Raw genomic sequence first — 57,671 nt, forward strand, 5'->3', positions numbered from 1 at the left:
ATAACGGAGGAGGTTTTTGTATGAAATTTAAGGAATTTGACAAACCGGAATATTTTGTAAACAGAGAACTGAGCTGGATCAAATTTGATGATCGTGTGCTCAGTGAAGCCAGAGACAAAAATCTACCTCTGTTTGAGAGACTGAAATTTTTGAGTATCACCTCATCCAATCTGGATGAATTTTATATGGTCCGTGTTGCATCCCTGAAGGATCAGGTTCATGCAGGGTACAAAAAAACAGATATTGCAGGAATGACAGCCAAGGAACAGCTGAAAGCCATCAGCCGGCAGACACATGATCTTGTTCACGTACAGTACAGTACATTAAACCGGTCTCTGGTCCCTGCACTTGAAAAAGCAGGACTTCATGTGATCTTTGAGCACGAGGCATTTTCCGAGAAGCAGAAAGAATTTGTGGATCAGTATTTTGAAGACAATGTATATCCGGTCCTGACACCAATGGCAATGGATTCTTCCAGACCGTTTCCTCTGATCCGTAATAAAACGTTGAATATCGGAGCACTTCTTTCCAAAAAAGATACCAAAAAAGGAAAAGAAGAGATTGATTTTGCCACTGTACAGGTGCCTTCTGTACTTCCGAGAGTAGTGATCATTCCATCTGAGAAAAAAGGCCATACAACCGTAACACTTCTGGAACAGATCATTGAGCGCAACATCGATAAGCTGTTCTTAAGCTATGATGTGATCTGTGCCCATCCGTACAGGATCATGCGTAATGCGGATCTTCCTATTGACGAGGATGAGGCAGAGGATCTTCTGGTTGAGATCCAGAAACAGCTGAAAAAGCGCCAGTGGGGAGAGGTGATCCGCCTGGAAGTGGAAGATAAGATGGATCCGCGGCTTCTGGATATTCTGAAAATGGAGTTTCAGGTTCATGGAGATGATATCTTTTTTATCAACGGACCTCTGGATCTGACCATGCTGATGAAGGTTTATGGTATTGACGGATACGATCAGTTCAAGGAACCGAAATACAAACCGGCAGCAGTGCCTGCATTTCAGAATGATAAAGATATTTTTCAGGTGATCAGGGAGGGTGATGTGTTCCTGCATCATCCGTATATGAGCTTTGATCCGGTGGTGAATTTCGTGCGTCAGGCGGCAAAGGACCCGGATGTACTGGCAATCAAGCAGACCCTGTATCGCGTCAGCGGCAATTCACCCATCATCGCGGCACTTGCTCAAGCCGCAGAAAACGGCAAGCAGGTTTCTGTTCTTGTAGAGCTGAAAGCGCGTTTTGATGAGGAAAACAATATCGTCTGGGCAAAAATGCTGGAAAAGGCAGGCTGTCATGTGATCTATGGTCTGGTGGGCCTGAAAACACACAGTAAGATCACTCTTGTTGTGAGAAGAGAAGAAAACGGGATCCGCAGATATGTGCATCTGGCAACCGGAAACTATAACGATTCCACAGCCAAGCTTTATACAGACTGTGGTATATTTACCTGTGATGAACGGTTTGGAGAGGATGCAACTGCTGTGTTCAATATGCTTTCCGGATATTCCGAGCCGAAGCGCTGGAATCGCCTGATCGTTGCACCGATCTGGATGAAGGACCGTTTTGTAAAAATGATCGAAAGAGAAGCGGAGCATGCGAAAAAGGGAGAAGAGGCTCACATTGCGGCAAAGATGAATTCTCTGTGCGACCCTGAGATCATTGCAGCGCTGTATTATGCTTCTTCCTGTGGGGTCAGGATCGATCTTCTGATCCGCGGCATCTGCTGCCTGAAGGTGGGCATTCCGGGTATCAGCGAAAATATTCACGTGCGTTCGATCGTTGGTAATTTCCTGGAGCACAGCCGTATTTTCTATTTCCGCAATGGAGGTTCCGATGAAATCTATATGGGAAGTGCGGATTGGATGCCACGTAACCTTGACCGTCGTGTGGAGATTGTTTTCCCTGTGGAAGATGAGCGGATCAAGGAAGAGATCATGCATGTGTTGGATCTGGAATTCCGTGACAATGTAAAAGCACATATCCTGCAGCCCTCCGGTTTGTATGAGAAGCAGGACAAACGTGGCAAAACGCTGATAAATTCCCAGATGGAATTCTGCAGGGAGGCTACCGAGCGGGCAAAGGCAGCAAAAAAGGAGAAAAAAGAAAAGAAGAGAGTTTTCGTACCGGCTGAACCGGCGCAGGATATTATAAAATAGTAAAAGAAAAGGACAGCCTGTCATATCAATTTATGATACAGCTGTCCTTAAATAATGTTCTCAAAGATTATCCATATTATGTCAATACTGCATGATATTCAGAAAACCTGACAGCATGCGGGCGTTTCTAATAACACTTCTTGCAGGCTTTATACCCTGCAGCTTCAGCCTGGGAGCGTGTCATTTCTGTGGCATTATCCGGATTCATATTTCCACAGTTAGGGATCCGGTGGTACTTGCTTCCGGTAGCGGAGATCCAGACCATATCACCCACTGGCTCCGGATCGGCCTGCACTCCGGTCTGAGGATCTGCAGCAGCCGAATCAGAAGATCCATAGCCGGACGCACCGGAATCCTTATAAGCGGAGGAAGGCTGTGTGCCGGTATCCGATTCATCTCCAGCAGAATAATCATTACAGGGACTCTGGTTCCACTGGATATTGTTTCCGTCGCTGACTGCGATCACCGTACCCTGCTCATCAGTACGAAATACCTGTATTCCCATATCCGCAAGCTTATCCATGGTATCCTTATGAGGATGTCCGTAGGAATTGCCGGCGCCGCAGCTGATCACTGCATATTCCGGAACAGTCTTCTGAAGCAGATCCCAGGTGGTGGCAGTGGCAGAACCGTGATGTCCCGGAACGATCACATCGCAGGAAAGATCAAGTCCCAGATCACAGATCGCTTCCTCCCCGGCAGATTCTGCATCCCCAGTAAAAAGAAAATGGTTATTTCCGTTTTCCAGCCGGATCGCAACAGAATTGTCGTTATCGTTGCTGCTGATCGATTGAGGAGAAAGCACCGTAAATTTTCCGCCTCCGAAAGTAAAATCCGTTCCGGGCTCCGGATGCTGCACAGTTAATCCCTGAGCGGCAACACTGTTTTCAAAAGATTGATAGATCTTTGTATCCTGTACATAATCTGCACCGATCACATTTTTTACGGAAAAGCTGTCCAGGCATCCTACAAGACCAGCCACATGGTCCTCGTCATAATGGGAGGAGATCATATAGTCAATGATGGAAATATTCTGTTTCTGCAGATAGGAAACCACGAAACTGGAATGTCCTCGGTCACCGCCGTCATACAGGAGATTCTGCCCCTGTGACTGGACCAGGATCGAAAGCCCCTGCCCTACATCCAGAAAGTGTACAGCCATTGTTGTGTCAGCAGAAGCAGCCTCGGCTGTGTAAGCAGCAGAGGGAACTCCTGCGACTGTTAGCAGAACAAGCAGCAGAGAAAGAAAAAATGTCTGCAGCTTTCTGCGAAAAGAATGTTTGTGATGCATGAGAAGTCACCCCTTATCTTAAGTATTTTCAGGGGAAATTATAAAACAGAAGAGAAAGAAATGCAAAATAATATATGTGAAAATACAGAAAACAGATAAACAGGAAGAACGAAATTTTTATATGCAATGTTCAGAGCAAAGTTTGAAAGCAATAACAGGAAAAAGTGAAGTATAACAATCACAAAAAAGCAGTCAGAATAAAAATTCTAACTGCTTTCAGTTGATAGCCAGTACGGGAATCGAACCCGTGTTTCCGCCGTGAGAGGGCGGCGTCTTAACCCCTTGACCAACTGGCCATATTCATTTGTGTCGTTTGCTCTTGATTTCTGTTGTTTCCCGCAACTGACTTCGTTAGTATATAATACTTTTTTACAAAATGCAAGCACTTTTTTTCTTTTTTTGAAAAAAATTTTCACCCTGTTTTTTGACAATTTTTTTGACGGAAAAATCTATTGATGATATGATAGATACAAAATGAAATGGAATAAAAAAATATAAAGAGGAAGAGTATGGATTACAGAAAAAAGAAAAGTTTGATATGGAAGGGAGAATCCTTTCTTTTTGTTGTGGTACTGCTGGTTTTTGGCGCGATCTTTGCGGCGATCCACACAGGGGGGCTGATCCAGAAGCAGGACAGTGTACAGCTTCTTAACAAAGGATGGTACTACATAAAAGACGGAAAAAAACAGGAGATCACCCTGCCTGCGGAAATTCCGGCAAAAACAGGTGAAAAGCTGATCCTGTACAATGAAAGTCTGGGAGCGGAAAGCAGAGGGATGACCGTGGTTTCTACAGGAGCCCAGTACGATCTGGTGATACGCCTGAATGGAAAGATCCTGTATGAATATAAGGAGGCCATGTTTTCCAAAAATGTGCAGATGCGTTCCAAGGTGCAGTGCATCGCCGCTCTGGGTAATGACACAGAGGGAAAAGTCCTGACGTTCAGCTATTCTGCGCCTCAGAGAGGAAAATATGTTATAGAGCCGGTATGCATAGGAACCGGAAGTGCAATAGCCTGGTATCAGATCAGAAAAGCAGCCATTCCTTTAGGGGCGGCAACGATCATGATCGTATTAAGTATGATCGCCCTGTGCATCTGCATCTATATGAGAATAAGGCAGATGCCGGACAGACGGTTCCGGGATGTGGCACTGTTCCTTATGATGTGCAGTATCTGGCTGGTGACGGACTCATCACTGGCACAAAGCTACAGCAGATGCCCCGAAGTATTATGTCTCATTTCTTTTTATATGTTCATGCTGCTGGCAGTTCCGATGCTGCGTTTTTTGCAGAATATCGGAAACATGAAAAAATACAGGCTCCTGGATCTTGGAATCTTTACATTTTATCTGAATGCTGTTTTACAGGGAGTTCTGGTGATCCTGGGAGCCTTTGAATTTAAGGATATGTTGTTTGTAACACATATCCTGCTGGTTGTGTGGGTCCTGATATCAGCGGTACTTCTGATCCGGGAGTACCGGAAGCATAAACAGCGTGAGATACATCTGCTTCTCATTGCATATATCATCGTGGGAGCAAGCGGTATCATAGCGCTGATCCTGTACTGGCTGTTCGAGATTTCCTACTATGGATCCATTTTTGAATTGGGAAATCTTGTGTTTCTTGTGCTGGTCATTGCAGACGCAGTCATGATGATGGCAGACAACGTCCGTTACCGTCTGGAATCCCAGGCTTACGAACGACTGTCCAGAGAGGATGGGATGACAGGACTTGAGACGAGAGCCAATTTTGAGAAAAAACTGGAAAGTATTTCCGCAGATATGGGCAGATACCGGGATATCCTTCTTATGTATATCGATATCGATCAGCTTCGCGTGATCAACGAAGAATACGGACGGGCTGCAGGAGACGAGATGGTGGTGATCTCGGCCAGATGTGTGGAGAACGTTTTCCGGGAAAAAGGAACCTGCTACCGCATCGGCGGGGATGAATTTGCGGTTCTGGTCTATGATCCGGAAGTACCGGACGAATTCTGGTCGGAACGCCTGAAAGAAGAACTCCGGAATATCGGGAGAGGATGCAGACATCGTTTTTCGTTGTCCCTGGGATGCAGCCATCTGCGAAATAAGGATGGCTCTCTGAAATCCATGGGAGAATGGAAATATGAGGCAGACAGGAAGCTTTATGAGAACAAAAAGAAGGGGGATTTGAAAAATGGAGTATATTAACTGTTTTCAGATCACATCCCTTGTTTTGGTGACGATGATCGCGATATATTATTTTTCTCATAAAAGACTGAACAATGCGGAAAACAGGAATTTTGTATGTTTTCTGGCTTTCAGCGGCGTTTACGTGCTGCTGGATATGCTGAGTGCGGTGATCGCGGGAGGCGGCAGCAGCGAAGGCTGCAGAATGTCAGCGCTGGTCCTGACGCTCTATTATTTCTGTGATGTCATACTTACCTACGGGCTTTTCTGCTACATTCGGATCATCACCGGAAGACAGAAGGAGAAATATAAATGGCTGAAAACCGGTTGGGTGGTCCTGCCAGCTGCAATGCTGCTGGCAGTTACAGCAAACTTACGGACGGGATGGCTTTTTTATTTTGACCAGGAAGGTAGATTTATCCGGGGAAGTTTTCATTTTCTGCTCTATGGATATGTATTCTTTTTTATGCTGGTGATCGTTGCATTTATGTTACTTTATGGAAAAACAGCAGAAAAAGAAATACGGCGCACCATATGGAGATTTTGGTTTATCGAAGCAGCCTGCCTGTTTCTCCAGATTGCCGCGGAAAGAATACTGCTTACCGGCTTCGGACTTTCTGTAGGACTTTGGCTGATCTATCTTACTATGAACAATCCAGGTGAATATACGGACAGTATGACAGGTTTATTTGACAAACAGTATTTTGACAAATGGATCGGAGAAAAGCTCTATCGAAAAGAAAGCTTTCATCTGCTTGCTGTGGATGCCCGCAATATGAAGCAGATCAACCGGATCTACGGTACCAGAGTGGGAGATCAGCTGCTGATCCGGGCGGCGAAGGGATTTCGGGAGATCACGGATTCAGTGCAGATCTTTCGTATCACAGGCAATTGCTTTCTGGCAGTGCTGGACTCGCTGACAGATTATGAAAAAGCCAGAGATGGCATAGAAGAATTTCTGAAAAAGCCGTTTTTTATCGAAAACGAAAAGGTGTCGTTCCATGCTGCAATCTGCGGGATCATGAATGCGGAAAAACTGGAAAAAGAGGATAGTATTCTTTCTTATATTGAATATATGATCTCTCTGATACAGAACCGTCAGGATACGGTCCTGATTCAGTCGGACAGCAAGATCCTGGAGGGCTTTCGCTATGAACAGGAAGTGGAGCATTTTCTTCAGAAGGCTGTGAAAGAGGATCTGTTTGAAGTATATTATCAGCCGGTATATTCTATAAAAAACCAGGATTTTATTACTCTGGAGGCACTGAGCCGGCTGAAACATCCTGCTCTGGGAATGATCCCGCCGGATGTGTTTATCGGGATCGCGGAAAAACAGGGAATGATCTCTGCAGTGGGATGTCTTCAGCTTCACAAGGTCTGCCGTTTTATAAAAGAACATGAATATATCATGAAGAAGATCCGGAATGTGAAATTCAATCTTTCTCCTTCCGAACTGATGAAACCCGGATACAGCCATGTGCTTATCGGGATCATACAGGGGTATGGATTAGATCCGGGATATTTTCAGTTTGAGATCACGGAAAACGTGGCAACCGAATACAGCGAAAGCTTCTGCACAGCCATTGATGATTTTGCAGAAGTGGGGATCCACATGTGCCTGGATGATTTCGGTTCCGGTTATGCAAATCTGAACGCAGTTCTTCGCATCCCGTTTTCAGCAGTAAAAATGGACCGTTCTCTTTTGTCCGGGGTCAGCAGCGATCCTCAGACGGCTACCTTTTATCGCAGCATTGTCATGATCCTGCAGCATATGGGATATAAGGTGATCGCAGAAGGCGCTGAGACCGAAAAGGAGGTAAAGCTTCTGGAAAAATGGGGTGTGGATATGATACAGGGATATTATTTTTCCAGGCCCCTGTGCGAGGAGAAGCTTCTGGAAAAAATTTCCTGAAATGATCAGAAACAGGCGGAAAACATGCTTTCATAAAAAGCAGGGGTTTCCGCCTGTTGTATTCTGGCAGACACAAATTGCTTGAAGTTTACAGATACTTTTGATAGAATAGATAGGCTGTGGCGGCTGAAGAAAGCGATTTTTCGGAAGACCGGTTCCTTGAACTGCCACGCGTATCTTTTGGAAAAATTGCAGAGAAAAGATGATCATGTGGACTTTACAAGTACATATATTTTGAGTATAATACAAACAAACGTTCGAGTATAAAAAGAAAGGAATCAGTGGAATGGCAAAAAAAGACACTTATGATGCGGGCAGTATCTCTGTCCTGGAGGGCCTCGAGGCCGTGCGAAAGCGCCCCGGTATGTATATCGGAAGCGTATCCAGAAAGGGACTGAACCATCTGATATATGAGATCGTAGACAATGCGGTGGATGAGCACCTTGCAGGGTACTGCAGCCGTATCCATGTAGTTCTTGAGAAGGACGGTTCCTGTACAGTAGAAGATAATGGACGAGGGATCCCGGTGGATATGCATGCCAAGGGAATATCTGCGGAGCGTCTTGTTTTTACAACCCTTCATGCAGGCGGTAAGTTTGACAATTCCGCATATAAGACAAGCGGCGGACTTCATGGTGTAGGTTCTTCCGTAGTGAACGCATTATCTACGTATCTGGATATTAAGATCAGTCGTGATGGTTATATACATCATGACCACTATGAGAGAGGAATCCCTACCATTGAACTGGAAGCAGGACTTCTCCCCAAATTAGGGAAGACCAGAGGTACCGGAACCTGTGTGAATTTCCTTCCGGATCCGGAGATTTTTGAGAAAACAAGATTCGGAGCAGCAGATGTAAAGAGCCGTCTTCATGAGACTGCCTATCTGAATCCGGAGCTTACTATCCATTTTGAGGATCGAAGAGGGGACACTCCTGAGGATATCGAGTATCATGAGCCGGAGGGGATCGTAGGCTTTATCCGTGACCTTAACAAGAATGCACAGTCTCTCCATGATCCGGTTTATTTTAAAGGAGAGGCAGACGGAATCCAGGTGGAAGTTGCTTTTCAGTTTACCAATGAGTTCCGTGAGAACGTTCTAGGATTCTGCAATAATATCTACAATGCAGAGGGAGGAACTCATCTGACCGGATTTAAGACTACCTTCACAACGGTAATGAACACCTATGCACGTGAGATCGGTGTACTGAAGGATAAAGACCCCAATTTTACAGGTGCAGATATCCGAAACGGAATGACTGCTGTAGTCTCCATCAAGCATCCGGCACCCCGCTTTGAGGGACAGACCAAGACCAAGCTGGATAACCAGGACGCATCCAGAGCCACCGGTAAGGTAGCAGGAGAACAGCTGGTACTGTTTTTTGACCGAAATCTGGAAACACTGAAGATCGTCCTTTCCTGTGCGGAAAAGGCAGCCAAGATCCGTAAGACCGAGGAGCGTGCCAAGACAAACCTTCTTACCAAACAGAAATACTCTTTTGATTCCAACGGCAAGCTGGCCAACTGTGAGAAGAAGGATCCGTCACTGTGTGAGATCTTTATCGTAGAGGGAGATTCCGCCGGCGGTTCGGCCAAGACAGCCAGAGACCGTAACTATCAGGCGATCCTTCCGATCCGCGGTAAGATCCTCAACGTAGAGAAGGCTACCATCGACAAGGTGCTGGCCAACGCAGAGATCAAGACTATGATCAATGCCTTTGGCTGCGGTTTTTCCGAAGGCTACGGAAATGATTTTGATATCACGAAGCTTCGTTATGACAAGATCGTGATCATGGCCGATGCGGATGTGGATGGTGCTCATATCTCTACTCTGCTTCTGACCTTGTTTTACCGTTTTATGCCGGAGCTTATCTATGAGGGACATGTGTATATTGCCATGCCACCTCTTTATAAGGTAATGCCGAAGAAGGGGCAGGAGGAATATCTCTACGATGACAAGGCTCTTGAGAAATACCGTAAGAGCCATAAACCGGGAAGCTTCACGCTCCAGAGATACAAAGGTCTCGGTGAGATGGACGCCCAGCAGCTCTGGGAGACTACCCTGAACCCTGAGACAAGAATGATGAAGCGTGTGGAGATCGAAGATGCCCGCATGGCCTCCGATGTGACAGAGATCCTGATGGGAAGCGATGTTCCGCCACGTAAGGCCTTTATCTATGAGCATGCAACAGATGCAGAGCTGGATATTTGATTGGGAGAATAAACTATGAATACGAAACAGGACAATATCATCCGCACCGATTATGCGGAGATCATGCAGAAATCATATATCGATTATGCCATGAGCGTTATCATTTCCAGAGCACTGCCGGATGTACGTGACGGACTGAAGCCGGTACAGCGCCGTACCCTTTACGATATGTATGAGTTGGGTATCCGTTACGACCGCCCGTACCGTAAATGTGCCCGTATCGTAGGAGATACTATGGGTAAATATCATCCCCACGGTGACAGCTCCATTTATGATGCGCTTGTAGTCATGGCGCAGGAATTTAAAAAGGGTCGTACATTGGTGGACGGACATGGAAACTTTGGTTCCATCGAGGGAGACGGAGCCGCAGCCATGCGATACACAGAGGCCCGCCTGGAGAAGCTGACCCAGGAGGTTTTTCTGGAAGATCTGGATAAGAACGTTGTGGACTTTATGCCGAACTTTGATGAAACAGAGAAGGAGCCGGTAGTACTTCCGGTGCGTATTCCAAACCTCCTTGTAAACGGAGCAGATGGAATAGCCGTTGGTATGGCTACCAGCATCCCGCCGCATAACCTGGGCGAAGTGGTGGATGCTGTGAAGGCATACATGAAGAATAATGATATCAGCACCCGTGGGCTGATGCGTTATCTCAAGGGCCCGGATTTTCCGACAGGTGGTATCGTAGTAAATAAGGACGACCTTGTAAAGATCTATGAATCCGGAACAGGTAAGCTCCGTATCCGTGGACGGGTGGAAATAGAGAAGCTGAAGGGCGGTCGCCAGCAGCTGGTGATCACAGAGATTCCTTACACCATGATCGGTGCAAACATCGGAAAATTCCTTAATGATATCGCAACCCTGGTAGAGACCAAGAAGACCACAGATATCGTGGATATTTCCAACCAGTCTTCCAAGGAGGGAATCCGTATCGTTCTGGAACTGAAGCGCGATGCAGACGTGGAGAACCTTACCAACATGCTCTATAAGAAGACCCGACTGGAGGATACCTTCGGTGTCAACATGCTGGCAGTTGCAGACGGAAGACCGGAAACACTGGGACTGAAGCAGATCATTGCTCACCATGTGGACTTTGTATTTGAAGTAAATTCCAGAAAATATACAACCCTTCTTGCCAAGGAACAGGAGAAACGGGAGATCCAGGAAGGCCTTATCAAAGCCTGTGATGTCATTGATCTGATCATCGAGATCCTCCGTGGTAGCAAGAGCCGTGACCAGGTAAAGAAATGTCTGACCGACGGTATCACAGAAGGGATTAAATTCAAGACCAAGACATCCGAAAAAGCGGCAAAATCCTTGAAATTCACAGAAAAACAGGCCGCAGCTATCCTGGACATGCGTCTTTACAAGCTGATCGGTCTGGAGATCGATGCTCTGATGAAGGAGCATGAGGAAACCATGAAGAACATTGCTGCTTATGAGGATATCCTGAATAATTATGACTCCATGGCAGCAGTGATCATGGGTGAACTGGATCAGATCAAGAAGGAATACGGCAGTAAGCGTAAGACTTCCATTGAAAACGCAGAGGAAGCTGTTTATGAGGAGAAGAAGATGGAAGAGACCGAAGTCTGCTTCCTGATGGATCGTTTCGGATATATGCGTCTCATTGACAAGAATGCCTACGAGCGTAATAAGGATGCCGCTCATGCAGAGAGCCGTTATGTCTTTACCTGCATGAATACGGACAAGATCTGTATCTTTACAGATACCGGCAAGCTCCACACCGTGAAGGCAGAGGATATCCCGCTGGTACGTTTCCGTGATAAAGGTGTTCCGGCAGATAATCTGGGTAATTATGACAGTACTTCCGAGCAGATCCTTTATGTGGCACCGCTGAGTCAGGTAGCAGCCTCCACAGTGCTCTTTGTTACAGAGAATGGCATGTGCAAGCTGGTAAAAGGAGAAGAGTTCCGTGTTTCCAAGCGTACCATTGTTTCCACCAAGCTTGCAGAGGATGACCGCCTTGTATTCGTAGGAGCAGCCGATGAGATGGATCAGGTTGTGTTCCAGTCTGAGAAAGGTTACTTTCTCCGTATCATGAAAACCGAGATCTCCGTCACTAAGAAAAACGCTATGGGTGTCCGCGGCATGAAGCTTACCGGCGAAGACCGGATCCACCACGCCTATCTCCTGGAAAGCCGCCAGGAATATGCCATTGAATATCATGATAAGCCGTATGTGCTGAATAAAGTTAAGCTGGCTAAGAGAGATACGAAGGGTGTGAAGCCGAGGATATAAAAGACGCGAAGAGGATTGCGGATAACTGGCAGATAGGATATGATAGGGTTATATGAAAATGGGAGGCGTTAAAAATGCGATATGATCTTCCGGAAAGAGTTATAAGAGAACTATTTTCATTTGCCACAAAACATTCTGTCAGAAAGATCATCCTCTTTGGGTCCCGTGCAAGAGGAAACAATACAGAAAGAAGTGATGTAGATATTGCTGTATATGGAGGAGATTTTGATTCCTTTTACTGGGATATCAAAGAAAATATCCATTCACTTCTGATGTTTGATGTAATTAATGCAGATGCTTCAATTTCTGAAGAACTCAAAAAAGAAATTAAAAAGGATGGAGTTGTGATCTATGAAAAAGCTTGATAATTTTTCTAATTGTCTTACTATATTAAGAAATGCAGATTTCAAACTTGCGGATAACAACGATATTTACAGAACCGGCGTGATCGGACAGTTCAACCTGACTTTCGAGCTTGCCTGGAAAGCTCTTCAGGAGATCCTGCGACTCCACGGGGCAGAAGGAGCAGACACCGGTTCACCGAGAGAAATCCTGCAGCTTGGCTATAAGCTGGGCTTCGTAAACGATTCAGCAGTGTGGCTGCTCATGCTGAAAAAGCGTAACACATCTGTCCATATATATAATGAGCAGGAAGTAGATGAGATGATCCTGCTCATCCGCGACAGCTTTATTCCGGCTTTTGTGGCTCTTGAGAAAACATTGAGGGAGAAGCTGGCAGAAGCGGAGAGCGACTGGACGTAAATAAAGAGAATACAATTTTACAGAATATATACTTCCCACCGATCAGGTACAATTAATCCGACCGGTGGGGATTTTTTTGCCCTCTTGACAGAAATATGAGCCATCTTTTGTAAGGAATTAGACTTAACTAACACAGCCACAAATATAAAACAGGTTCAGAAAAAAACAATGACAAAAATAACATATGAATCCACAGAAGAGCTGGGCCACAGCATACCCTTATCCAAAAGAGAAATCGAGGAAGACATACTGGAGGAGCTTTGCTCTCTTGCAAAAAAGGACGCCCTGATCGGAATCTCCGAGATTTGCGGGCGGATGAAGATGAGCAGACGGGAGGTTCTGGCCTGTCTGAAACAGTTGACCGCCTAGGGCTACGTAAAAATCGAAGAAAAAAACATCTGCGTCTGCCTCACAGAGCTGGGACGGATCCGGGGCGAGGAATGCCGCCACCGCCATGAAACCTTCACCCAGCTTCTGGAATATGTAGGAGTAGAAAGCCGCATTGCAGAAGAAGATGCCTGCCGCATGGAGCACGTGGTAAGCGATGAGACCGTGCAGCAAATCTGCAATTTTGTAAATTACGGAAGCACCTTTGAGCATGCTCTTCGGAACACAGACCTCAGATACCGCTATGAGCCGGGGGAATACTCCTTTCTCATGGGAATCTACTACATGGAAAAAACCTGTCCAAGAAGACTGGCCGGTGAATTTAAGAATTATAAAGAACAGATCCGCCTTCATGTAAAAAAAGAGGACAGCTATTTTGAACTGTTCTGCACAGCACCGGAGGAAAAAAACTGTTCTCTGGTATGTGGACCCAGAAACCGGCTGGGTAAAAGCCGAAGAAGAAAACGGAAATCCCCGGATCCCAACCGGCGTTTTTGAATACTTTATCCGGCATCAGGACCCCGTAGTGGAAGGAACCGCGCTGGTAGCCTTCTTGAGAGAAGGAGAGAAGCCCGTGGAATGGAACAGCCGAGAGCTGGACGTACATATCTGGTAGGAGGGGAAAATGGAAAAAACAAACACAGAAGATCTGATGCATCCGTCCATGCTACAGATATGCTATCTCTCGGAGCTTGCAAAGATCGGTAAAAGAAGAGGCAGCGTGGCACTGATCGCGGATACCTGCGGAGTCAGTCACGGTCCGGTCAGCCGTTTTTTTAAGGAGTGCATCGGCGCAGGCTATCTTACAGACACCTACGAATTTACGGAAAAAGGAACCCAGGCGCTGAAGACCTATCAGCGCATCCTGAAAGAAGTCAGCCTGTATCTGGAACGGGTCGGGATCCCGGAGATGGAGATCCCGGAAAAAACAAGACAGCTTGTAGAAAATGTGGACTACAGCCTGCTCATGACCATGACCCGAAATTCCGGGCAGGTGAACGAACCCAGAAACCAGAGCCTTGCGGAAGAAGAAACACCCTATTATCTGGAAAATGTCCTGGACAAAGGACGCTTCGAGGTGGGCATTGCCCTGTACCAGATGCGAGCGGACAAAGTAACGCGCCTCTCCATGGCCAACAATGGATTTGAGCACCTTGCCTGTATTCGGAACAACAACCGGGGAAGCTGGCTGGAGCTGACCACAAAAGAAATGCATGCACACTCCAGGATCAATGACGCAGATATGACAGGAATACTTTCCTCCCTGAAATATGAGGATCAGGGGCAGCTCCATGAAGCTGTGCTCCGCGACGGAAAAGTAAGGATCCCTCTAAGTGCATGCCATTTTTCAAAACACGCCTGGGAAATGTGAAAGGAAGAATTCCCATCACCGTCACCTGCAGCGTGGGAAAAGCCCATATGCCCGAAAGCACTGCACTCCTGATGTTCTGGATGTAGAAAAACTAGGAAGATTAAAAGCCGAAATGAAGAAAATTCGGCTTTTTTTGTGCAAAAAAATGGGAAATGCTGATGTTTACAGGCTTTTTCTATTTTGAAAATGGTTCCCGGAAGGAACGGAAAAAGAAAAAAGAGTTGACCGAAACTAACATTTGCGATTAGAATAGCATCAGAGAGTTAGTTACAGGTAACACGCGACTGTTTACCTGAAACGACTTAAAAAGAACGGTGCATGACACCTGGTACGACATAAGGAGGAAAGAAATGAGAAGAAAGAATTTATGGCTTCGTCTGTCATCCTGCACAATGGCAGCGCTGATCGCAACCACATCCGTTGTGCCTGTGGCTGCAGCAGAGGTGGATTTTCAGGATGAGGCTTCTGTAGAGACAGAAGAAACAGCAGAGCCGGAAGAGGTGATCACAGAGGAAAGCATCCATGAACTTTATGGTATTGATCTGAAAGTAGCAAAAGTAGATGGACGTAAGTTCGTTTTAACCGTCTAAAGCGTATATAAGAAAGGAAAAGAAAATGAGAAATCCATTGAAAATATTCTGGATTCTACTGGGGTTTCTTTGCCTTGGACTTGGCACCATCGGAGTTGTCCTTCCGATCTTGCCTACGGTTCCCTTTTATATGGCAACGCTGTTCTGCTTTGCAAAAAGCTCGGAATGGCTCCATACCTGGTTTACAGGAACAAACCTTTACAAAAAACATCTGGACAGTTTTGTGCAGAAAAGAGTTATGACGATTGGAACCAAATGCAAGATCATCGGCATGGTGACCGTAGTTATGGCCATTGGATTTATCTGCATGAAAAATGTACCCGCGGGAAGAATCTGTATTGCCGTTGTGTGGGTATGCCACATACTGTATTTCTTTCTCAGAGTAAGAACTGTGGAGGCGGAGGTGTAAGTAGCTGATGATAAAGACAAGACTGGTGGGGCTTTTATCCCACGCAAAAAAATATATCGTGTATACGATCCTGTGGCAGTGGCTGGCCCTGCTGTCACAGGTGATGGCTGTTTTTTCCATTGCAGGTCTTCTGGAAAAGGTGTTTTACGGAGATGTGACCACGGCGGAGGTGGAACATACGGTTATTACCCTGATCCTGGCTGTGGTGGTCCGTTTTTGCTGCGAGAGGATGGGGGCAAGGTCTTCCTATCTGGCCTGTGTGGATGTAAAACGGATCCTCCGGGAAAAGATCTATGAAAAAATGCTGAAGCTTGGCGCTTCCTACAGAGAGCAGGTTTCCTCCTCTGAGGTGGTGCAGGTTTCCACAGAGGGAGTAGAGCAGCTGGAAACCTATTTCGGAAAATATCTCCCACAGCTGTTTTACAGCCTGATCGCGCCGGTGACGCTGTTTGTGATCCTCTGCCGGGTAAGTCTGAGATCCAGTGTGGTACTTCTGATCTGCGTGCCGCTGATCCCCATTTCCATTGTGGTGGTACAGAAGGTTGCGAAGAAGCTTCTTAACAGGTACTGGAGCATTTATACCGGTCTTGGAGATTCCTTTCTGGAAAACCTTCAGGGCCTGACTACTTTGAAAATCTATCAGGCGGATCAGCAGAAAGCAGATGAGATGGATACGGAATCCCAGCGGTTCCGTCAGATCACCATGAAGGTTCTGACCATGCAGCTGAATTCCACCAGTGTGATGGATATTGTGGCTTATGGCGGTGCGGCTGTTGGTATGGCTGTGGCAGTGACGGAGTTCCTTCATGGAAACTTGAGCCTTTCCGGAACTCTCTGCATTGTGCTTCTGGCCAGTGAATTTTTCCTGCCGCTCAGGCTCCTGGGCTCCTTTTTCCATATTGCCATGAACGGTATGGCTGCTAGTGACAAGATCTTTCGGATCCTGGATCTCCCGGAGCCGAAAGCCGGAGAGAAGACTCTGCCGGATGGCGGCCTGGATATTTCTTTCCAGAATGTGCATTTTTCCTATGAGAAGGATCGTGAGATCCTTAAGGGAATTGAACTTGAGGTTCCTGCGGGAAGCTTTGTTTCCCTGGTTGGAGAGTCCGGCTGTGGTAAGAGTACCATTGCGGGGATCCTTTCCGGAAAGAACCGGGAATTTTCCGGTGAGCTCCATATCGGAGGGGTACCTCTTAGAGATGTCCGTGAGGATGAGCTGATGAAACATGTGGTTCTGGTGCGTCACAACAGTTATCTGTTTAAAGGTACAGTCCGTGAGAATCTTCAGATGGCAAAAAAAGATGCCACAGATACAGAGATGCGTGAGGTACTTAAGAAGGTCAATCTCCTGGGATTTCTGGATACGCAGAATGGTCTGGATACGCTCCTTCTGGAAAAGGCTGGAAATCTTTCCGGCGGACAGTGCCAGAGGCTTGCGATCGCCAGGACACTTCTTGCGGATGCCCCTGTGTACATTATGGATGAAGCCACTTCCAATATTGATGTGGAAAGTGAAGAGCTGATCATGGATGTGATCCATGAGATGGCAAAAACCAGGACAGTACTTCTGATCTCTCACAGACTTGCCAATGTGGTACAGTCCGATCAGATCTATTTCCTGAAGGACGGTGAGATCAGGGAGCGCGGAAAGCATGAGGAGCTGATGGCACTGGGCGGCGATCATACTGGGAACCGTTGGATATTTATGTGCTATTTTCCTGACGATCCTGGCAGGTCAGGTGATTCTTCATGGTTTGGCAGGAAATGATGCAGGTGCAGGGATCTCCGTGATCTCGGAAGCAGCAATGAAGAGTACCTGGCTTTCCGGAGTTTCTGTGAACAGGATCCTTGCAGTGATGATCCTTATTGCGGTGCTTCGTGGTATCTTTCATTATATGGAACAGTATTGCAATCATTTTATCGCCTTTAAGCTTCTGGCGATCATACGTCATAAGGTATTTGCGGCTCTGCGAAAACTTTGTCCTGCAAAGCTGGAAGGCCGTGACAAGGGTAACCTGATCTCCATTATCACTACGGATATCGAGCTTCTGGAGGTTTTTTACGCACATACCATTTCCCCGATAGCTATTGCAACGCTGACTTCTGTGATCATGGTGATCTTTATCGGAAGATACCATGTGCTTGCCGGAGTACTGGCTCTGGCAGCCTATCTGATCGTAGGCGTGGTGATCCCCATGTGGAACGGAAAGCGTGGAAGTCAGAAGGGTATGGAATTCCGTACAGAGTTCGGTGAGCTGAACAGTTTTGTGCTGGATTCACTTCGTGGTCTTGATGAGACGATCCAGTATAGTCAGGGCGAAAAAAGAAAAGCACAGATGTCTGATCAATCCAGAAAGCTTGCAGGAATGCAGGAGGATTTAAGCCGGATGGAGGGCTCCCAGAGATCTTTTACAAATCTGGTGATTCTGGTGGCTTCTTTCGGAATGCTGGCACTGACGATCCATCTGTATGGAATGGGAGAGAGCGGTTTTGATGGAATCCTTACCTGTACCATTGCCATGATGGGATCCTTTGGTCCGGTTGTGGCGCTGTCCAGCCTTTCCAATAATCTGAACCAGACTCTGGCAAGCGGTGAGCGTGTGCTGTCTCTTCTGGAGGAGAAGCCGCTGGTGGAGGAGCTTCCGGATGGAACCGGGCTTCACGCAGTTGGAAGGTTTAATGATGTGGAGAAACAAAATGAACCGGAACGGATAACAGTTGGTATGTATGTTAAGGGTTGGGAAAAGGATGAAGTATATAGCTCTGATTCGGAGAAGATTGAAAATGAATCTGTTGTTGGATTTTTAGGTGCAGAAGCTTTTCATGTGACATTCGCATATGAAGAGGAAACCATCCTGGATGACTACTCCCTGAAGCTTGCACCGGGTAAGATTACCGGTATCCACGGTTCCAGCGGCTCCGGAAAATCCACACTGCTGAAGCTTCTCATGCGTTTCTGGGATGTGAACGAAGGAAATATCTTCGTAGATAACAAAGATGTACGGGAAATCCCCACCCGTCATCTTCGCGACCTGGAAAGCTATGTGACACAGGAAACCCACCTGTTCCACGATTCCATTGCAAACAATATTGCCATTGCAAAGCCGGGAGCTACCCGTGAAGAGATCATGGCTGCCGCAAAAAAAGCCTCCATCCACGACTTTATCATGACGCTCCCCAAAGGTTATGACACAGAAGTCGGGGAACTGGGCGATACCCTTTCCGGCGGCGAGAAACAGAGAATCGGCATTGCAAGAGCCTTCCTCCATGACAGCCCCCTTCTGCTTCTGGATGAACCAACCTCCAATCTGGATTCCCTCAACGAAGGCATCATCCTCAAGTCCCTGAAAGAAGACACCACCCGCCGCACTGTAGTCCTGGTATCCCACAGAGTCTCCACCATGAACGTGGCAGATGTGGTGTATGAGATGGAGAATGGGAGATTATCATAAGAGATAGCACGTTGGATGTACAAAAACCACAAAAACTGGAAATCGCAATTAATACTTGCATTTAACAGACATTGGTGTTACAATGAACGAAACTAAGAACTTGTTGGCATAGGAGTGGGCGAGAGCCCGCTCCTATTTGCTGAGAAGGAATTTGTTCAGAAATAGGCAGAAATAGGAAAGGCAGGTGGGAAGCATGAGCAGACGGGAAGAATATGAACAGAAGACAGAGGCGATCCTTACACCGATCGTGGAGTCCAGGGGCTTTGAGCTGGTAGACGTGGAGTATGTCAAGGAAGCCGGAACCTGGTATCTCAGAGGCTATATCGACAAGCCGGGCGGAATCACAGTCAATGACTGCGAGGACGTAAGCCGTGCATTCAGCGATATACTGGATGAGCAGGATTTCATCGAGGACAGCTACATTATGGAGATCAGTTCTCCGGGACTTGACCGGCCTCTTAAAAAAGAAAAAGACTTTAAGAGAAGCCTTGGCAAGCTGGTGGAGATCCGTACCTACCGGCCCATCGAGAAACAGAAAGAATTCTGCGGTATTTTAAATGCATATGATAGTAACAGTGTGACAATCGATGAAGACGGCACAGAACGTACCTTTGATAAAAAAGATATTGCCCTGATTCGTCTCGCGATCGAATTCTAAAAGAGAATCGAATCTGTAAAATTCAGGAGGAAAAAAGAAAAATGAGCAGAGATTTAAGAGATGCGCTGGACGTTCTCGAAAAAGAGAAAAACATCAGTAAGGATACACTGCTGGAGGCAATTGAGCAGTCACTGATCCAGGCATGTAAGAACCATTTCGGAAAGGCAGATAACGTTCACGTTATGATCGATCCGGAGACCTGTGACTTCAGTGTTTACGCTGACAGAACTGTTGTAGAGCATGTGGAGGATCCGGCGCTGGAGATTTCTCTGGTGGATGCACAGAAAACAAACACGAACGCAGAGATCGGTGATGTTATGAAGGTTGAGATCCAGTCCAAGGAATTCGGACGTATCGCAACCCAGAATGCAAAGAATGTCATTCTTCAGAAAATCCGTGAGGAAGAGCGTAAAGTTCTTTACGATCAGTACTATGGAATCGAAAAAGAAGTGGTAACCGGTATTGTTCAGAGAGTAATGGGCAAAAATGTCAGCATCAACCTTGGTAAGGCAGACGCAGTACTTACAGAGAACGAACAGGTAAAGGGTGAGACCTTCCAGCCAACTGAGCGAGTAAAAGTTTACATTCTTGAAGTTAAGGATACACCGAAGGGACCGCGTATCCTGGTTTCCAGAACACATCCCGGTCTTGTAAAGAGACTTTTCGAGTCCGAAGTTGCAGAGGTAAGAGACGGTACCGTTGAGATCAAGAGCATTGCCCGTGAGGCAGGCTCCCGTACCAAGATCGCTGTATGGAGCAACGATCCGGATGTAGATGCTGTGGGAGCATGCGTTGGTATGAACGGTGCACGTGTAGGTGCAGTTGTTAACGAGCTTCACGGTGAGAAGATCGATATCATCAACTGGGATGAGAACCCGGCGATCCTTATCGAGAATGCATTAAGCCCTGCAAAGGTTATCGCAGTTATGGCTGACCCGGATGAGAAGACCGCACTGGTCGTAGTTCCGGATTACCAGCTTTCCCTTGCTATCGGTAAGGAAGGACAGAACGCACGTCTTGCTGCAAGACTTACAGGCTTCAAGATCGACATCAAGAGCGAGACACAGGCAAGAGAGTCCGGTGACTTCTACGATGATTACGATGAGGAACACGAGGAAGCAGAGGAAGAAATGACAGAAGAGGCTGTTTCCGAAGAGCTTGAAGAAGCAGAGGAAGATACAGAAGAGACAGAAACAGAAGCTGAAGAAACAGCAGATGGAGATGCCGAAGAATAATGAAAACGAGAACCAAGATTCCCATGCGTCAGTGTACCGGCTGCAGGGAAATGAAAAGCAAAAAGGAAATGATACGAGTTCTCAGGACATCAGAGAATGAGATCATCCTGGACGCTACAGGTAAGAAAAACGGACGCGGCGCATACCTTTGTTTCTCAGAGGAATGCCTGGAAAAGGCTATCAAAAACCATGGCCTGGAGCGTTCCTTGAAAATGGCAGTTCCGGATGAAGTGTATCAGAACCTCAAAAAGGAGTTTGGATCAATTGAAAAACAATAAGGTTTTATCACTCATCGGACTTGCGACAAAAGCAGGAAAAACAGTGAGCGGAGAATTTTCCACAGAGAAATCCGTAAAAACAGGAAAAGGTTTCCTGGCACTGGTGGCAGATGATGCCTCCGAAAACACAAAAAAGAAATTTCGGAATATGTGTACCTATTATGAAGTTCCGTTATATTTCCTTTCAGACAAAGAGAGCCTGGGCAGAGCAATGGGCAAAGAATTCCGTGCCAGCCTTGCCGTGCAGGACGAAAATTTTGCAAAGGCGATCATGAAGGCGCTGGAAAAAGAATCCGGCAGATAACCTGCATGATACAGGCGTCTGTAAGGAGGTTTGACGATAGAAATGATAAAAGATAAATTCAACAGATCGGGAAAGGAGCAATATAGACAATTGGATACTCCAAAAACAGAAGAAAAGACAACAACGGTGAATACAGAGGGTAACAAATCTGAAGCACCGAAAAAGAAAAAAAATATCATCCGTGTATTTCATGCACAGAATGCCAGCGATGGCGGTAAAGGAAGAAGAAAACCGGCAGCAGGCGAGAGAAAGGGACCGGCACGTCCACAGAACGGCGGTCAGAGAAGCGCAGGAGCAAACACACGAAACGGTGAGTCCGGTGAGCAGAGAAACGGTCAGAGTGGCCAGAATCGTACTCAGGGCGGAAGACCGCAGGGCAACCGTCCGGAAGGAAGAAGAGACGGAAATCGTGACGGAAGAACCTTCGAGGGAAGAAGAGACGGCGGAAATCGTTTTGGCGGAAATCGTTCCCAGAATGGTGAGGGACGTCCGGCAAGACAGGGCGAGGGAAACAGAGGCCCACGTCAGAATGACGGAAGAGGCGGAAGCCGTTTCGGCGGTGGAGCAAACCGTGGCCAGGGAGGTCAGGGCGGAAGCTTTGAAGGAAGAAGAGACGGAGGAAACCGTTTCGGCGGTGGAGCAAACCGTGGCCAGGGAGGCCAGGGCGGACGTTCCGAAGGCGGAAGAGGCGGAGACAACCGTTTCAGCGGAGCAAACCGTGGTGGCCAGGGCGGCGGACAGCGTCCGGGACAGAGAAGAAGCGGTGGCTCTTCAGATGCTGTATTCACTCCGGAGCTGACCAAGACATCCAAGGACAGCAAGCGTGAGCGTGACAGAGAGAATAAGAACAAGAAGAAAGAATTCGAGAAAGGTACCCAGGGCGGACGCAGACCAAATCAGGGCGGACGCAGACCGAATTCCAGAATCCCGAAAGCACTTCAGAAACCGAATCCACAGCCGAAGCAGGAAGAGAAGAAACCGGAGATCAAGGAGATCACCATTCCGGAGAAGCTTACTATCCGTGAGCTTGCGGACGCAATGAAGATGCAGCCGTCAGTGATCGTTAAGAAGCTTTTCATGGAAGGTGTCATGGTAACCGTAAACCAGGAGATCGACTTTGAAAAGGCAGAGGAGATCGCACTTGGCTTTGATATCATTGCTGAGAAGGAAGAAAAGGTGGATGTGATCGCAGAGCTCCTCAAAGAGGACGAAGAGGATGAGGATGATATGGTTCCGAGACCTCCGGTAGTCTGTGTTATGGGTCACGTTGACCATGGTAAAACATCTCTTCTGGATGCCATCCGTAATACAAACGTAACCAGAGGCGAGGCCGGCGGAATCACACAGCACATCGGTGCTTACGTGGTAAATATCAAAGGTCAGAAGATCACATTCCTGGATACACCGGGACATGAGGCGTTCACAGCTATGCGTATGCGTGGTGCCAACGCTACAGATATCGCAGTTCTGGTCGTTGCCGCAGACGATGGTGTAATGCCGCAGACAGTAGAGGCGATCAGCCATGCAAAGGCAGCCGGTGTTGAGATCATCGTTGCCATCAATAAGATCGATAAACCAAGTGCAAATGTAGAGCGTGTAAAACAGGAGCTTTCCGAGTATGAACTGATTCCTGAGGACTGGGGCGGAAGCACCATCTTTGTTCCGGTATCCGCACATACAGGAGAAGGAATTGAGAATCTTCTTGAGATGATTCTTCTTACTGCTGAGGTTTCCGAGCTCAAAGCCAATCCGAACCGTGAGGCAAGAGGTCTTGTTATTGAGGCTCAGCTTGATAAAGGTAAAGGACCGGTTGCTACCATCCTTGTTCAGAAGGGTACTCTTCATGTGGGAGACTTTATTGCCGCAGGTGCATGCAATGGTAAGGTACGTGCAATGATGGATGATAAGGGACGTCGTGTAAAAGAGGCAGGTCCGTCTACTCCGGTTGAGATCCTCGGACTTGGTGATGTTCCTAATGCAGGTGAGATCTTGATGTCCTTTGAGAGCGATAAAGAAGCCAAGAACTTTGCAGGCGCATTCGTTACAGAGAACAAGAGCCGTCTTCTCGAGGAGACCAAAGGCAAGCTTTCTCTGGATAACCTGTTTGACCAGATCCAGGCCAGCGATCTTAAGGAGCTTCCGATCATCGTCAAGGCCGATGTACAGGGATCTGTTGAGGCTGTAAAACAGAGTCTTACCAAGCTTTCCAACGAGGAAGTTATCGTTAAGGTGATCCATGGTGGTGTAGGTGCCATCAATGAGTCTGATGTCAGCCTTGCTGCAACATCCAATGCGATCATCATCGGCTTTAATGTACGTCCGGATACTACAGCAAAACAGCTTGCTGAGCAGGAGGGCGTTGACCTTCGACTTTATAAAGTCATTTATCAGGCGATCGAGGATGTAGAGGCAGCTATGAAGGGTATGCTGGATCCTGTATTCGAGGAGAAGGTTATCGGTCACGCAGAGGTTCGTCAGCTGTTCAAGGCCTCCGGTGTCGGAACCATCGCAGGAAGCTATGTGCTGGATGGTACATTCCAGCGTAACTGTAAGGTTCGTATCACACGAGGTGAGGACCAGATCTTCGAGGGTGAGCTTGCATCTCTGAAGAGATTTAAGGATGATGTCAAGGAAGTTCGTGCCGGATATGAGTGCGGTCTTGTATTTAATGACTTTAATGATGTCAAAGAAGAAGATAAAGTCGAAGCATATATCATGGTAGAGGTACCAAGATAGGAGTGATTCGTAATGAGAAAAAACAGCATTAAAAATACACGTGTGAATGGTGCAGTTCAAAAAGAACTCAGCACCATCATACACAGCGAGATCAAGGACCCCAGAATTCATCCGATGACTTCTGTGACAGCTGTTGAGGTGGCACCGGATCTTAAGACCTGCAAAGCTTACATCAGTGTGCTGGGCGAGAAACAGGCCAAGGATTCCACCCTCCGGGGCTTAAAGAATGCAGAGGGCTATGTTCGGAGAGAACTGGCCAGAAGACTGAATCTCCGCAATACACCGGAGATCCGTTTTGTTCTGGATGAGTCTATTGAATATGGTGTAAATATGTCAAAGAAGATCAATGACGTAATGAGTGGGATGGAAACAGAGGAATAGGTGGAAAAAATGAAAAACATTTCAGAAATACTGGAAAATGTAAAAACCGTTGGCATTGGCGGTCACATCCGTCCGGATGGGGACTGCATTGGTTCCTGTATGGCTCTGTATCTCTATATCCGGAAATATTTTCCTGATATAGAAGCAGATGTTTATCTGGAAGACCGGAAACCTGTATTTGATTACATTGACAGAATGGATGAGGTTAAGACAGAAGCAGAAGAAGATAAGGTGTATGATCTTTTTATCACCTGTGATGTCAGCGCACTGGACAGGCTTGCTGTTGCTCGGAAATATTTCGATGCAGCAAAAAAGACAGCCTGCATTGATCATCATGTGAGCAATAACGGATTTGCGGATGTCAATCATGTAAGAGGCGAGATCAGCTCTGCCAGCGAAGTTCTTTACGGACTTCTGGATTCAGACAAGATCGATCGTTCTATTGCGGTTCCTATTTATACAGGAATGGCACATGATACCGGCGTGTTCCAGTATTCTTCCACAACACCGGAAACCATGAGGATCGCCGGAGAACTGATGAAAACAGGATTTGATTTCAGCAGGATCATCGATGAGTCCTTTTACCAGAAAACATATCTTCAGAATCAGGTCATGGGACGTGTCCTGGCAGAGAGTATTCTCCTTCAGGGCGGTAAGTGTGTGGTCGGATATCTGAAAAAACGGGAGATGGATTTCTACAGTGTGGAAGGAAAGGATCTGGAGGGAATCGTGAGCCAGCTCCGTCTGACTGCTGGTGTGGAGGTTGCGATCTTTATCTATGAGATGCAGACGCAGCTCTTTAAGGTATCTCTCCGTTCCAATGGTAAGGTGGATGTAAGCAAGATTGCCGTATTTTTCGGAGGCGGCGGACATGTGCGTGCAGCCGGCTGTGATATGCAGGGCTCCATGTACGATGTGATCAATAACCTTACTGCTGAAATTGAAAAACAGCTTGCAGAGGAGTAAAGATAAGATCATGGACGGAATACTTGTGATCCGAAAGGAAAAAGGTTATACCTCTCATGATGTTGTTGCAAAGCTGCGTGGGATTCTCCACATGAAAAAGATTGGCCATACTGGGACTCTGGATCCGGCAGCAGAGGGAGTACTTCCTGTTGCACTGGGCAAGGGGACCCGGCTGGTGGAGCTTCTTACAGAAAAAGAAAAAACATATGAGGCGGTTTTAAGGCTGGGAGTTTCCACAGATACCCAGGACATGACCGGAGCTGTTCTTTCTGAGAAACCTGTTACCGTCACGGAAGAGGAAGTCCGTGAGGCAGTGGGATCCTTTGTGGGAGAACAGCAGCAGGTCCCTCCTATGTATTCGGCCCTGAAGGTAAACGGAAAGAAGCTTTATGAACTGGCCAGAGAAGGAAAAACCATAGAGCGTAAGCCGCGCCCTGTGGTTTTTTATGAGATAAGGATACTGGATATGGAGCTTCCGCTGGTACGCATAAGCGTTACCTGCAGCAAGGGCACCTATATCCGTACACTTTGCAATGACATCGGAGAAAAATTAGGCTGCGGCGGAGCCATGGAAGAGCTGCTTCGGACCAGGTCCGGAAATTTCACTCTGGAAGAGAGCATGACACTTTCCCAGGTGGAGGAAGCGGTTGCCGATGGGACCATCGGGGAAAAGCTTGTTTCCATCGAGGATGTACTTTCCATGTATCCGGTCCTTACCTGTACACCGGAGGGAGACAGACTTCTCAATAACGGAAACCCGCTTCCGGAAGAACTGGTACAGGGAGGCAGCAGGGAAGAAAAAGTCCGGATGTATAAAAGCAGCGGAAATTTCACAGGAATATACGGCTGGGATGAAAGAAAACAGAAATACGTACCCATCCGCATGTTTTTTGTATGACATTTTATAAAAACTTGCAGGAGCAGCAGAAGATATGGAATACTTGAAGATCGACGGAGAATTTCCGCGCCTTTCAAAGAGTGCGGTGACACTTGGAAAATTTGACGGCATACACCGTGGACACCAGAAACTGGTGGAGAAGATCCTGGAACAGAAAGAAAAAGGTCTGCAGACAGTCCTTTTTTCTCTTGGCATCGGCAGTCAGATGATCTTTACAAAAGAGGAACGATGTCAGCTTCTTGAGAAAGCAGGCGTGGATGTGCTGATCGAATGTCCGCTGGATAACCGGATCCGTCATATGAAGGCGGAAACCTTTATTAAAGAAATCCTGGTGGGAGATCTTCAGGCGGAGCATGTTGCAGTGGGAGAAGATTTCAGGTTCGGGTATGAACGCAAGGGAACACCACAGCTTCTGGAGACTATGGGAAGGAAGCTTGGCTTTACTGTGGATGTTGTTCCGAAAGAAATGGAAGGCCGCAGAAAGATCAGCAGTACATTTATCCGTGAGGAACTGAAAAAGGGAAATATGGAAAAGGTTAATGATCTGCTGGGAATCCCCTTTTTTGTGGACGGTGTGATCGAACATGGAAGAGGAATGGGACATAAGGTCCTTCTTCCCACTACCAATATCGTTCCTGCAAAAGAAAAGCTGATGCCGCCAAATGGCGTTTATGATACCGTGTCCCATTTTAAGGACAGAACCCTTTGCGGGATCACAAACGTAGGATATAAACCAACCATCGGAGAGAAATTCCTGGGTGTTGAGACCTATCTTTTTGACTGCGAGGAGGATCTGTACGGAGAGCCCTGCAGAGTGGAATTCTTTCATTATTCCAGACCGGAGAAGCGCTTTTCGTCCATAGAAGCACTAAAGCAGCAGCTCCTGAAGGATGCAGAAAAGGGAAAGGCTTATTTCCGCAGTCTCGAAAAATAAAAACTTTCGGGAAAAACTTTTCGAAAAAACAGTTTACAGGTCAGAAACCGTGTGCTATACTGTTCGAGGTGAAAAAAGCCAGTATTCAGAAGCCGGAGACTCCGACCACTTCTTAATACCCGGCGTTTAATTAAAATTTCAAGGAGGAAACAACAATGATTTCTAAAGAGAAGAAAACAGCGATCATGAAAGAGTATGCAAGAACAGAGGGTGACACAGGTTCACCGGAGGTTCAGGTTGCAGTTCTTACAGCAAGAATCCAGGAGCTCACAGAGCATCTTAAAACACACCACAAAGATCATCATTCCAGAAGAGGTCTTCTGAAAATGGTAGGTCAGAGACGTGGCCTTCTTGCTTATCTTAAGAAAACAGACATCGAAAGATACCGTGCACTGATTGAGAAATTAGGTTTAAGAAAATAATTGCTACGGGAGGGGCGGATGATTCCATCCGCCCCATTTTAACATGTGTGATAAACACAGACGGAATTACCGCAGGAGTGATTTCCGAGACTACTGAAAAGCCCATTTCCGGTCGAGATCTTTTTCAAAGGAAGTGGTCTTTTCAGTTGTTTCGGGCTCCTGTCAGATATTAATATAATAAGAAAAGGAGAACGAATATGTACAAAAGTTATTCCATGGAACTTGCAGGAAGAACACTGACTGTAGATATCGGACGTGTAGCGAAACAGGCCAATGGTGCTGCTCTTATGCACTACGGTGATACTACGGTCCTTGCTACTGCTACCGCATCCAAAGAGCCAAGAGAAGGGATCGATTTCTTCCCGTTAAGCGTTGAGTATGAGGAGAAAATGTACGCAGTAGGAAAGATCCCGGGAGGATTCAACAAGAGAGAGGGTAAGGCAAGCGAACATGCGATCCTTACATCCCGTGTTATCGACCGCCCAATGCGTCCACTGTTCCCGAAGGATTACAGAAATGACGTAACACTGGTAGACATGGTTATGTCTGTTGATCCGGAGTGCAATCCGGAGATCCCGGCTATGCTTGGTTCTTCCATTGCAACCTGTATTTCTGATATCCCATTTGACGGCCCATGTGCAACCACACAGGTTGGCATGATCGACGGCGAGTTCATCATCAACCCGACACTTGCACAGAAGGCAGTTTCTGACCTTCAGCTTACCGTAGCTTCCACAAGAGAGAAAGTTATCATGATCGAGGCCGGAGCCAACGAGATTCCGGAAGACAAGATGATCGAAGCCATCTACAAGGCTCACGAAGTAAACCAGGAGATCATTAAATTCATCGACCAGATCGTAGCTGAGTGCGGAAAAGAGAAACATTCCTACGAGTCCTGTGCAGTACCGCAGGAACTCTTTGATGAGATCAAGAAGATCGTTCCTCCGGAAGAGATGGAGGTTGCCGTATTCTCCGATGACAAACAGACACGTGAGAATAATATCAGCGAGATCACAGACAAGCTGAAAGAAGCTTTTGCAGATAACGAAGAGTGGCTTGCCGTTCTCGGTGAGGCTGTATATCAGTACCAGAAGAAGACTGTCCGCAAGATGATCCTCAAAGATCACAAACGTCCGGACGGCCGTGAGATCAGACAGATCCGTCCGCTGGCTGCGGAGACAGACATTATCCCGAGAGTTCACGGTTCTGCCATGTTCACAAGAGGACAGACTCAGATCTGTACCGTTACCACACTGGCTCCTCTTACAGAGGCACAGCGTCTTGACGGACTGGATGAGTTTGAGACATCCAAGAGATATATGCATCACTACAACTTCCCGTCCTACTCCGTAGGTGAGACAAAACCTTCCAGAGGACCGGGACGCCGTGAGATCGGCCACGGAGCACTTGCTGAGAGAGCACTGGTACCGGTACTTCCTACAGAAGAGGAGTTCCCGTATGCAATCCGTACCGTATCTGAGACATTTGAGTCCAACGGTTCCACATCCCAGGCAAGTATCTGTGCATCTACCATGTCACTGATGGCTGCCGGTGTACCGATCAAGAAACCGGTTGCAGGTATTTCCTGTGGACTTGTTACAGGTGAAACAGACGATGATTACATCGTTCTTACAGATATCCAGGGCCTTGAGGACTTCTTCGGAGATATGGATTTCAAGGTAGCCGGAACACATGACGGAATCACAGCGATCCAGATGGATATCAAGATCCATGGTCTTACAAGACCGATCGTTGAGGAGGCGATCCGCAGGACAAAAGAGGCAAGAGAATATATCCTGACAGAAGTTATGGAGAAATGTATCGACAAGCCTCGTACAAGCGTTGGTGAGTTTGCTCCGAAGATCATCCAGATCCAGATCGACCCGCAGAAGATCGGTGATGTAGTCGGACAGAGAGGAAAGACCATCAACACGATCATCGAGCGTACAGGTGTGAAGATCGACATCACAGATGACGGCGCAGTTTCCATTTGCGGAACAGACCAGAAGGGTATGGATGAAGCAAAACGTATGATCGAGATCATCACTACCGAGTTTGAGGCAGGACAGATCTTTACAGGACGCGTAGTCAGCATCAAAGAGTTTGGTGCGTTCCTTGAGTTTGCACCGGGCAAGGAGGGAATGGTACACATTTCCAAGATCTCCAAACAGAGGATCAACCGTGTTGAGGATGTTCTCACACTTGGCGACAAAGTTAAGGTTATCTGCCTTGGCAAGGACAAGATGGGAAGAATCAGCTTCAGCATGAAGGATGTACCGGAAGAAGCATAAATGATGAGATATCACAATATTACCAAGGACGATATGTTAAACGGAGACGGACTTCGTGTAGTACTCTGGGTGGCCGGCTGTTCACACGGCTGCCGGGAGTGCCAGAATCCAATTACCTGGGATCCAAACGGAGGTCTCCCATTTACGGACAGCGAGCGAGCTGAGATATTTGCAGAGCTGGACAAGGATTATATCAGCGGGATCACATTCTCAGGAGGAGATCCTCTGCATCCTTCCAATATCGCTGAGGTAACAGCTCTTGCAAGAGAGATCAGAGAGAAGTATCCGGATAAGACCATCTGGCTGTATACCGGTTCTCTCTGGGAAGAGATCCAGCAGTACGAGATCATCCATTATCTGGATGTATGCGTGGACGGGGAATTTCAGGTGGACAAGAAAGAGGTTCGTCTGAAATGGAAAGGCTCCTCAAATCAGAGGGTGATCGATGTACAGGCGTCACTTCGTGAGAACCGTGTGGTTCTGTACACGGAGTGATCAGAGGTTTTTTTGAAATTACCTATTGGGAGTGGAACGAAAAATGAAAAGAATTGCGAAATTTCACAAGGTAAGTTTTGAACAGTTTGCAAAGGACTGGAAGGATACCTTTGAACAGTATTCAGAAGAGGAGCTCCGGAATATCTACGACAGTCTGAAGCTTCCGAAGAGAGCTACGACCGGAAGTGCAGGATATGATTTTTATGCACCTGTGGATGTGACCATGAAGCCGGGTGAGATCGTAAAGATACCAACCGGTATCCGCGTAGAGATGGAAGAGGGCTGGGTCCTGAAATGTTATCCGAGAAGCGGACTGGGATTTAAATTCCGGCTGCAGCTCAATAACACAGTGGGAATCATTGACAGCGATTATTTCTTTTCCGACAACGAAGGTCATATCTTTGCCAAGCTGACTAACGATACAAGAGAAGATAAAACGATCCAGATTCCGGCAGGAACCGGTTTTATGCAGGGGATCTTTGTGGAATACGGAATCACCGTGGATGACGATGCAGATGCAGTAAGAAACGGCGGCTTCGGAAGTACCACAAAATAAAACAAAAGCCCGGAAGGCGGAGGTGTGAAGACCACATACATCCGATTTTCCGGGCTTGTTTTGTGTAGTTACTGCTTTCCGATAAATGCACTGTTTAGCTGAGAGGTGCGTCTGCCTCCTCGTCTGCACGTGCTTTTTCCACGACTGCGTTAAAGGCATTTGCGGCAGCGTCGTACTCTTCATCATCTTCAATGTTTGCCAGCATCGGATCGCCGTCTGCTGTGCGGGAGAAGCTGTAGAGATAAACCTCACCGGTCTCATTCTGGCCGTTCTCATCCAGTGGGAGAAGTGCGATATATTCTTTGTTCTCTACAGGGAAAATAGTAAGGATGGCACATTCTACCTCAGTATCATCATCCATAGTCAGGGTGATGGTATGATGTGCTTCATCTACCTTGCTTTCGCAGTTAGCTGTGCAGGAAGCGCAGTCGCTTGGTGCACATCCGCTTTTGTTAAATTCATCACTCATAAAAAAATCCTCCGTTCTGCTGCTGCCTGTAAATAAGAGGGCAGCTCTGCATGATATAGAGAACATTTTAACAGATATGACGTAGAACAGCAACAAAATATTTGAGAGCCTGAGAAAACTTTCAAAATATTTTTTGCTTAATCCGACAATGTGAGATATAATAAAAATATGACGAAAAAATGAGGAGAAAATATAAAAATATGAAATTTATTTCCTGGAATGTAAATGGGATCCGGGCCTGTATCACCAAGGGCTTTGAGGAACGCTTTCATGAGCTGGATGCGGATATTTTCTGTCTGCAGGAGACGAAATGCCAGCAGGGACAGGTAAAGCTGGAACTTCCCGGATATCATCAGTACTGGAACTACGCAAACCGCAGAGGCTATTCAGGTACAGCCATTTTTACGAAGAGGGAGCCATTGTCTGCGGCTTACGGGATCGGGATAGAGGAGCATGATAAAGAAGGACGTGTCATCACACTGGAATTCGAAGAGTATTATTTTGTGACTGTATATACTCCCAACTCCCAGAGCGAGCTCCGCCGTTTGGAATACCGTATGAAATGGGAAGAGGATTTTTTAGCTTATCTTCTGAAACTGCAGGAGAAGAAACCGGTGATCTGTTGTGGCGACCTTAATGTGGCACATCAGGAGATCGATCTCAAGAATCCGAAGACCAACCGCAAAAATGCAGGCTTTACTGATGAAGAGAGAGCCTGCTTTACCAGAGCCCTTGAGAGTGGCTTTATTGATACATTCCGCTATTTTTATCCGGATAAAGAGGGCGTTTACTCCTGGTGGTCCTACCGTTTCCGTGCACGAGAGAAGAACGCCGGCTGGCGTATCGACTATTTCCTTGTTTCCCCTTCCCTGAAAGAAAAGCTTCAGGATGCGAAGATCCACGGAGAGATCATGGGATCCGATCATTGCCCGGTTGAGCTGGATATTGATCTGTGACGGATCCGGCGAAAAGGATTTCTATGGATTTGAATAATAAAAAGAGAAAAGGAGGAGTTGCCTTGGCAAGCCGCAGATTAGGTCGAGTGGAGAAAGGTCAGCCGCTGATACTTGGAGCCAACAAAATGGAGGGCGGTTATAATTTTGCAGTGGAGGCATCGGAAGATTCCGAAGTGTCCCTGCTTTTATATAAAAAAAGAGGAACTGCCGCACCGGTGGAGATCGTTTTTCCGAAGGATTTCCATACAGGACGTGTGTGGGCGCTGAAGCTGTGCAGTGCTTCTCTGAAGGAGTTTGAATATAATTATAAAATAGACGGTGAGATCGTGCAGGATCCGTATGCATACGGACTTCACGGGAGAGCGCATTTCGGAGTACCTTACGATCCGGAAAAGGAGGTCCGCTGTCGCTTCCTTAATGAGAATGTTTCCGGCTGGGAAAATGAAACTGCACCGGCAGTAGAATATGAAAATATGATCCTGTACAAGCTTCATGTCCGTGGTTATACGAAGCTTGCCAGAAAGATGGTTTCCCATAAGGGGACTTTTCTTGGCCTGACAGAGATGATCCCTTACTGGAAAGAACTTGGGATCAATGCCATTGAACTGATGCCTGCCTATGAATTCTGTGAGGTTCCGATCAGTAAATCGAAGGAAGGCAGTGAACACATCAAGACCCGTCGAAAGGAAAATGTAGTGAATTACTGGGGCTATGCATCCGGCTTCTATTTCAGCCCGAAGAGTGCTTACTGTAGCACCAGAGAACCGGAGCAGGAATTTCGGTATATGATCCGGGAGCTGCACAAGAACGGCATTGCCTGTATCATGGAATTCTATTTTCCAGAGGAAACAGACAGCCTGATGGCTCTTCGAGCTTTGCAGTTCTGGAGAGATTTTTACCATGTAGATGGATTTCATGTGCTGGGAGAGGGCTTTAACCGGGAGATGCTTCTTCGGGATGGAATCCTTTCCGGAGCAAAACTGATCTTCCAGGGCTTTGATTTTGATCATTTTTACAGAGGAAAGCTTCCGGCCAGACGTTGCGGAGCGGAGAGCAATATGAATTTTCTCCAGGATATGCGCCGTTTCCTGAAAAGCGATGAAGGTATGGTGGAGGCTGCAGCATGGCATATCCGTCATAACAGCGAGAATCATGGAGTGATCAATTACATGGTCTGCCAGGACGGATTTACCATGAATGACCTGGTGAGCTACAATTATAAACATAACGAGGCCAATGGCGAAGGCAATCAGGACGGAAGCAGCTATAATTATTCCTGGAACTGCGGCGTGGAAGGCCCTACCCGTAAGGTTTCCGTCCGTCAGATGAGGGAACGCCAGATCAAAAATGCCTTTCTGATGATGCTGCTGAGTCAGGGTGTTCCCATGATCTATCACGGCGATGAATTCGGCAATTCCCAGAGCGGAAACAATAATGCCTACTGTCAGGATAATGCTACCGGCTGGACAGACTGGAAGGGCCTTTCCAGAAACCAGGGACTGAGGGAATTTGTAAAGGATGCCATTGCTTTTCGTAAGGCCCATCCTGTTCTTCATATGCCGGTGGAACTGAAAGGGGTAGATTATCTGACCAAGGGGTTCCCGGATGTGTCTCTTCACGGGGAACGTGCCTGGTATCTGAGCTATGAGAATACCAGCAGGCTTCTTGGTATGATGTACTACGGAGCTTATGCAAGGGAAAAAGAGGATCTGGAGGCTGCAGAGGATGATTTTATTTACATCGGCTATAATTTCCACTGGGAAAACCGGAGCCTTGCTCTGCCCAATCTCCCGGAAGGCATGTGCTGGAAAAAAATCGCAGATACCTCTCTTCACGGAACAGGATTCTGTCTGGAGGAGGAAGAAGAATATAAAAAATCAATCGAAATAGGCCCCCGCGCCATTGTGGTATTGCTGGGCAGACAGGAGGCGGAGAAAGATGCGATCATGGCACCCGTGGCTGCACTTCAGGACCATCACGAGGCATAAGCTTCTGGTGATGAAATATTGTTTTCGTATCGGGTTATATAAGCAGGGGTTGCTTCATGACCTGTCCAAATATTCCCCGACGGAATTTCTGGTAGGCTGTAAATATTATCAGGGGACAAGAAGCCCCAACAACGCGGAACGTGAGGCAACCGGCGTATCCATGTCCTGGCTGCACCATAAGGGAAGAAACAGACACCATTTTGAACATTGGGTAGACTATTCCCTTGACGGTGAGCATGTGATCATGGGAGCCAGAATGCCCAGAAAATATGTGGCGGAAATGGTCATGGACCGGATCAGTGCATCCAGAAACTATCTGGGAGAGGAATATACCTATCATGAACCATTGCAGTATTTTCTGAAAAGCAAGGAGAAGCTGTGGTTTATCCACCCACAGACAAAGAAAGAGCTGGAGGGACTTCTCCGGATCCTGGATAAATACGGAGAGGATAAGACCCTGTGGTATATCCGCAATGTATATCTATGTGATAACCGCGGAAAAAAAGTGAAAAGCCCTGGGAAAAAGCTTCGAAATCACAGATAGGGGTGTATTTTTGGCAGGTTGTCTGATATAATATTCAGATATCAGGAGGAAGAATGAATGGATACACCAACAATTGCGAAATACTATAGAGAGAAAGATCCCATGGAGCGCCTGAAGCTTCTGGAGCAGTCCATTGCAGCAGGAGAAGAACCGGAAGAAAACAGGATCCGCAAGGAACTCTGGGAGATCCGTTACAGCGATAAAGCTGAGACTGGTGATACCAGGGCAGACGGTTATCTCGGTCTCTGGATGACCATGGAGTTTAACCGGAATTCCGCTTCCAGATTCTTTGGTACAAGAAGTGCGAAGAAAGAGATAGGCAAGTATCTTAAGAAGCTGAAATTTCAGGAGTTCCAGGAAAAGGGCGGTCTTTATGAGGAGCTTCTTTACCGGGAATGCTGTCATCTGGTTCTGGTCTACATGGATCTCTGTCAGACAGATAAATCCTATAACACAATGATTTTCGGCCTGATCCACATCAAGGAGGACAGTGCGAAGGCCAAGGTCCAGAGAGACATCAGGGAAACAGCTGTGGAGCTTCCGGCTAATCTTGGAATGGAAGCTGAGCTTGGAATCATCACAAGAGCTGCCAGAGAGATCTACAGGCAGTATTATCCCAACGAAGGAAACATTTAGGAGGCCGGAGCGCTTCCGTTTCAGGCTGTCTGACTACTCAGGCAGCCTTTTGTTGCCATGCATCCGATAAAATATTCTGAGATTTTTTGAACGAAGATCCATGTCGGGTGTGAAGAGAAACATTCAGGAGGTTACTATTTTATGAATCCCAATCATCTGAACGCATATGAAGTCCTGAAGGAAGAGGAGCTTCAGGATATTCATTCAAAAGGATGGCTTCTGAGACACAAAAAAACAGGAGCCAGAGTGATGCTCATCGAGAATAGTGATGAGAATAAGGTTTTTAACATTGCATTCCGTACACCGCCGAAAAACAGCACAGGTGTTGCTCATATATTGGAACACAGCGTACTGTGCGGCTCCAGGGAATTTCCGCTTAAGGATCCTTTTGTGGAGCTGGTAAAAGGTTCTCTTAATACCTTCCTTAATGCCATGACCTATCCGGATAAGACCTGCTACCCGATAGCAAGCTGTAATGACCGGGATTTCCAGAATCTGATGCATGTATATCTGGATGCGGTATTCTATCCGAATATTTACAAAAAAGAAGAGATCTTCCGTCAGGAAGGCTGGAACTACCATCTGGAGAAAAAAGAAGGCCCGCTGAAATACAACGGTGTCGTTTACAATGAAATGAAGGGTGCTTTTTCCTCACCGGATGATGTTCTGGAGCGTGAGATCATGAATTCGCTGTTCCCGGATACCACCTATGGCTGTGAGTCCGGCGGAGATCCTGTAAATATCCCGGATCTCAGTTACGAGGAATTCCTGGATTTCCACAGACAGTACTATCATCCGTCCAACAGCTTTATCTATCTCTATGGAAACATGGATATGGAGGAGAAACTGGAGTTTATTGACAGCCATTATCTGTCTGCCTTTGATTCCCTTGCCATTGATTCCCAGATCCGGGATCAGGAAGCTTTTGCCCAGGTAAAAGATATCCAGAAAAATTATCCGGTGTCAGAGGACGAAGGAGAAGAGGATAACACTTATCTTTCCTACAATATGGTTGTGGGTGAAGCAGCAGATATCAACTTAAGTCTTGCTTTCGAAGTCCTGGATTACGCACTTTTAAGCGCACCGGGTGCACCGCTGAAACAGGCACTTCTGGATGCAAAGATTGGCAAGGATATCTATGGCTCCTTTGAGGATGGAATCAAACAGACCTATTTCTCCATCGTGGCAAAGGGAGCCAACTTAAGCCAGAAAGAGGAATTTGTCAAAGTGATCCGTGACACCCTCACAAAGATCATGGAGGAAGGTATCGACAAGAAGGCAGTAACAGCCGGAATCAACTACTACGAATTCCGTTTCCGTGAGGCAGATTTCTCTTCCTATCCGAAGGGACTGATGTATGGCCTGGATATTTTAAGCAGCTGGCTTTATGATGATACGAAGCCGTTCTGTGAGGTGCAGCTTCTGGAGGGCTTTGAGTTCCTTAAGAAAGCCCTAGAAGAGGGATATTTTGAGGAGCTGATCCGAAAATATCTTCTGGGCAACACTCATGGTGCGATCCTTTCCCTGGTACCGGAGAAGGGCCTTGCAGCAAAGAGGGATAAGGAACTGGAAGAAAAGCTGGAGAATTACAGAAAGAGCCTTTCTGATGAAGAGCTTACCCGGATGGTAGAGAATACCAAAGCGCTGGAGGCTTATCAGGAAGCGGAGGAAGCTCCGGAAGCGCTGACCTGCATCCCCATGCTTTCCAGAGAAGACATCAAAAAAGAGATCACAGGGCTGACAAACGAGGAGCACCATGTGGAGGACAGCTTGTTTCTGTATCATGATGTGTGCACCAATGGTATCGGTTATGCGGATCTTCTTTTTGAGATCCATGACTTTGATGTTGATACAGTCCATTATCTGGGACTTCTGAAATCTGTGCTTGGTGCAGTGGATACGGAGAATTACACTTATGGCGAGCTGTTTAATGAAGTGAATGCGAGAACCGGCGGTATTGCCTATGGGATAGAGGTTTTTGATGATGCCCAGGATACCGATGCATTCCGTGCCATGTTTGCCGTAAGAGGAAAAGCGTTATATCCGGAGATGGATTTCATGTTTTCCATGATCCGGGAGGTTCTTACAACTTCGAAGCTGGATGACACCAAACGTCTCTACGAGATCATTGCCAGAGTGAGATCCAGAGCCCAGGCCAGCCTTGCAAGTGCAGGCCATTCCACCGCCGTTCTCCGTGGTGCTTCCTACGCATCTCCGATGGCGGCATTCCAGGATGAGATGGCAGGAATCGGATATTATCAGTTTATCGAAAAACTGGAGAAGGATTTTGACAGCTGCAAGGATGAGATCGTGAAAAATCTCCGTAAGGTGATGGAAGAGGTCCTTCGTCCGGAGAATTTCTGTGTAAGCTATACCGGAGAGAGAGAATCTCTGGATGTAGTAAAAGCACAGGCTGCCGGGATCAAAAAAGTTTTGTTTAACGGACAGAAGCCGGAGTCTGTGAAGCAGGCCCCCTGCATAAAGAAAAACGAAGCCTTCAAGACCTCCGGCCAGGTCCAGTATGTGGCACAGAACGGAAACTTCCGCAAAAAAGGCCTGGAGTATACCGGTGCACTGGAGATCTTGAAAGTGATCTTAAGCTACGATTATCTCTGGATCAACCTTCGTGTAAAGGGTGGAGCGTATGGCTGCATGAGCGGCTTTAAGAGAAACGGAGAGAGCTTCCTGGTATCCTACCGTGATCCCCATCTAAAGAGAACCCTGGAAGTATACCAAGGAGTGCCGGATTATATCCGTGCCTTTGAGGCAGACGAGCGTGAGATGACAAAATATATTATCGGAACGATCAGCAACAAGGATGTGCCGAGAACTCCGCAGATGCAGGGAAGTATCTCAAAAACCGCATATTTCTCCAATGTTACAGAGGATATGCTCCAGAAGGAAAGAAATCAGATCCTCGGAGCGCAGAAGGAGGATATCCAGAAACTGGCAGCTCTTGTAGAAGCAGTACTTTCCGATGATCAGATCTGCGTAGTAGGAAGTGAGACTGCAATAGAGAAGGCGGAAGATGTATTCATGGAAGTGAAGCCACTGATCGGCTGATGAGAAACAAAGCCTGCTGTCCGTTAAATGGGATAGCAGGCTGTGAAAGGATTATGAGAGGATAAAGAATGGATAATAATTTTAGATCAGGCTTTGTTGCGATCATCGGAAGACCGAATGTTGGAAAATCCACGCTGATGAACCATCTTATCGGACAGAAGATCGCCATCACATCAAACAAGCCACAGACAACCAGAAACAAGATACAGACTGTGTATACCTGTGATGAGGGACAGATCGTATTTTTGGACACACCGGGTATCCACAAGGCAAAAAACAAGCTTGGAGAATACATGGTACAGGTTGCGGAGAGAACCCTGAAGGAAGTAGATGCCATTATGTGGCTGGTGGAGCCATCCACATTCGTAGGTGCGGGAGAGCGCCACATTGCCGAGCAGCTGCAGAAGGTTGGAGTTCCAGTGATTCTCATCATCAACAAGATCGATACGGTAAAAAAAGAAGAGCTTCTTCCTGCGATCGATACCTACCGTAAGATCTGTGATTTTGCAGAGATCATTCCTTGCTCTGCCCTCCGCGGAAAAAACACACAGGATATCATTCCAAGTATTTTCAAATATCTTCCGTACGGACCGATGTTCTATGATGAAGATACAGTTACCGACCAGCCTCAGCGCCAGATCGCCGCAGAGATCATCCGTGAGAAGGCTCTGCATGCACTGGATGAGGAGATCCCTCACGGTATCGCCGTTGCCATCGACCGGATGAAGAAACGTCCGGGAAGAAGCAACATCATAGATATTGATGCGACCATCATCTGCGAGCGTAATTCCCATAAAGGCATCATCATCGGAAAACAGGGTGCCATGCTGAAAAAGATCGGAAGCAATGCCCGCTATGAGCTGGAGCGTATGCTGGAAGCAAAGGTAAACCTAAAGCTCTGGGTCAAGGTGACTAAGAACTGGAGAGACAGTGATTTCCTGATCAAGAACTTTGGATATGATAAGAAAGAAATCTGAAAATGAGTGATCTGATTACCGTACAGGGAGTGGTACTTTCTGCCATGCCGGTAGGGGATTATGACAAGCGGATCGTCCTTCTCACAAGAGAGAGGGGGAAGATCTCCGCTTTTGCCAAGGGAGCGAGACGGCAGAACAGTCCGTTCATGGCAGCAGCTAACCCGTTTGTATTTGGAAGCTTTACTCTTTATGAGGGAAGGACAAGTTATAATCTCAATCAGGTCAGCGTACAGCATCATTTTGTGGAGCTGGCCACCCGGCAGCCGGGGGTTTACTATGGATATTATTTTCTGGAGCTGGCAGATTATTTTGGCAAAGAGGGAACGGATGAGAAGGAGATGATGAATCTTCTCTATGTGACCATCAAAGCCATTTTGAATCCTCATATAGAAGACCGGCTGGTGCGCTGTATCTATGAACTGCGGACTATGGTGATCCAGGGCGTGATGCCGCAGCTGTTCCAGTGTGCGGGCTGCGGGAGAGAGCTTACGGAGGAAGAAACCGGAGAACTTTTTTTCTCCCAGGGCGAGCATGGGATCCTGTGTGCGGACTGCAGCAGGATGGCCATGGACAGGAAACGAATCTCAGCGGCTGCCCTGTATGCCATGCGCTACATAGCCGTGTCCCCCCTGGCAAAGCTGTATACGTTTACAGTGCGGGATGATGTGCTGCGGGAACTGGAACGCCACATTTACCGGTATACGGAGCTGAATACAGACAAGCGGTTTAAAAGTCTGGAGATCCTGGAATTGATGAGATAGATCACTGCCGGCTGCGGAATAACCGTAACGATTTATTTTTCAAAAGCAGGACAGGATGCAATGCAAATGGAAATATCCTTGAAAAATCATGAGGATACTAGTATAATAAGACCAAAAATGTAAAAAAGCAGCTTTTTCCGGAGCTTTCCGGACGCATTTGGCGAAACAGCTGCAAGTCAAGAGGAGAGAAATCATGGAAAAGACAATGGAAAAGATCGTAGCTCTTGCAAAAGCCAGAGGATTTGTTTACCCGGGTTCCGAGATCTACGGCGGCCTGGCAAACACATGGGATTATGGAAATCTCGGTGTAGAGCTTAAAAATAACGTAAAACGTGCATGGTGGCAGAAATTCATTCAGGAGTCTCCGTACAATGTAGGTGTTGACTGTGCGATCCTTATGAACCCGCAGACATGGATCGCTTCCGGACATCTTGGCGGATTTTCTGATCCTCTTATGGACTGTAAAGAGTGCCACGAGCGTTTCCGTGCAGATAAGCTCATTGAGGACTTTTGTGCAGAGCATGACATTGCCATTGAGGGAAGCGTAGATGCATGGTCCCAGGAGAAGATGATGGACTTCATCAAAGAACACGAGGTAGGATGTCCGAGCTGTGGTAAACACAACTTCACAGATATCCGTCAGTTCAACCTGATGTTCAAGACATTCCAGGGTGTTACCGAAGATGCCAAGAATACTGTATATTTAAGACCGGAGACTGCACAGGGTATTTTCGTAAACTTCAAGAACGTACAGAGAACATCTCGTAAAAAGATCCCGTTTGGTATCGGCCAGATCGGTAAATCCTTCCGTAACGAGATCACACCGGGTAACTTCACATTCCGTACCCGTGAGTTCGAGCAGATGGAGCTTGAGTTCTTCTGCGAGCCGGATACAGATCTTGAGTGGTTTGCATACTGGAAGAAGTTCTGCCTTGACTGGCTGAGTGCTCTCGGACTTAAGGATGATGAGGTTCGTTACCGTGACCATGATAAGGAAGAGCTGAGCTTCTACAGCAAGGCTACCACAGATGTGGAATTCCTTTTTCCATTCGGATGGGGTGAGCTCTGGGGAATCGCTGACAGAACAGATTATGACCTGACACAGCATCAGAATGTATCCGGCCAGGATCTCACATACTTTGATGATGAGAAGAAACAGAAATATATCCCATACGTTATCGAGCCATCACTTGGAGCAGACCGTATGGTACTTGCTTTCCTCTGCAGCGCTTACGATGAGGAAGTTCTGGATGCAGAGAAGAACGATGTCCGTACAGTCCTTCATTTCCATCCGGTACTTGCACCGGTTAAGATCGGTGTGCTTCCGCTTTCCAAGAAGCTTAACGAGGGTGCTGAGAAGATCTACCAGCAGCTTTCCAAGAAGTACAACTGTGAGTACGATGACCGTGGAAATATCGGTAAACGTTACCGCAGACAGGATGAGATCGGTACTCCGTTCTGTATCACTTATGACTTCGAGTCTGAGAATGACGGTGCAGTTACAGTCCGTGACCGTGACACTATGGAGCAGGTACGTGTGAAGATCGATGAGCTTGATGCATACTTTGCTGATAAATTTACATTTTAAGTAAATACATTTTTTAATAAAAAACCTCCGGCTATTTTCTGGCCGGAGGCTTTTTTTCAATAAGTCTGTTTTTCATCCGCCAGTTTCTTGGCGACATTCCGTATACATTTTTGAAAGCCCGGGAAAAATGCAGCTGATTGGGATATCCGACTGCATTTCCGATATCTGCGATAGACAGGGCTGTGATCTTAAGAAGTTCTGCAGCTTTGGTCATGCGATAGCTGATCAGGAATTCCTGGGGAGAACGTCCGATGGTGTCGTGGAAGATCTTACCGAAGTAGCTTCGGTTCAGGCCGCAGCAGGCTGCGATATCCTCAATGGAAATATCATTCTGGAAATTCTGTTCAATAAAAGAGAGCGCCTCCTTGATATAAAAATCACGGATACTTCCATCCTGTTTCATGCGGACAGTTTCAGTAGAGCGCATAAAGTAATCCAGAAAAAGCCAGGTATGTCCGATAAGATGAAAGGGTGATTCCTGGGAATTATGGCTGATATAAAGCATTTCCTCCATCATTTTCTGGCGGAGATCTGCAGAGTGGCTGTGATAGACCGGATGGTCCGGACTTAAACCTGCAGTTTCCACGATCTCTTTTGCCCGGAGCCCATCAAATTCCACCCAGGTGTACTCCCATGGAAAGTCGGTATCTGCAATGTAGGTGTTGATCTGACCGGGAAAAAGCATGAAACCCTGGCCGCTTTTTACCTGATAGGTGATGGTCTCTCCTGCGGAATTGTCTGCCATCAGAGTTCCGGTACCGGAGATCACATAATGAAAAATATAATGGTTTCGTGCTGCCGGGCCGAATGAATGTGCCGGAGCGCAGTGCTCCCAGCCGTATTGGTATAATCCGATATCAACAAAGTTTTCATTTGGAAAAACGGAGAAGAGAAGGTCATTCATATTTTTATCCTTTAGGCGTATGATTTTGTCTGGTTTCAGTAACATTATATATTAAAACAGCAGGGAACTTCAACATATGTATAAAAATGCAATTACAAAAACAGCCTGTAAAATATACTAAAAAGAGGAGGATAATCGATAAAACTTTGTGAGAAAATTAAGTTTCTCGAGAAACTTGTTGATTTTCGATAAATTCGGAATATACTAATTTTAGATAAAAGTAGTGATATAGGCGTAAAATATATCAAAATGCTAGATGACTTTAATGAAGACAGAGAAAAATTGCATTTTGGTATAAAACAAGAAAAACACTGCTATTTATGCAAGCATAAAGCTATGTTAAAATAGCTTTCAGAAAAAAGAAACCAGAGAATAAGTATTGGAGAGCCCGGATAGCCATATCAGTTAAATGGGTGATATCCGACTTATCAAATAAAAGGAAAAGGAAGGAGCATTACAAGATGCGCAACAGAAGTAAATGGATCCTCTGTATGGGACTTGCCTTTACCATGGCAGCTTCCGTTACATTGAGCGGATGCGGCACAGGTAAAAAGGACAGCGGAAAGACAGAGATCGAACTTGTGCAGTATAAACCGGAAGCGGTTAAGGCATTTGAAAAACTGGAAGAAAAATTCAATGCCACTCATGATGATATCCATCTTACCATCGAATCACCAAACGATGCTATGACTGTATTGAAGACAAGATTTATCCGTGAGGATAATCCGGATATCATTGGAATCGGAGGCGATGTTAACTTTTCCAATTTTATTGATTCTGATATGCTGATGGATATTTCCGATTATCAGGGACTGGATTCGATCAAAGATGCATATAAAGAAATTGATAAAGCGCTGGAATTCGTTCCGGAAGACGGAGTCTATGCGGTTCCTTACGTGGCCAATGCCGCCGGAATCCTTTACAATCGTGAGCTTTTCAAGGAGCATGGCTGGCAGATCCCGACTACATGGGATGAATTTATGAGCCTTTGCCAGGAAATTCAGGATGCAGGTATCCAGCCGCTTTATTTCGGATTTAAAGATACCTGGACCTGTCTTGCACCGTGGAATTCTATTGCGGTAGATCTTGCACCAGCCGATGTATGCCGCCAGGTAAACCAGGGAAACACTACTTTTGCAAAAGAGTATAAGGAAGTAGCAGACCGTATGCTGGAGCTTATCCAGTATGGACCGGATGATCCCTTTGCCTATGATTACAATGGAGCCTGCACCGCTTTTGCAAAAGGGGAGGCTGCCATGTATCCCATCGGAAGCTATGCGATCCCACAGATCCAGAGTGTAAATCCGGATATGGATATTGATTCTTTTGTAACACCGGCAAGCAATGATCCGTCAGAAAACAAACTGAATTCCGGAGTTGACCTTCAGTTCTGTGTGATGGATGACTGTGAGAATAAGGAAGCTGCATATGAAGTGCTGGATTTCCTTCTTGAGGATGAGAATATACAGACATATCTGGATGACCAGAAGGCAGTTCCCTGTAAAGAGGGTGATTTCACACTTCCCTCTACTCTGGATGGTATGAAGGAATACATAGAAGAGGGAAGGATGGCCGACTACCAGGATCATTATTATCCTACAGAGATGGCTGTGGATGCACAGATCCAGACCTTCCTGATGAAAAAGGATAAAGATGCATTCCTGAAAAAATTTGATACAGACTGGACAAGATATAACCGTGACATTATCCGTAAAGTACAGGACTATGAGGAGAAGAACGGGGAAGGAGAGAACTGATCATGGGAAAAAAATCTATGAGTGGAAGAAAGCTGACCTTTCTTCTGATCACCATTCCGATCGTGGCATTATTTTTCTGCTTTAACACACTGCCTCTGATCAAGGGTGTGATCTACAGCTTTACGAACTTTAAAGGCTATGGAAGCTATGACTGGGTAGGACTTCGAAACTATAAGGATCTTTTTACAGACAGCCGTGTTGGCGGTTCCTATCTGTTTACCTTTAAGCTGGCCATCGTGGCAACTATTGTAACGAATGTACTCAGCCTGATCCTGGCACTTGGACTGAACAGCAAGATCCGTTTCAAGAGTGCAATGCGTGGAGCTTATTTTATTCCTAATGTACTTGGCGCACTGGTCGTAGGATATATTTTCAATTATTTCTTTACATATATCCTGCCTGCATTCGGAAAGATGATCGGAAATAAAACATTGTCTTCCAGCATGCTTTCCAGTACGAGCCTGGCATGGGTTGCCATCGTGATCGTTTGTGCATGGCAGTCCATCGCAATGAATACCATTATCTATATTTCGGGCCTCCAGACAGTGCCGGAGGATGTATACGAGGCAGGAGCTATTGACGGTGCTACCGGATTCAGTAAGTTCCGTTATCTGACATTCCCGCTGATCGTTCCGTTTTTCAGTATCAACATGGTTCTCTGTGTGAAAAACTTCCTGATGGTATTTGATCAGATCATGGCTTTGACAAAGGGTGGTCCTGCACAGAGTACAGAATCCATTTCCTATCTGATCTATAACAATGGTATGAGTGGCGGTCAGTTTGGATTCCAGAGCGCTAATGCGGTTATATTCTTTATTGTGATCGTGATCATTTCTGCAGTGCAGTTGACTATCACAGGGAAAAAGGAGGAGCAGCTGTAATGAAAACGAAAGTAAGAGAAAAAGCGAACTGGCCGGTAACGATCCTTCTGATCCTTGGCCTTATCACAGTGGTATTTCCGCTTTATATGACAATTGTGATCGCATTCAAGCAGCCGACAGAGATGACCAACAGTGTAGCCGGGATCCTGTCTCTGCCAGAGAAATTCAGTCTTGCCAATTTCAGGGAAGCTATGGAGGTAACAGACTTCTGGCATTCTCTTGGAAACAGTGTATTGATCACTGTGATTACAGTGGTTCTTGCTATTGTAATTCATTCACTTTTAGGTTATGCTATAGCCAGAAACAAGAGAAGTAAATTTTATAAATTTATCTATCTCTATGTAGTGAGCGGTATGTTTGTTCCGTTTGCTATCCTGATGATGCCGCTTGTAAAGCAGACTGCTGAGATGGGCCTTGATAACAAAGTCGGTGTGATCATTCTTTACACGGTATTTTATATGCCTATGAATGTGCTTCTTTATTCCGGATATCTGACAAACATTCCAATGGCCCTTGAGGAGGCTGCCTGTGTGGATGGAGCCAGCACCTGGAAAACATATTGGAAGATCATCTTTCCGATCATGAAGCCGATGCATGCCACAGTGGCAGTTCTGACAGCACTTGGAACCTGGAATGATGTTATGACTCCATTGGTTATCATGTCCGGATCTACGGGTGGAACCACATTGCCTCTGGCACAGCTGAATTTCCAGACTCAGTTCGGAACAAACTATAACCTTGCGTTTGCCTCTTATCTGCTGGCACTGCTTCCGATCCTTCTGTTTTATCTGATCTGCCAGAAGCATATTTTAAATGGTGTTGTAAACGGTGCCGTAAAATAAAAACACAAGAAAAAGGAGGATTCACATATGGGAATCATCTACTGCGAGAAAGACAGAACGTTTACCCTGCAGACAAAAGAAACTACATATCAGATGCAGGTGGATCAGTACGGATTTCTTCTTCATCTCTATTATGGTAAAAAGGCAGAAGGCTGCATGGATTATCTTCTGACCTACTATGACAGAGGATTTTCCGGAAATCCCTATGATGCGGGAACAGACAGAACCTATTCCATGGACTCTCTTCCACAGGAGCTTTCCTGCTACGGAAACGGAGATTTCCGCAGTGCATCACTGATGCTGGAAAACGGTGACGGAAGCATGAGCTGTGATATGCGTTACAAGAACTATACTATCCGTGACGGTAAATACAGCCTTCCGGGGCTTCCGGCGGTTTATGCAGATAATGATGAGGCACAGACTCTGGAGATCGTACTGGAGGATCCGGCTACTGGCGTGGAGGCCATGCTTCTTTACGGTGTACTTCCGGAACTGGATATCATTACAAGAAGCGTCTATATCCGCAATCAGAGCAGTGAGAAGATCTATGTGAACAAGGTGATGTCCGCAGAACTGGATTTTCTTTACGGAGATTATGACCTGCTTACTTTTTACGGAAGACATGCCATGGAGCGGAATCTGCAGAGAGTACCGGTGGCTCATGGAAGTCAGATGATCGGCAGTGTCCGTGGCACATCCAGCCATCAGTATAATCCGATGATGATCCTGGCAGAGAAGGACACAACAGAGGATCATGGAGGCTGCTATGCTATGTCCTTTGTATATAGTGGAAATTTCCAGGGTGAGGTTCTTAAAGATCAGTACAATCAGACAAGAATGCTCCTTGGTGTACAGGAGGAGTGCTTCCGGTATCCGCTGGAAGCCGGGGAGACCTTCTATGCACCTGAGGTGATCTTAAGCTACACAGATCAGGGAATGAACCGTCTTTCCCAGAATCTGCACAGCTGCATCCGTCATCATATCTGCCGTGGTAAATATAAGACAGAGGTCCGTCCAGTGCTGGTAAACAGCTGGGAGGCAGCATATTTTGATTTTACAGGGGAGACTTTATATAATCTGGCAAAAGAGGCAAGGAGCCTTGGTATCGATATGCTGGTTCTGGATGACGGCTGGTTTGGAAAACGTGACGATGACAACAGTGGTCTTGGGGACTGGTATGTCAATGAGAAGAAGCTTGGAGAGACTCTCGGCGGACTGGTAAAAAGAGTCAATGACCTTGGAGTGAAATTCGGTATCTGGATCGAGCCGGAGATGATCTCTGAGGACAGTGATCTTTACCGTGAGCATCCGGACTGGGCACTTACGATTCCGGGAAGAAAACCAGTGAGATCCAGAAATCAGCTGGTACTTGATTTTTCTAGAAAAGAAGTTGTAGACGGAATCTTCGGACAGATCAGTGCGGTATTGGATAATGCCAATATTGAGTACGTTAAATGGGACATGAATCGAAGCCTGATGGATGTATTTTCCGTAATGACCAAGGATCAGGGACGTGTAATGTATGATTATGTCCTGGGATTGTACGATTTTCTGGACCGTATGGTGAACCGTTATCCGGATCTTCTGATCGAGGGCTGCAGCGGCGGCGGCGGAAGATTTGACGCAGGTATGCTGTATTACACACCGCAGATCTGGTGCAGCGACAACTCCGATGCTATTGACAGGCTTCGGATCCAGTATGGAACTTCCTTCGGATATCCGGTATCGGCCATGGGAGCACATGTATCTGCAGTGCCGAACCATCAGACAGGAAGGATCACCCCGTTACATACCAGAGGTGTGGTTGCTATGTCCGGAACCTTCGGCTACGAGCTGGATCTTCTGAAGCTGACTGAGGAAGAAAAAGATGAGGTCCGCAGCCAGATCGGGGAATTCCGTAAATATGCGCCACTGATCCAGAACGGACGGTACTATCGCCTGACAGATCCGTTTAAGAGTGAGGTCTGTGCATGGGAGATCGTTGGAAATTCTCAGGAAGAAGTTCTGCTCAATGTTGTCATGGAGGAGATCCATGGAAATATGACTGTGAATTATGTGCAGCTTCGCGGCCTTGATGAGAGTGCACTTTATAAGGAACAGACTACCGGCAGGATCTATTCCGGAGCTGCTCTGATGCATGGTGGAATGCCGCTTCCTGCAGAGTTTGGGGAGTACAGAGCTTATCAGTATCATTTTGTGAGAGAATAAGAGCGTATTGAGACAGTAAGATAAATAAAAGGATCCGTCATACAGACAGCTGAAAAAGCCGATGTATGGCGGATCTTTTTTATCATAGCTCAGTGTACGGTGATCTGATAGCTCTTGATAAATTCCTCATCCGGTTTCAGCACATTGATATTTGCTTTTTCGGAAAGAGGTTTTTCAAAATCACAGTCATCACAGCGTCCCATCCACGGCTCCAGGCATACGAAGGGAGCACCGGGTACGGACCAGATACCGAAATTCGGGAAGCCCTCACTGGTAAGTGTCAGATATGGAGTTCCGTCCGGGAAGAGGATACCGGCCTTTTGGATCTGGCCGTTATCAAAAACAAGAGCGTCTTTATCAAACATGTGAGGAGCAATGGAACAGGTTCCGTTTTCAAGGGAAAGTGTATGTGGCTCGTCAGCAAGGACTGTTCCTACAGACGTATCGATAAGGAGATAGGTAAGAGTGTCCAGGCCTTCAAAAGCAAGACGGTAATCACTCTGGGATTCGCCTTCACGTACCGGAACACGGAATGCCGGATGGCCGCCGATGGTAAAATACATAGTTTCAGAATCATTATTAACTACTTCCCAGCATACTTCCAGGTCGTGCTTCTTCAGAGTGTAGGTGATCTTCAGAGCGAAAGCAAACGGATAAACATTCAGGGTTTCTTCAGAGGACTTAAGGACAAAGGAAAGGGAAGTATCGGTGATATCCGTGCAGATAAAATCGCTGTCTCTTGCAAAGCCGTGCTGGCTGGAAGGATATTCCTTTCCGTTCAGACGCCAGATATCTTTGTAGTTACGTCCCACGTTGGGAAAAAGTACAGGCGCATGGCGTTTCCAGTAAGCCGGATCTGCCTGCCAGAGGATCTCCCTGTCATTAGTCTTGTCATAGATGCCGGTGAGTTCAGCACCGTGATCGGAAACGGAAATCTTAAGAAAGCTGTTTTCAATCGTTCGTGTCATGATAAACCTCCTGTATGACAGCATTCGGGTAATATTACCTCGGAATTGCTGCATGTTTTTTTCTATTTTAGCACATTTTTCAGATGATAACGAGAAAAATACAATCTGTGAAAAATATAACTGGAAAATCTGTCATATTTCACAAGAGAAATTGCTGTTTTTTGGAAGAATAACCTTGACTAATGAAGGATAAATCTATAAAATAATTATGTGCGTAGAAAACATACATTTTTTATGTTTTAAAGAACAATAATTAGGAGGAAAATGTAAAATGGCAAAATGGGTTTACATGTTTACAGAAGGTAATGCTACTATGAGAAATCTTCTGGGCGGCAAAGGTGCCAACCTTGCTGAGATGACAAACCTCGGTCTTCCTGTACCGCAGGGCTTCACAATCACAACAGAGGCCTGCACACAGTACTACGAGGATGGCAGATCCATCAACGATGAGATCATGGCTCAGATCATGGAAGCAATTACCAAGATGGAAGGAGTTACCGGTAAGAAATTCGGTGACAAAGAAAATCCTCTGCTTGTATCCGTTCGTTCTGGTGCGAGAGCATCTATGCCAGGTATGATGGACACAATCCTCAACCTTGGTTTAAATGAAGAAGTTGTTAACACTCTTGCTGAGAAATCCGGCAATGAGCGTTGGGCTTGGGACTGCTACAGAAGATTCATCCAGATGTACTCTGACGTAGTTATGGAAGTTGGTAAGAAATACTTCGAGGAGCTCATCGATGAGATGAAAGCTAAGAGAGGTGTTAAGCAGGACGTTGAGCTTACAGCTGCTGACCTGCATGAGCTTGCTGACCAGTTCAAAGCTGAGTATAAATCTAAAATCGGTTCTGATTTCCCAACTGATCCGAAGGAGCAGCTGGTAGGCGCAATCAAAGCCGTATTCCGTTCCTGGGACAACCCACGTGCGAACGTATATCGTCGTGACAACGATATCCCATATTCCTGGGGTACAGCTGTTAACGTACAGATGATGGCATTCGGTAACATGGGTGATGACTGTGGTACAGGTGTTGCCTTCACACGTGACCCTGCTACAGGTGCTAACGGTCTGTTCGGTGAGTTCCTTACCAATGCACAGGGCGAGGACGTAGTTGCTGGTGTTCGTACACCTATGCACATCTCCGAGATGGAGCAGAAGTTCCCGGAAGCATTCGTACAGTTCAAACAGGTTTGCGAGACTCTTGAGAAACATTACAGAGACATGCAGGATATGGAGTTTACTGTAGAGCATGGTAAACTGTATATGCTTCAGACACGTAATGGTAAGAGAACTGCACAGGCTGCTCTTAAGATCGCTTGTGACCTCGTTGATGAGGGAATGAGAACTGAGGAAGAGGCTGTTGCAATGATCGATCCTCGTAACCTTGATACACTTCTTCATCCGCAGTTCGATGCAGCTGCTCTTAAAGCTGCTACACCGATGGGTAAAGGTCTTGGTGCTTCTCCAGGAGCTGCTTGCGGTAAGATCGTATTCTCTGCAGAGGACGCTGTTGAGTGGGCTGCAAGAGGAGAGAAAGTTGTTCTTGTTCGTCTTGAGACATCCCCAGAGGATATCACAGGTATGAAAGCTGCTCAGGGTATCCTGACAGTTCGTGGTGGTATGACATCTCACGCAGCTGTAGTTGCTCGTGGTATGGGATCCTGCTGTGTATCCGGATGCGGCGATATCGCTATGGATGAGGAGAACAAGAAATTCACACTTGCTGGTAAAGAGTTCCATGAAGGAGATGCAATCTCCATTGATGGTACAACAGGTAACATCTATGATGGACTTATCCCGACTGTAGATGCTAAGATCGCTGGTGAGTTCGGACGTATCATGGGATGGGCTGACAAGTACAGAACAATGAAAGTTCGTACAAACGCTGATACTCCTGCTGATGCTAAGAAAGCTCGTGAGCTTGGTGCAGAGGGAATTGGTCTTTGCCGTACAGAGCATATGTTCTTTGAGGGCAACAGAATCGATGCATTCCGTGAGATGATCTGCTCTGAGACAGTAGAGGAGAGAGAAGCAGCACTTGCTAAGATCCTTCCGGAGCAGCAGGGAGACTTCGAGAAACTCTATGAGGCACTTGAAGGAAATCCTGTAACAATTCGTTTCCTTGATCCGCCACTTCATGAGTTCGTTCCTACAGAGGAAGAGGACATCAAGAAACTGGCTGATGCTCAGGGCAAGACTGTAGAGCAGATCAAGACAATCATCGCTTCCCTTCACGAGTTCAACCCGATGATGGGACATCGTGGATGCCGTCTTGCTGTTACTTATCCAGAGATTGCTAAGATGCAGACAAGCGCTGTTATCCGCGCAGCTATCAACGTTAAGAAGAATCATCCGGATTGGAACATCAAACCGGAGATCATGATTCCGCTTGTTGGTGACATCAAAGAGCTTAAATATGTTAAGAAATTCGTTGTAGAGACAGCAGATGCAGAGATCAAAGCAGCTGGTTCTGACCTTGAGTACGAGGTTGGTACTATGATCGAGATCCCGAGAGCAGCTCTTACAGCTGATGATATCGCTAAAGAGGCTGACTTCTTCTGCTTCGGTACAAACGACCTTACACAGATGACATACGGATTCTCCCGTGATGATGCTGGTAAGTTCCTTAACGCATACTATGATGCTAAGATCTTCGAGAACGATCCATTCGCTAAACTTGATCAGGTTGGCGTTGGTAAACTTATGAAGATGGCAATCCAGCTTGGAAAACCGGTTAACCCGAAACTTCACGTAGGTATCTGCGGTGAGCACGGCGGAGATCCGTCTTCCGTAGAGTTCTGCAACGAGATCGGACTTGACTATGTATCCTGCTCACCGTTCCGTGTACCGATCGCTCGTCTTGCAGCAGCACAGGCAGCAATCGCTAAGAAGAACGCCTAAGCAGAACTTCATATTGCTTCAAGGCTGAAACTTCAGCCTGATCAAGCATAGAAAGCTTCTGGCAGTCTGTAGAAATACAGATTGTCAGGAGCTTTTTTATACAGGGGAAAGAACCATGAAAAAGAAAATTTTTATTATCACAGGAATGATTCTGTGTATCCTGGCAGGAATAGTTATCGTGCCTTCCGTGATCAGAACCAGACAGGCAGTAAAAGAATTTGAAAAAGATTTTCATGCATCCGCCAATTCCGGGGCAGATTCTGCGGGGATAGATTCTGAAGATGAGCCAGCTGCGGAGAACGAAGAAGTTTCAGAGGAAGAAGAGAAGAAAGCGTTTGAGCTGGATACGTATTTGGATCACAGAGATATGACTCACCGGTTGTATATTTACGACATGGATTATATTGAAAAGGCTATTTCCTTTGAGAAAAAAAGCCTTCAGGATTTTGAGGAGGTGATCCGGCAGAATCCGAAAATCCCGGATAACTTTAAACCACTTATGGAAGAATGCTGCAAACGTGTGTTCGAAAAATATCCGGATGTGGAACTTCGCCCTTTTTATCAGAATCTTCAGAGCCTGGAAGTTGTGGAATGTACCGAGGATGAACTGTTGAAAGTCAGCTGGGATGTTTATTCCTGTGGATGTTACGTGAAATCAGAGAACAAGATTTATGTGCTGAAAGATAAAGAATACGAAGAAGGAACCTGGGATTATCAGGTGATCTTTCATGAACTGAGCCATTGTCTGCGGGACAGCCATTATACAGATGAAGATGGAAACAAAGTATACATTCAGTTTGCGGGACTGAATTATTATGATGTTCCCAATGCGGAGGCAATCAATTCCCTGTTTGCGGTAAGCCTTTTTGATTATGAGGAAAAGGATATTGCCTATCAGATGCAGAGCAATGCTCATAAAATAATGATCGAATGCATGGACAATTATTCTCTGGATGATTATGTGAATCACAGTCTGGGATATTATGCAAAACAGCTGGATGAATATAATCAGGATGACAACTATGCAACAACGATCCTGACGCTGATGGATGAGCAGTACCACGATTACTACGATGAAAAGACATCGGAGAACCCGGAAAAATATTACCCGATCTATGATTATATTTCCAACATGTATCTGGGAAAACATCTGAACGCAGGGATGAGCCTGGAAGAAGCCAGAGGGATTATGGATGAGATGCTGGAAAAACTCCTCTTTGACGTCCCGGAGGAATATCATATAGATAGAGATCATTTTTATGAGTATCTGAAGAAGTATTATACAGAGAGATTTTCTGCCGCATAGCTGGAAGTTTTCCGTTTGCGATGATTCCGACAGTTTACGAAAAAAGGGATTCATGGTATCATGAAAGAAACAGGGCAGATCATGCCAGAGGATAAGGAGAATTTTATGAACCAGGAATCACAGACACCGCATAAGAGGCGGGTACGATATAAAGGAAAATATCCGAAGAAATTTGAGGAGAAATATAAAGAGCTTCAGCCTGAGAAATATAAAGATACCATTGAACATGTGATCAGCAAGGGGAATACACCGGCTGGAATGCATATTTCCATTATGGTGAAAGAGATCATTGATTTTCTGGAGATCAAGCCGGGGCAGGTTGGATTTGATGCCACACTTGGATACGGTGGACATACCAGAGCTATGCTGGAATGTCTGAAAGGCCAGGGCCATATGTATGCCACAGATGTGGACCCGGAAGAGTCTGCCAAGACCAGAAAACGTCTGGCAGAGCAGGGCTTCGGGGAAGATATCCTGACAATTAAGCTCCAGAATTTCTGCACCATTGATGAGATCGCGAAAGAAGTCGGGGGCTTTGATTTTATCCTGGCGGATCTTGGGGTATCTTCCATGCAGATCGACAATCCAAAGAGAGGTTTTTCTTTTAAAGTGGACGGACCTCTGGATCTAAGACTGAACCAGGAGTCCGGGATCAGTGCGGCGGAGCGTCTGGATACCATTTCCAGAGAAGAACTTGCCGGAATGCTGGATGAGAATTCCGATGAGCCGTACTGTGAGGAAATCGCCAGAGCCATTACCGATGAGATCCGTAAGGGCAACCGCATAGATACCACCACGAAACTTCGGGAAGTGATCGAGAAGACTCTGGATTTTCTTCCGGAAAAAGAGAAAAAAGACACGGTCAAAAAAACATGCCAGAGGGTTTTCCAGGCGTTGCGTATCGATGTAAACCGGGAATTCGAGGTTCTCTATGATTTTATGGAAAAACTCCCCGGAGCTTTGAAACCAGGCGGACGTGTGGCAATCCTTACCTTCCATTCCGGAGAAGACAAACTGGTAAAGAAAGCACTGAAACAGGGATACAAAGAAGGAATTTATTCTGATTATTCCAAAGATGTGATCCGACCGTCTGCTCAGGAATGCGCTCAGAATGGACGTGCCAGATCAACGAAGATGCGCTGGGCGATAAAAGCATAAATGATGATCTCCATAAGCCATGGCAAAAAATAAGCCATGGCTTATTTTTTGAAAAAATTACAAATTTCTGTTCTGTATTTTGGAATAATTCCATACAAATTAAAAAATCACTGTGCTATCATGTTAAACAATTACAGTGACCTGGAAAAGTTAAAGATCAGATAAATATTTTTCGGGACACCACGAATTGGAAAGGAAAAAACATGGATATCACACTTGAAACAGCAGCAGATAAGCTGGTAAAAGAAATTTTTGGCGTGAAGCCTGAAGAAACTGTGATCATCACAGCAGATGATGATTCGGATGCATCGGTTGTAGAAGCAGTAAAAAACAGTGCAAAAAATGCAGGAGCACATGCAATGGTAATTTCAGTTCCCACACCAGGGGGAGTAGGAAAAGCAGCAGATCCGGATCTTCCGGTCGATGCGTTAAGTGCAGCACTTCTCTGTGCAGATGTATGGATCGAATTTAATCATCAGTGGCTTCTTTATTCCACACCATTTGAGCGTGCAGAAGCAGAGAACAAAAAAATGCGTTACATGTGTCTGGTAGATTTTAACCCTGACCTCATGATCCGTACCATCGGCAATGTGGAGACAGAGCAGCTCAAAAAATTTATGCTTGCGATCACTGAAAAAACAAAAAATGCAAAGAACATGCGTGTCACAACTCCGGCTGGATGTGATATATCATTTGAAATCGATCCTGGCCATTATACAGCATGTGACTGCGGAAACGCAACAGTACCAGGAATCCATATGCTTACAGGACAGATCAATGTTGTGCCGCGATTTGGAAGCATCAATGGCGTGATCGTTTTTGACGGATCTGTAACCCCACCTTTTGGAACCACACCGGATGCGCCGATCCGTCTTACAATTGAAAACAGTAAAATCGTAAAAATTGAAGGAGGCCGTGATGCAGCCATTTTTGAAGAGCATTTGAAAAGCTTTGAAGATGAGGGAATGTTCAAGCTTGCACATATTGCGTATGGGTTTAATCCAGGAGCGGTTCTTACCGGCAATATTGTGGAGGATGAGCGTGTATGGGGATCCACAGAGTGGGGAATTGGTTATGTCAGCCCATTTGACGCTCCGCCGCACGGACAGGATGCAAAATCCCACTGTGATGGCATTTGCCTGAATTCTTCTGTATGGCTTGATGGTGTACAGATCATGGATGAAGGGAGAATAACAGATCCATATCTGAAAGAGCTGGCTGCATTCAGAGAATAAATAATATGAACATATCTTTATTGCAGGTTTTAAATGCACCTTTGTTTGAGAATGTAAAAATTTTGTCAGGACGGGCCGGACTTGGCCGGATCGTAAAGCGGGCATCTGTTTTTGATGCGCCATTTAAAGAGGATGTGCTGGAGAAAGATATTCTGGCACCTGGAGATTTTTTTATCACATCTCTTTTGCAGTTTCAGCCGAAATCAGAAGAACTGATGCAGGTTCTGGCGCTTCTTGTAAAAGGAAACTGCAGTGGGCTCTGTGTGATGATGGAGGAGAGAGCAGAGCTTTTTTCGAAAGAAATGCTTGCTTTCTGTGAAGAGAAGCAGTTTCCTGTGATCTGTATGAGGGAAGATATTTCTTATGCAGAGGTCCTTGGAGTTATTAATCAATGTATCCTGGAAGAACAGACAAATGTGCTTAATCAGCTGAAACTGGATAAGATCCTAGCATCGAGGACTCTGCCCCAGGAGCGAATGAAGATCCTTTTTAGCATTAATCCGGGGATCAGGGAGTACGTACAGGCTGTTTATATCCGGGATGAACGGCGGAAGATCACACAAAGAAAAAAAACAGGAGAAGTCTGTTCATCTTTTGATATATTTATTCCGGCGGATAACTATGATATCTGTATTTTGAGTGCAGATTCCAGGAAGGAACTGGAACAGCATAAAAATGTAGTGTGTGAACAGCTTTTGAGAAGCTATCATAACCGCAGACTTGGAATTGGCAGACCTTATGCCAGATACAGAGTAGAACGAACACTTCTTGAAGCAGGAGACGCCCTGGACATGGCACAGGCATCGGACCGGAGGCAGCAGGTCTATGATCCATTGTCTCCGCAGCAGCTTCTTTTGCCTATCAGGGGAAGTCGGGAAATGCAGGAATTTTATGACGAATTTTGTCGAGAGATTGCGGCGAAAACAACGGAAGAAGGCATGGAGGACATGCTTCTTACAACAAGGGCGTATGTACAGTGCAATGGAGATTTTAAAAAAACTGCCAAAAAACTGAAACAGCACGAGAATACGATCCGTTATCGTATTAACCGTCTGAGAAATTATCTTGATGTGGAAGAACAGCCGTTGCTTTTTCATGAGATCATTTCTCTGGCTGTGCGGATCGAATCTATGCTGGAGATAAAAAAGAATAAAGAGGTATGAGAGTGGAACAGGAAAAGAAAACAGGAAATGTGGAATCTGTCACATTGGAACAGGTTCCGATGGAAGAGAGAAAAAGCTGGGCAGATGTTGCCATGATCCAGGCGGGAATTATGATCTGTGTGCCCAGTCTGATGCTGGGAGGAATCCTGGCAGAGTCTATGCCGATGTCTCAGGCCATCTGGTCAGGGGTAATCGGATATGCAGTGATCGTGGCGTTGAT

Annotated in this window: 50 protein-coding genes and 1 tRNA gene (2 of these 51 cut by a window edge); 46 read left to right on the plus strand and 5 right to left on the minus strand. The window is 46.3% G+C overall.

The window, feature by feature from the left end:
• Both NCY57_RS04330 and NCY57_RS04335 read left to right on the plus strand, forming a co-directional pair.
• Positions 1 to 4: the 3' portion of a Ppx/GppA phosphatase family protein gene (locus NCY57_RS04330; RefSeq protein ID WP_250789516.1), read on the plus strand. It extends 1,532 nt beyond the left edge of the window; 4 of the gene's 1,536 nt are visible here — the last part of the coding sequence; the start codon falls outside the window, past its left edge; its stop codon occupies positions 2 to 4.
• 16 nt (positions 5 to 20) lie between these two features.
• Complete coding sequence (locus tag NCY57_RS04335) at positions 21 to 2,174, plus strand: RNA degradosome polyphosphate kinase (protein ID WP_173739872.1); 2,154 nt, start codon at positions 21 to 23, stop codon at positions 2,172 to 2,174.
• A gap of 127 nt (positions 2,175 to 2,301) precedes the next feature.
• Here NCY57_RS04335 and NCY57_RS04340 read toward each other — a convergent pair whose 3' ends face one another.
• On the minus strand, positions 2,302 to 3,465 hold the full coding sequence (locus tag NCY57_RS04340) for a ComEC/Rec2 family competence protein (protein ID WP_173733049.1): 1,164 nt from the start codon (positions 3,463 to 3,465) through the stop codon (positions 2,302 to 2,304).
• Between the two features lie 224 nt (positions 3,466 to 3,689).
• Positions 3,690 to 3,761, minus strand: a tRNA-Glu gene (locus NCY57_RS04345).
• Positions 3,762 to 3,974: 213 nt separating this feature from the next.
• Between NCY57_RS04345 and NCY57_RS04350 the strand changes: the two genes are divergently transcribed.
• The 26 genes from NCY57_RS04350 to NCY57_RS04475 all read left to right on the plus strand — a co-directional run bounded on the left by NCY57_RS04350 (position 3,975) and on the right by NCY57_RS04475 (position 31,145).
• On the plus strand, positions 3,975 to 5,654 hold the full coding sequence (locus NCY57_RS04350; protein ID WP_022426611.1) for a GGDEF domain-containing protein: 1,680 nt from the start codon (positions 3,975 to 3,977) through the stop codon (positions 5,652 to 5,654).
• Entirely contained in the window at positions 5,641 to 7,545 is a 1,905-nt protein-coding gene (locus tag NCY57_RS04355) for a GGDEF domain-containing phosphodiesterase (protein WP_244092811.1), read from the plus strand. The genes NCY57_RS04350 and NCY57_RS04355 overlap by 14 nt, the downstream gene beginning before the upstream one ends.
• A 286-nt stretch (positions 7,546 to 7,831) precedes the next feature.
• Positions 7,832 to 9,757, plus strand: a complete 1,926-nt coding sequence (locus NCY57_RS04360; RefSeq protein WP_161209006.1) for a DNA gyrase/topoisomerase IV subunit B — start codon at positions 7,832 to 7,834, stop codon at positions 9,755 to 9,757.
• 15 nt (positions 9,758 to 9,772) lie between these two features.
• On the plus strand, positions 9,773 to 12,019 hold the full coding sequence (locus NCY57_RS04365) for a DNA gyrase/topoisomerase IV subunit A (RefSeq protein ID WP_250789517.1): 2,247 nt from the start codon (positions 9,773 to 9,775) through the stop codon (positions 12,017 to 12,019).
• A 74-nt stretch (positions 12,020 to 12,093) separates the two neighbouring features.
• Complete coding sequence (locus NCY57_RS04370) at positions 12,094 to 12,384, plus strand: nucleotidyltransferase family protein (protein WP_021650318.1); 291 nt, start codon at positions 12,094 to 12,096, stop codon at positions 12,382 to 12,384.
• Positions 12,371 to 12,781 (plus strand): HI0074 family nucleotidyltransferase substrate-binding subunit, encoded by a 411-nt coding sequence (locus NCY57_RS04375; RefSeq protein ID WP_022426615.1) that lies wholly within the window; start codon positions 12,371 to 12,373, stop codon positions 12,779 to 12,781. Before NCY57_RS04370 ends, NCY57_RS04375 begins: the two co-directional genes overlap by 14 nt.
• A gap of 168 nt (positions 12,782 to 12,949) precedes the next feature.
• Complete coding sequence (locus tag NCY57_RS04380) at positions 12,950 to 13,150, plus strand: hypothetical protein (protein ID WP_092069338.1); 201 nt, start codon at positions 12,950 to 12,952, stop codon at positions 13,148 to 13,150.
• Positions 13,151 to 13,198: 48 nt separating this feature from the next.
• Positions 13,199 to 13,666 carry a metal-dependent transcriptional regulator gene (locus NCY57_RS04385; RefSeq protein WP_255363752.1) on the plus strand — a complete coding sequence of 156 codons (468 nt, stop codon included), beginning with the start codon at positions 13,199 to 13,201 and terminating at the stop codon, positions 13,664 to 13,666.
• 127 nt (positions 13,667 to 13,793) lie between these two features.
• The gene (locus tag NCY57_RS04390; protein WP_173739870.1) at positions 13,794 to 14,540 is read left to right on the plus strand and encodes a hypothetical protein; all 747 of its coding nucleotides are present in this window, start codon (positions 13,794 to 13,796) and stop codon (positions 14,538 to 14,540) included.
• 350 nt (positions 14,541 to 14,890) lie between these two features.
• Entirely contained in the window at positions 14,891 to 15,130 is a 240-nt protein-coding gene (locus NCY57_RS16900) for a hypothetical protein (protein ID WP_092069346.1), read from the plus strand.
• A gap of 25 nt (positions 15,131 to 15,155) precedes the next feature.
• Entirely contained in the window at positions 15,156 to 15,539 is a 384-nt protein-coding gene (locus tag NCY57_RS04400) for a YbaN family protein (protein WP_173739869.1), read from the plus strand.
• 7 nt (positions 15,540 to 15,546) lie between these two features.
• Positions 15,547 to 17,307, plus strand: coding sequence for an ABC transporter ATP-binding protein/permease (locus NCY57_RS04405; RefSeq protein WP_173739868.1), 1,761 nt, complete (start codon positions 15,547 to 15,549; stop codon positions 17,305 to 17,307).
• Positions 17,219 to 18,991, plus strand: coding sequence for an amino acid ABC transporter ATP-binding/permease protein (locus tag NCY57_RS04410; protein ID WP_173739878.1), 1,773 nt, complete (start codon positions 17,219 to 17,221; stop codon positions 18,989 to 18,991). Before NCY57_RS04405 ends, NCY57_RS04410 begins: the two co-directional genes overlap by 89 nt.
• A 193-nt stretch (positions 18,992 to 19,184) precedes the next feature.
• Positions 19,185 to 19,649, plus strand: coding sequence for a ribosome maturation factor RimP (gene rimP, locus NCY57_RS04415; protein ID WP_021650312.1), 465 nt, complete (start codon positions 19,185 to 19,187; stop codon positions 19,647 to 19,649).
• Between the two features lie 41 nt (positions 19,650 to 19,690).
• A complete protein-coding gene (gene nusA, locus NCY57_RS04420) occupies positions 19,691 to 20,884 on the plus strand; it encodes a transcription termination factor NusA (protein WP_059085213.1) in 1,194 nt (397 codons plus the stop codon).
• The gene (gene rnpM, locus NCY57_RS04425; RefSeq protein ID WP_015525795.1) at positions 20,884 to 21,162 is read left to right on the plus strand and encodes an RNase P modulator RnpM; all 279 of its coding nucleotides are present in this window, start codon (positions 20,884 to 20,886) and stop codon (positions 21,160 to 21,162) included. The genes nusA and rnpM overlap by 1 nt, the downstream gene beginning before the upstream one ends.
• Complete coding sequence (locus tag NCY57_RS04430) at positions 21,149 to 21,466, plus strand: L7Ae/L30e/S12e/Gadd45 family ribosomal protein (RefSeq protein WP_021650310.1); 318 nt, start codon at positions 21,149 to 21,151, stop codon at positions 21,464 to 21,466. The genes rnpM and NCY57_RS04430 overlap by 14 nt, the downstream gene beginning before the upstream one ends.
• Positions 21,467 to 21,508: 42 nt before the next feature.
• The gene (infB, locus tag NCY57_RS04435; protein ID WP_015525796.1) at positions 21,509 to 24,202 is read left to right on the plus strand and encodes a translation initiation factor IF-2; all 2,694 of its coding nucleotides are present in this window, start codon (positions 21,509 to 21,511) and stop codon (positions 24,200 to 24,202) included.
• A 12-nt stretch (positions 24,203 to 24,214) separates the two neighbouring features.
• Entirely contained in the window at positions 24,215 to 24,583 is a 369-nt protein-coding gene (gene rbfA / locus NCY57_RS04440; RefSeq protein ID WP_015525797.1) for a 30S ribosome-binding factor RbfA, read from the plus strand.
• A 9-nt stretch (positions 24,584 to 24,592) separates the two neighbouring features.
• A complete protein-coding gene (locus NCY57_RS04445; RefSeq protein WP_022426620.1) occupies positions 24,593 to 25,549 on the plus strand; it encodes a DHH family phosphoesterase in 957 nt (318 codons plus the stop codon).
• Between the two features lie 7 nt (positions 25,550 to 25,556).
• Positions 25,557 to 26,447 carry a tRNA pseudouridine(55) synthase TruB gene (truB, locus tag NCY57_RS04450; RefSeq protein ID WP_370816446.1) on the plus strand — a complete coding sequence of 297 codons (891 nt, stop codon included), beginning with the start codon at positions 25,557 to 25,559 and terminating at the stop codon, positions 26,445 to 26,447.
• A gap of 34 nt (positions 26,448 to 26,481) precedes the next feature.
• Positions 26,482 to 27,381 (plus strand): bifunctional riboflavin kinase/FAD synthetase, encoded by a 900-nt coding sequence (locus NCY57_RS04455; protein WP_118625419.1) that lies wholly within the window; start codon positions 26,482 to 26,484, stop codon positions 27,379 to 27,381.
• Positions 27,382 to 27,536: 155 nt separating this feature from the next.
• Positions 27,537 to 27,803, plus strand: a complete 267-nt coding sequence (gene rpsO / locus NCY57_RS04460; protein WP_015525801.1) for a 30S ribosomal protein S15 — start codon at positions 27,537 to 27,539, stop codon at positions 27,801 to 27,803.
• Positions 27,804 to 28,000: 197 nt separating this feature from the next.
• The gene (locus NCY57_RS04465; RefSeq protein ID WP_114001447.1) at positions 28,001 to 30,094 is read left to right on the plus strand and encodes a polyribonucleotide nucleotidyltransferase; all 2,094 of its coding nucleotides are present in this window, start codon (positions 28,001 to 28,003) and stop codon (positions 30,092 to 30,094) included.
• 3 nt (positions 30,095 to 30,097) lie between these two features.
• Entirely contained in the window at positions 30,098 to 30,589 is a 492-nt protein-coding gene (nrdG, locus tag NCY57_RS04470) for an anaerobic ribonucleoside-triphosphate reductase activating protein (RefSeq protein ID WP_044961222.1), read from the plus strand.
• Between the two features lie 43 nt (positions 30,590 to 30,632).
• Complete coding sequence (locus NCY57_RS04475) at positions 30,633 to 31,145, plus strand: deoxyuridine 5'-triphosphate nucleotidohydrolase (RefSeq protein ID WP_174095713.1); 513 nt, start codon at positions 30,633 to 30,635, stop codon at positions 31,143 to 31,145.
• 94 nt (positions 31,146 to 31,239) lie between these two features.
• Here the strand turns inward: NCY57_RS04475 and NCY57_RS04480 are convergent, their stop codons facing one another.
• Entirely contained in the window at positions 31,240 to 31,614 is a 375-nt protein-coding gene (locus tag NCY57_RS04480; RefSeq protein WP_015525805.1) for a DUF1292 domain-containing protein, read from the minus strand.
• Positions 31,615 to 31,814: 200 nt separating this feature from the next.
• Between NCY57_RS04480 and NCY57_RS04485 the strand changes: the two genes are divergently transcribed.
• The 8 genes from NCY57_RS04485 to NCY57_RS04520 all read left to right on the plus strand — a co-directional run bounded on the left by NCY57_RS04485 (position 31,815) and on the right by NCY57_RS04520 (position 42,127).
• Positions 31,815 to 32,570 carry an exodeoxyribonuclease III gene (locus NCY57_RS04485; RefSeq protein WP_178004229.1) on the plus strand — a complete coding sequence of 252 codons (756 nt, stop codon included), beginning with the start codon at positions 31,815 to 31,817 and terminating at the stop codon, positions 32,568 to 32,570.
• Between the two features lie 62 nt (positions 32,571 to 32,632).
• Positions 32,633 to 34,558 (plus strand): Type II secretory pathway, pullulanase PulA and related glycosidase, encoded by a 1,926-nt coding sequence (locus NCY57_RS04490; RefSeq protein WP_250789518.1) that lies wholly within the window; start codon positions 32,633 to 32,635, stop codon positions 34,556 to 34,558.
• Positions 34,509 to 35,102, plus strand: a complete 594-nt coding sequence (locus NCY57_RS04495; RefSeq protein WP_021977109.1) for a DUF5662 family protein — start codon at positions 34,509 to 34,511, stop codon at positions 35,100 to 35,102. Before NCY57_RS04490 ends, NCY57_RS04495 begins: the two co-directional genes overlap by 50 nt.
• Positions 35,103 to 35,159: 57 nt before the next feature.
• Positions 35,160 to 35,738 (plus strand): DUF6553 family protein, encoded by a 579-nt coding sequence (locus tag NCY57_RS04500; protein ID WP_021977108.1) that lies wholly within the window; start codon positions 35,160 to 35,162, stop codon positions 35,736 to 35,738.
• Between the two features lie 141 nt (positions 35,739 to 35,879).
• Positions 35,880 to 38,801: an insulinase family protein gene (locus NCY57_RS04505; protein ID WP_250789519.1), complete on the plus strand. Its 2,922-nt coding sequence runs from the start codon at positions 35,880 to 35,882 to the stop codon at positions 38,799 to 38,801.
• 68 nt (positions 38,802 to 38,869) lie between these two features.
• On the plus strand, positions 38,870 to 39,778 hold the full coding sequence (gene era, locus NCY57_RS04510) for a GTPase Era (protein ID WP_015525809.1): 909 nt from the start codon (positions 38,870 to 38,872) through the stop codon (positions 39,776 to 39,778).
• 2 nt (positions 39,779 to 39,780) lie between these two features.
• Entirely contained in the window at positions 39,781 to 40,539 is a 759-nt protein-coding gene (gene recO, locus NCY57_RS04515) for a DNA repair protein RecO (protein ID WP_118752444.1), read from the plus strand.
• Between the two features lie 193 nt (positions 40,540 to 40,732).
• Positions 40,733 to 42,127 (plus strand): glycine--tRNA ligase, encoded by a 1,395-nt coding sequence (locus tag NCY57_RS04520; RefSeq protein WP_015525811.1) that lies wholly within the window; start codon positions 40,733 to 40,735, stop codon positions 42,125 to 42,127.
• Between the two features lie 31 nt (positions 42,128 to 42,158).
• On the opposite strand, the gene NCY57_RS04525 is transcribed toward NCY57_RS04520, so the two are convergent.
• Complete coding sequence (locus NCY57_RS04525; protein ID WP_022426301.1) at positions 42,159 to 43,031, minus strand: AraC family transcriptional regulator; 873 nt, start codon at positions 43,029 to 43,031, stop codon at positions 42,159 to 42,161.
• Between the two features lie 461 nt (positions 43,032 to 43,492).
• Here NCY57_RS04525 and NCY57_RS04530 point away from each other — a divergent pair, with 461 nt between their 5' ends.
• The 4 genes from NCY57_RS04530 to NCY57_RS04545 are packed head-to-tail and all read left to right on the plus strand — an operon-like array spanning position 43,493 to position 48,719.
• Positions 43,493 to 44,788 (plus strand): ABC transporter substrate-binding protein, encoded by a 1,296-nt coding sequence (locus tag NCY57_RS04530; RefSeq protein ID WP_015525814.1) that lies wholly within the window; start codon positions 43,493 to 43,495, stop codon positions 44,786 to 44,788.
• 2 nt (positions 44,789 to 44,790) lie between these two features.
• The gene (locus NCY57_RS04535) at positions 44,791 to 45,669 is read left to right on the plus strand and encodes a carbohydrate ABC transporter permease (RefSeq protein WP_092069381.1); all 879 of its coding nucleotides are present in this window, start codon (positions 44,791 to 44,793) and stop codon (positions 45,667 to 45,669) included.
• Complete coding sequence (locus NCY57_RS04540) at positions 45,669 to 46,511, plus strand: carbohydrate ABC transporter permease (protein WP_015525816.1); 843 nt, start codon at positions 45,669 to 45,671, stop codon at positions 46,509 to 46,511. Before NCY57_RS04535 ends, NCY57_RS04540 begins: the two co-directional genes overlap by 1 nt.
• A gap of 27 nt (positions 46,512 to 46,538) precedes the next feature.
• Positions 46,539 to 48,719, plus strand: a complete 2,181-nt coding sequence (locus NCY57_RS04545) for an alpha-galactosidase (RefSeq protein ID WP_110101999.1) — start codon at positions 46,539 to 46,541, stop codon at positions 48,717 to 48,719.
• An 89-nt stretch (positions 48,720 to 48,808) separates the two neighbouring features.
• Here NCY57_RS04545 and NCY57_RS04550 read toward each other — a convergent pair whose 3' ends face one another.
• Positions 48,809 to 49,687, minus strand: coding sequence for an aldose 1-epimerase family protein (locus NCY57_RS04550; protein WP_250789520.1), 879 nt, complete (start codon positions 49,685 to 49,687; stop codon positions 48,809 to 48,811).
• Between the two features lie 271 nt (positions 49,688 to 49,958).
• Between NCY57_RS04550 and ppdK the strand changes: the two genes are divergently transcribed.
• From ppdK to NCY57_RS04580, 6 genes are all read left to right on the plus strand, one after another.
• Entirely contained in the window at positions 49,959 to 52,589 is a 2,631-nt protein-coding gene (gene ppdK / locus NCY57_RS04555) for a pyruvate, phosphate dikinase (RefSeq protein WP_059085207.1), read from the plus strand.
• Positions 52,590 to 52,704: 115 nt separating this feature from the next.
• The gene (locus NCY57_RS04560; protein ID WP_173739862.1) at positions 52,705 to 53,895 is read left to right on the plus strand and encodes a hypothetical protein; all 1,191 of its coding nucleotides are present in this window, start codon (positions 52,705 to 52,707) and stop codon (positions 53,893 to 53,895) included.
• A 105-nt stretch (positions 53,896 to 54,000) separates the two neighbouring features.
• A complete protein-coding gene (gene rsmH / locus NCY57_RS04565; RefSeq protein WP_173739861.1) occupies positions 54,001 to 55,053 on the plus strand; it encodes a 16S rRNA (cytosine(1402)-N(4))-methyltransferase RsmH in 1,053 nt (350 codons plus the stop codon).
• A gap of 203 nt (positions 55,054 to 55,256) precedes the next feature.
• Positions 55,257 to 56,288: a hypothetical protein gene (locus NCY57_RS04570; protein WP_021977541.1), complete on the plus strand. Its 1,032-nt coding sequence runs from the start codon at positions 55,257 to 55,259 to the stop codon at positions 56,286 to 56,288.
• 5 nt (positions 56,289 to 56,293) lie between these two features.
• The gene (locus NCY57_RS04575) at positions 56,294 to 57,451 is read left to right on the plus strand and encodes a PucR family transcriptional regulator (protein ID WP_021977542.1); all 1,158 of its coding nucleotides are present in this window, start codon (positions 56,294 to 56,296) and stop codon (positions 57,449 to 57,451) included.
• Positions 57,452 to 57,453: 2 nt separating this feature from the next.
• On the plus strand, positions 57,454 to 57,671 hold the beginning of the coding sequence (locus NCY57_RS04580) for a cytosine permease (RefSeq protein ID WP_059085206.1). Its footprint extends 1,048 nt past the window's final position; the window shows 218 of its 1,266 coding nt (coding positions 1-218); it begins with the start codon at positions 57,454 to 57,456; its stop codon lies off the right edge, out of view.

This window comes from Blautia sp. MB18-30, from assembly GCF_023669475.1.
Taxonomy (GTDB): Bacteria; Bacillota; Clostridia; order Lachnospirales; family Lachnospiraceae; genus Blautia_A; species Blautia_A fusiformis.

Coding starts and splice junctions, on each gene's coding strand:
- NCY57_RS04335 (WP_173739872.1), top strand. CDS start 21: ATGAAATTTAAGGAATTTGACAAACCGGAATATTTTGTAAACAGAGAA.
- NCY57_RS04340 (WP_173733049.1), bottom strand. CDS start 3,465: ATGCATCACAAACATTCTTTTCGCAGAAAGCTGCAGACATTTTTTCTT.
- NCY57_RS04350 (WP_022426611.1), top strand. CDS start 3,975: ATGGATTACAGAAAAAAGAAAAGTTTGATATGGAAGGGAGAATCCTTT.
- NCY57_RS04355 (WP_244092811.1), top strand. CDS start 5,641: ATGGAGTATATTAACTGTTTTCAGATCACATCCCTTGTTTTGGTGACG.
- NCY57_RS04360 (WP_161209006.1), top strand. CDS start 7,832: ATGGCAAAAAAAGACACTTATGATGCGGGCAGTATCTCTGTCCTGGAG.
- NCY57_RS04365 (WP_250789517.1), top strand. CDS start 9,773: ATGAATACGAAACAGGACAATATCATCCGCACCGATTATGCGGAGATC.
- NCY57_RS04370 (WP_021650318.1), top strand. CDS start 12,094: ATGCGATATGATCTTCCGGAAAGAGTTATAAGAGAACTATTTTCATTT.
- NCY57_RS04375 (WP_022426615.1), top strand. CDS start 12,371: ATGAAAAAGCTTGATAATTTTTCTAATTGTCTTACTATATTAAGAAAT.
- NCY57_RS04380 (WP_092069338.1), top strand. CDS start 12,950: ATGACAAAAATAACATATGAATCCACAGAAGAGCTGGGCCACAGCATA.
- NCY57_RS04390 (WP_173739870.1), top strand. CDS start 13,794: ATGGAAAAAACAAACACAGAAGATCTGATGCATCCGTCCATGCTACAG.
- NCY57_RS16900 (WP_092069346.1), top strand. CDS start 14,891: ATGAGAAGAAAGAATTTATGGCTTCGTCTGTCATCCTGCACAATGGCA.
- NCY57_RS04400 (WP_173739869.1), top strand. CDS start 15,156: ATGAGAAATCCATTGAAAATATTCTGGATTCTACTGGGGTTTCTTTGC.
- NCY57_RS04405 (WP_173739868.1), top strand. CDS start 15,547: ATGATAAAGACAAGACTGGTGGGGCTTTTATCCCACGCAAAAAAATAT.
- rimP (WP_021650312.1), top strand. CDS start 19,185: ATGAGCAGACGGGAAGAATATGAACAGAAGACAGAGGCGATCCTTACA.
- nusA (WP_059085213.1), top strand. CDS start 19,691: ATGAGCAGAGATTTAAGAGATGCGCTGGACGTTCTCGAAAAAGAGAAA.
- rnpM (WP_015525795.1), top strand. CDS start 20,884: ATGAAAACGAGAACCAAGATTCCCATGCGTCAGTGTACCGGCTGCAGG.
- infB (WP_015525796.1), top strand. CDS start 21,509: ATGATAAAAGATAAATTCAACAGATCGGGAAAGGAGCAATATAGACAA.
- rbfA (WP_015525797.1), top strand. CDS start 24,215: ATGAGAAAAAACAGCATTAAAAATACACGTGTGAATGGTGCAGTTCAA.
- NCY57_RS04445 (WP_022426620.1), top strand. CDS start 24,593: ATGAAAAACATTTCAGAAATACTGGAAAATGTAAAAACCGTTGGCATT.
- NCY57_RS04455 (WP_118625419.1), top strand. CDS start 26,482: ATGGAATACTTGAAGATCGACGGAGAATTTCCGCGCCTTTCAAAGAGT.
- rpsO (WP_015525801.1), top strand. CDS start 27,537: ATGATTTCTAAAGAGAAGAAAACAGCGATCATGAAAGAGTATGCAAGA.
- NCY57_RS04465 (WP_114001447.1), top strand. CDS start 28,001: ATGTACAAAAGTTATTCCATGGAACTTGCAGGAAGAACACTGACTGTA.
- nrdG (WP_044961222.1), top strand. CDS start 30,098: ATGAGATATCACAATATTACCAAGGACGATATGTTAAACGGAGACGGA.
- NCY57_RS04475 (WP_174095713.1), top strand. CDS start 30,633: ATGAAAAGAATTGCGAAATTTCACAAGGTAAGTTTTGAACAGTTTGCA.
- NCY57_RS04480 (WP_015525805.1), bottom strand. CDS start 31,614: ATGAGTGATGAATTTAACAAAAGCGGATGTGCACCAAGCGACTGCGCT.
- NCY57_RS04485 (WP_178004229.1), top strand. CDS start 31,815: ATGAAATTTATTTCCTGGAATGTAAATGGGATCCGGGCCTGTATCACC.
- NCY57_RS04495 (WP_021977109.1), top strand. CDS start 34,509: ATGCGATCATGGCACCCGTGGCTGCACTTCAGGACCATCACGAGGCAT.
- NCY57_RS04500 (WP_021977108.1), top strand. CDS start 35,160: ATGGATACACCAACAATTGCGAAATACTATAGAGAGAAAGATCCCATG.
- NCY57_RS04505 (WP_250789519.1), top strand. CDS start 35,880: ATGAATCCCAATCATCTGAACGCATATGAAGTCCTGAAGGAAGAGGAG.
- era (WP_015525809.1), top strand. CDS start 38,870: ATGGATAATAATTTTAGATCAGGCTTTGTTGCGATCATCGGAAGACCG.
- recO (WP_118752444.1), top strand. CDS start 39,781: ATGAGTGATCTGATTACCGTACAGGGAGTGGTACTTTCTGCCATGCCG.
- NCY57_RS04520 (WP_015525811.1), top strand. CDS start 40,733: ATGGAAAAGACAATGGAAAAGATCGTAGCTCTTGCAAAAGCCAGAGGA.
- NCY57_RS04525 (WP_022426301.1), bottom strand. CDS start 43,031: ATGAATGACCTTCTCTTCTCCGTTTTTCCAAATGAAAACTTTGTTGAT.
- NCY57_RS04530 (WP_015525814.1), top strand. CDS start 43,493: ATGCGCAACAGAAGTAAATGGATCCTCTGTATGGGACTTGCCTTTACC.
- NCY57_RS04535 (WP_092069381.1), top strand. CDS start 44,791: ATGGGAAAAAAATCTATGAGTGGAAGAAAGCTGACCTTTCTTCTGATC.
- NCY57_RS04540 (WP_015525816.1), top strand. CDS start 45,669: ATGAAAACGAAAGTAAGAGAAAAAGCGAACTGGCCGGTAACGATCCTT.
- NCY57_RS04545 (WP_110101999.1), top strand. CDS start 46,539: ATGGGAATCATCTACTGCGAGAAAGACAGAACGTTTACCCTGCAGACA.
- NCY57_RS04550 (WP_250789520.1), bottom strand. CDS start 49,687: ATGACACGAACGATTGAAAACAGCTTTCTTAAGATTTCCGTTTCCGAT.
- ppdK (WP_059085207.1), top strand. CDS start 49,959: ATGGCAAAATGGGTTTACATGTTTACAGAAGGTAATGCTACTATGAGA.
- NCY57_RS04560 (WP_173739862.1), top strand. CDS start 52,705: ATGAAAAAGAAAATTTTTATTATCACAGGAATGATTCTGTGTATCCTG.
- rsmH (WP_173739861.1), top strand. CDS start 54,001: ATGAACCAGGAATCACAGACACCGCATAAGAGGCGGGTACGATATAAA.
- NCY57_RS04570 (WP_021977541.1), top strand. CDS start 55,257: ATGGATATCACACTTGAAACAGCAGCAGATAAGCTGGTAAAAGAAATT.
- NCY57_RS04575 (WP_021977542.1), top strand. CDS start 56,294: ATGAACATATCTTTATTGCAGGTTTTAAATGCACCTTTGTTTGAGAAT.